Raw genomic sequence first — 53,638 nt, forward strand, 5'->3', positions numbered from 1 at the left:
CCTAAGGATCTGATTGGCTTAATTAATTGCACCTGACCCCGGTTTTTACTCGGTTTTTTTGCGGATCTTGGAGCGGGTGCGGCCGCAGCGTTCCGGCGACCTGCCTCTGGAAGGGATGGCGTGGTGGGTCTTCCATCGTGCGCCCGGGTGCGATCGCCGGAGCCCGGCACGCCGCAGTGACAGGTTTTTCCCGCCACTGGCCTGCATTCGCGGCAATGCGCGTTGCATAGCGCGACGTGGGGCACAGCACGGTGGTGTAAAGAGCGGCAATTTGCCGCAGATGCGACGCCGTGTCGCATCGGGAACGAGCCCGACCGTTCCTATGATGATCACGTAGCGCAGCAGCTTGCTCGCGATCGCCCAATCCACCGCATTGCGGCGATAGTCTGCAACCTGCACGCCGACGATCACTTTTTCCTGGAGGACTCTCCATGGACGCACTGCTGTTATCGCGGATCCAGTTCGGGTTCGTCATCGCGTTCCACGTGCTGTTTCCGGCATTCACCATCGGACTCTCCAGCCTGTTGGCGTTTCTGGAATGGCGCTGGCTGCGCACCCGCCTGCCGGTCTGGCGCGAGCTGTATTTCTTCTGGCAGAAGATCTTCGCGGTGTCGTTCGGCATGGGCGTGGTCAGCGGCATCGTGATGGCCTTCCAGTTCGGTGCCAACTGGCCGGAATTGAGCCGGATTGCCGGTGGCGTGATCGGGCCGCTGCTGAGCTATGAGGTGCTCACCGCGTTCTTTCTGGAAGCCAGTTTCCTGGGCGTGATGATGTTCGGCTGGGGGCGCATTTCCGAGCGATTGCATTTCTTCGCCACCTGCATGGTGGCGCTGGGCACGCTGTTTTCCACGTTCTGGATTCTCTCGTCCAATAGCTGGTTGCAGACGCCCGCGGGCTACGAAGTGATTGGCGGGATCGTGCATCCGGTCGACTGGCTGAAGATCATCTTCAATCCCTCGTTCCCGTACCGGCTGGCGCATATGGCGCTGGGCTCGTTCATCACCACATGCTTCGTGGTCGGTGCGGTGGGCGCGTGGTATCTGCATCGTGGCGTGCATCGCGAGGCGGGCTTGCGCATGCTCAAGCTGGCGGTGGTGTTTGCCGCGATCACCGTGCCGCTGCAGATCTTCGTGGGCGACATGCACGGCCTGAACACGCTCAAGCATCAGCCGATGAAGATCGCGGCGATGGAGGCGCACTGGCACGCTGAAGAACCGGGCAAGGGATTCCCGCTGGTGGTGTTCGCCGTGCCCAATGCGCAGGCCGAGCGCAACGATTACGAACTGGCGATTCCGCGCCTGGGTAGCCTGATCCTGACCCACCACCTGGATGGCACCATCGCGCCGCTGACTTCGGTGCCTGCACGCGAGCGCCCGCCGGTGACGCCGGTGTTCTTCGCCTTCCGCATCATGGTGGGGATCGGCTCGTTGATGCTGCTGGTGGCCTGGGTGTCTGCATTCGCGTTGTGGCGCGGCAAGCTGATGCAGTGGCGCTGGTTGCTGGCGACCTGGCGCTGGATGTTGCCGAGCGGTTTCATCGCACTGATTTCGGGCTGGTTCGTCACCGAAATCGGCCGGCAGCCGTACGTGGTCTACGGTCTGTTGCGCACCGCCGATGCGGTGGGGCCGCAGTCTGTACTGATGACCGCGATCTCGCTGGCGGTGTATGTGGCCGGCTACGCGTTCGTGTTCGGCTGGGGCATTTGGTACCTGGTCAAGATCGGCAAGATCGGTCCGACCCCGCACGATGCGCCGCAGTTGGACCATGGCGAACACACGCCCGCACGGCCGCTATCGGCCGCGGACGAACCAATCGATGGAGCTGCCTGATGGACATGACGACCCTCCTGCCGGTGGTGTGGTTCGCGGTGATCGGCTTCGGCGTGCTGATGTACGTGGTGCTGGACGGCTTCGTGCTCGGCATCGGCATCCTGGCGCCGTTTCGCAAGGACGAAGCGCAGCTGGACCTGATGATGAACACCGCCGCGCCGATCTGGGACGGCAACGAAACCTGGCTGGTGCTGGGCGGGGCAGGGCTGCTGGCCGCGTTTCCCAAGGCTTACGCGGTGATCCTGTCGGCGCTGTACCTGCCGGTGCTGTTGATGGTGATGGCCTTGGTGTTCCGTGGGGTGGCGTTCGAGTTCCGCTTCAAGGCGCACCGCTCGCGGCGGTTGTGGAGCAATGCCTTCGCGGCCGGCTCGATCCTGGCCACGTTCGCGCAGGGCGTGATTCTGGGCGCGCTGGTGCAGGGCCTGCCGATCGAGAACGACCGCTATGTCGGCGGCATCTGGGGCTGGTTCAGCCCCTTCGCGATGCTGACCGGCGCCGCCCTTGTGTTCGGTTATGCGCTGCTCGGCAGCACTTGGTTGATCCTCAAGACCGAAGGCCATGTGCAGCACCTGGCGCGGCAGTTGAGCCGGCCGTTGACCATCAGCGTGCTGATCTTCATCGGCCTGGTGAGCGCGTGGTTGCCATCGCTGCAATCGCATGTGATGGAGCGCTGGTTCAATGGTGCGCATTATCTGTGGCTGATGCCGGTGCCGCTGCTGGTCGCCATCGTGGGATATGCGCTGTGGCGCGCGACCGACGCGGCGCGCTCGGATGCCTTCCCATTCCTGCTGGCGATGGGCCTGTTCGTGCTGGGCTTCCTGGGCTTGGTGCTGGGCATGTGGCCGTATCTGGTACCGCCGGTCTATACCATCTGGCAAGCCGCCGCGCCGCCGTCTTCGCAGCTATTTGCGATGGTGGGTCTGGTCATGTTGCTGCCACTGATCCTGGGCTACACGGTGTGGTCGTACCGCGTGTTCCGCGGCAAGGTCACCGCAGACACTGGGTATCACCACTGATGCGCACTGGCCGTGTCATGCTATCGCGACAGCGCGGCGTTGCGCATTGTCAGCGCAGGCGCTGCTTGAACATCCATTCCCACATCGTCGGGTTCGCGTACGTCGTGTCCCAGGCGTTGTGGTTGCCTTCCGGGTATTCGCTGTAGCGCACATTGGCGCCGACGCCCTTCGCGGCGCGATACAACGCGCGGTCGTCGTGCGGCGGAACCGAATCGTCCTTGGCGCCATGGAACATCCAGATCGGCACGTGCTTGAGTTGCGTCACTGCCGCGGTGTACGGGTCCGCTTCCTTCGCCACCAGGCTGACGTACAAGGTGCGGCGCTCATCGCGCGGCGCCTTGAGCGCGCCGCAGATCGGCACGATTGCCGCAAACCGCTGCGGCTGCATCAGCCCGATTTCCCAGGCGCCATAGCCGCCCATCGAAATGCCGGTGAGGTAGGTGCGCTGCGGGTCGGCGCTGAATTCGGCGCTGGCGGCATCCAGCGTGGCGATCGCCATGCGCGCATTGACGCCCAGCCATTCTTCGTCGTCGGGTACCTGCGGCAGCACCACCAGTGCGGGGAAGTCGGCGGTGTGTTCGCTCAGGTAAGGACCGACGCCCACTTCGGCCTGGTCGCGCCCGTTATCGCCGCGCTCGCCCGAGCCGTGCAGGAACAGCACGATGGGCCGTGGCTGCGGCACCTTTGAAGCCGGCACGAACACTTGATAGCGGTACAGGCGCTCTTCCAGTTTCAGCGTGCGGGTGACGAAGTGGCCGCGGCGTTCGTCGTGGTGGCGCTCAGCCATGCTGGAACACCCTGCAAACAGGAGTGCAAAGGCAATGACAACAAGACAACGACGAATCACGCAGCTCTCCCGACCGATCACATGGTTGCAGTATTACCGCATGCCGGTGCGCTAGCGTGTCGCGGCGCGGTGATTCCTGTCGAATATTCATCTGCTTGTCGTCATCCCATGCACGGCAGGCGCACTCACCGCAACGCCACTGCCGCAGGTCAGGGCAGCAATACCAACGTGGCCAGGCCGAGGAAGCTCAGGAAGCCCATCACGTCGGTCAAGGTGGTCAGGATCACGCCACCGGCCAATGCCGGATCGAAGCCCAACCGTTTCAACGTCACCGGCACCAGCACCCCACCGAAGGCCGCAGTGAGCATGTTCACCGTCAATGCGGTGCCGATCACCAGCGACAGCATCGGTTGCCGGAACCAGGCCAGCACGATGACGCCAAGCCCGATGCCCAGGCACAACCCGTTGATCAGCGCGACGGTGAGCTCCTTCTTGAGCAGGGTCATGACATTGGACGAGCCGATCTGGCCCAGTGCCAGGCCACGCACCATCAGCGCCAACACCTGGGTGCCGGCGTTGCCGCCCATGCCGGCGACGATCGGCATCAATGCCGCAAGCGCCACCAGTTTTTCGATGGTGCCTTCGAACCGGCTGACCACGCTGGAAGCCAGGAACGCGGTGCACAGATTGATGCCCAGCCAGATCAAGCGGCGCCGGAACGCGCGCCGCGCCGGACTGAACATGTCTTCGTCCTCGTCCAGACCGGCCGCGCTCATGGCCTGGTGCTCGGCCTGCTCGCGGATGATGTCGACCACGTCGTCGATGGTGATGCGGCCGAGCAGGATGTTGTTGTCGTCCACCACCGGCGCGGAGATCCAGTCGTGGTCGGAGAAGCGCCGCGCCACTTCGTCGGAGCCGTCGCCGACATCGATCGCCGGCTGCTCGTCGTCGATCAGCCGGTTGACCGGCGTGCTGTCTTCGTGGGTGACCAGCGCAGCCAGCGGCACGCGGCCCAGGTATTGATGGCGCCGGCTCACCACGTACAGGTGATCGGTGTGGTCGGGCAGCTCGCCGCGCAGGCGCAGGTAGCGCAGCACCACATCGACGTTGACGTCTGCGCGCACGGTGACCACGTCCGGGTTCATCAGACGTCCGGCGGTGTCTTCCGGATACGACAGCACCTGCTCCAGCCGCTCGCGGTTTTCGCGGTCCATCGACTTGAGCACTTCGTCGATGACGGTGTCGGGCAGGTCTTCGACCAGGTTGGCCAGATCGTCGATGTCCAGGTCTTCGACCGCAGCCACGATCTCGTCCGGGTCCATGTCGGCCAGCAGACTTTCGCGCACTTCGTCGCCGACGTGCAGCAGCACTTCGCCGTCGTCTTCCGGATCGACCAGGCCCCACACCACTTCGCGCTTGCCGGGCGGCAGCGATTCGAGCAGGTTGCCGATCTCCGCCGGCGCCAGCGTATTGACCAGCCGGCGTACCGGCCCCAGGCGTCCGCTATCCAGCGCGTCGGACAGCAAGCGTAGCTGGCGCGCGGTTCTGTCGTGGCGGACGGCTTCGGCCATGCGGCTCCCCGTAAAGAATGGACGCGCCGTCAGTGGAGGACGCGGTGCTGGGTCAGCACAGCATTATCGCTTGCGCATGGTGACGAAACATACAGCGTCGCTGTAGCGCGTTTGCGCAGGGCGCGCGCGGTGGACGCATCACGGCCGCGAGGGCGGCGGTGAACATGCATGTTGGGTTTCGCCATCGCCCATGCGGGCATCCTCCTCGATGCGCGTATCTAAGGAGAAAAGACGCGGTTTTCAAACATGCATCGCGCTGCGGGACCAGGTGTGCGCCGCGCGCAGCTGTTACCGCAGCAGCCCCTGCGCATGGCCCGTCAACCATTTTTCGATGCCCTTGCGGTCGCGCGCGCGCAGCAATTTTTCGCCGTGCACGCGTAGCTCGCCTAACTGGGTGTCGCGGACCGCGCGGCGCACTTCCAGCAAGGTGGCCGGATGCAGGCTGAATTCGGTGAGACCCAACGCCAGCAGCATCGGCACGAAGCGCGGGTCGCCGGCGATCTCGCCGCACACCGCTACCGGCTTGCCGTATGTGCTCCCGGTGGCGATCACCTGCGCGATCAGCCGCAACACCGCCGGGTGCAAGGGCGAATACAGCTCGCCCAGTGCCTCGTTATTGCGATCCACCGCCAGCAGGTACTGCACCAGATCGTTGGTGCCGATGGACAGGAAATCGATATCGTCGATAAAGCAATCCAGCGCCAATGCGGCGGCCGGCACTTCGATCATCGCGCCCAGCGGGATGTGCTCGGCGATCTCGTGGCCTTCCTCGCGCAGCTGCGCGGTGAGCTTTTTCAGCTGTTTGCGCAGCAGCAGGATTTCTTCGCGGCCGCTGACCATCGGCACCAGGATGCGCACCGGCCCGTAACCGGAGGCACGCAGGATTGCGCGCAACTGCGTCTGTGCCACCACCGGCCGAGCCAACGACAGGCGCACGCCACGCAGACCGAGCGCCGGGTTGTCCTCATCGCTCAAGGTCAGGCCGGTGCGGTCGGCCTTGTCGGCACCCAGATCCAATGTGCGGATGGTCACCGGGCGGCCGCTCATGCCCAGCACGGTGTCGCGGTAGGTGTGGAATTGTTCGTCTTCGTCCGGCAGTTCGTTACGCTGCAGGAACAGGAATTCGGTGCGATACAGGCCAAGACCGCTGGCGCCGAGCGCATGCGCTTTAGCCACGTCTTCCAGCGATTCGGCGTTGGCCAGCAGGGTGATGTCGACGTTGTCGCGGGTGCGCGTGGGTTTGGAGCGCAGCCGGCCCAGCTCGCGCTGTTCCTTGGCCAGCGCGCGCAGGCGCTCGCGGTAGTCACGTAGATGCTCGGGCTTGGGGTCGACGATCACCTGGCCCGAGCCGGCATCGACGATCAGCACGTCGCCATCTTCGATGCGCTGCACCGCGTCGCTGACGCCCACCACCAACGGCAGATGCAGGCTGCGTGCCAGGATTGCGCTATGCGACAGCGCACTGCCGGCCGTGGTGACGATGCCGACCACGCCTTGCGCCTGCAGCTGCGCCAGCTCGGACGGGGCCACGTTGTCGCAGACCAGGATCTCGCCGGCCACGCCCTTGAGGTCGGGCGCGCGTTTGTGCAGAAACGCATGGATGCGGCCGATCACATGATCCAGATCGTCCATACGGCTCTTGAGATACGCATCCTCCATCCCGTCGAACACTGCTGCCAGGCGGTCGCGCTGCACCCGCAAGGCATAGTCGGCGCTGTAACGGTGGGTGCGGATCAACTCATCCAGCCCCTGCAGCAGCTCCGGGTCGTCAAGCAGCAGTGCATGCAGTTCGAGAAATTCGCCGACCTCGCGCGCCAGTGCGCCGTGCAGGCGATCGCGCAACTGCTGCATTTCGCCGCGCGCGGACTCGATCGCCGTATGCAGGCGCTGCAACTGTGTTTCCACCTGGTTGGCGGGCACGCGTTGTTCGGCCACTTCCAGCGTATGGCTCTGGCGCACGCGCGCGCGGCCAAGTGCGTTGCCGCGCGCAGCGCCATGTCCGCGCAGGCGCAGGCTCACGCGCGTGCCTGGCGCAGCGGCGCCGTATCGGTCGCAACGGCACCGACGCCGCGCACGCTCAGCTGTCCTCGTCGAAACGACGCTCGAACAGCTCCACCAACGCCTGCAAGGCCTCGGCTTCGTCTTCGCCATCCAGCCGCACCACCACGCTGGTGCCCTGGCCGGCGGCCAACAACATCACGCCCATGATGCTCTTGGCATTCACTTCGCGGCCCTTCGCCGCCAGCGTGGCGTTGCTGCGATAGGACGACAGCGTCTGCACCAGCTTGGCGGTGGCCCGCGCATGCAGTCCGAGTCGGTTGGACACTATGAGTTCGCGTTCAAGCATCGTCGATGATCGCTCCGTTGCGGGTACCGGCCGCCGCAGTGGCGGGCAGCTCCTGCAATCCTTGTTCGGGGTAGTTCATCACGCGCAGCAACATCGGCAGGCTCAATGCAGACACCCGGCGAACCGGTGTGCCGAGCTTTGCCAACCGACTGGCGAGATTGCTGGGGCTGGCGCCGTACAGGTCGGTCATGACCAGCACGCCGTCGCCGCTGTCGACCCGACGCATCGCCGACGACGCCTGGGGCAGCAAGGCGTCCAGGTCTGCATCGAACGGCACATCGAATGTTTCGGTCTTCAACGGCAACTGCCGCAACAGCCTCGTCGCCACGTTCAACAACGCTGCGCCGATGCCGGGATGAGTAATGAGGAGAATGCCACAGGACATGCCGAAACGTTAACAGGTCGGCATGACTGCGCGATAGCGTCTGCCGGCACAGAAGCGTTACGAACTGAATAGCCGTTTAGAACCGCTGCAGCGACCCGCAACGGCGTGTCGCCATCGCGTTGCTGGGTGTGTGGCGCAGATCCGTGAAGTGCGCGACGTCAGCAGTGCAGCCCAGGTCACAAGCGAACGCTGCCGTTCTCAATTCAGCGAGCGGGGCCGTGTAGCTATCGTGGCGGAACGGCACCAACGCAGTGGTCTTGCAGCGTTGCATAGCGCCTCAAGCGAAGACGCCGAGCGGCTTTCAGGATGTCGGCGTCCGAGCCGTGTCATGCCTGAGAGTCGCCTTGCGCAGCGCCATGATGCAGGCCATATGCAAACGATCGCAACCCAAGGTAAGGCAGCGCAGAAGAGCCACTTCAACGTAAGTGCAGCACGCTCACATCGCAGGATGCCGCTTCGACGAATCCCGAATCCCGAATCCCAGCCCTTCAGTCCTGCTCGCGATGAAACGTCGCCACCTCCGGCCAACCCTGTTCGCGTGCATGCCGCGCCATGCGTTCGGCCAGATACACCGAGCGATGCTTGCCGCCGGTGCAGCCGAAGGCAATGGTCACGTAGCTGCGGGTGTCGTTGCGCAGGCGCGGCAACCAGGTGTCGAGCAGATCGACGATCTGGGCGCTGTAGCGCTGCACATCCGCCTCGTTGTCCAGATAGTTGCGCACGCCGGCGTCGCGGCCGGTGAGCGGGCGCAGCTCCGGGTCCCAGTGCGGATTGGGCAGCACGCGCGCATCGAACACGAAGTCGGCCTCGGCCGGCACGCCGCGCTTGTAGGCGAACGATTCGAACAGCAGCGACAACCGGTCGTTGGAGCCGAGCGCGAATTCGGTGACCACGCGGCGGCGCAACTGATGCACGTTGAGCGTGCTGGTATCGATGATGGCGTCGGCCTGCGCGCGCAGCGGTTCGGTCAACTGACGCTCGCGGGTGATCGCTTCCGGCAGTGCCAGGCCGAGATGGCTGAGCGGATGGCGCCGGCGGGTATCGGCGTACCGCTTGATCAATGCCTCGTCGCTGGCTTCGAAAAACAGCAGGCGTGCTTCGATGCCGTATTCCTGTGCGGCCTGACGCCATTGCGCCAGCTGGGTCAGGTCGCTGCGGCTGCGCACGTCGATGCCCACCGCCAGCCGCTGGTCGCCGATCGGGTTGCCGCGCAGGCGGCTTTTGACGAAGTCCGGCAGCAACTCGACCGGCAGATTGTCCGAGCAGTAGTAGTCCAGATCCTCGAAGGTCTTCAGCGCAACCGATTTGCCCGAGCCGGACAGCCCGCTCACGATCATCAACGTGGAGGGCGCGGTACTCATGGCGTGCGTCGCTCCAGCAGGTTGCTGTGGCGGGCGATGAACATCGCCGCCGGATCGATGCCCTTGGTGCGCAGGATGTGCAGCCGCGTGGCCGCTTCGGTCAGCACGGCCAGGTTGCGGCCGGGCATCACCGGCAGGGTGATCAGCGGCACGTCCAGGTCCAGCACGTGGCGGCTGCCGGAATCGCCGGTGAGGCGTTCGTAGCCGGACGGGGTGGGCTCGGTCATCGGCCGGGTCAGGTGCACGATCAGGCGCAGGTACTTGTTCTTCTTCACTGCGGTGTCGCCGAACATGTCGCGCACGTTCAACACGCCCAGGCCGCGCACTTCCAGCAGGTCCTGCAGCAGCTCGGGGCAGGTGCCGTCGAGCACGTCGGGGGCGATCTGGGTGAACTCGGGCGCATCGTCGGCCACCAGGCGGTGGCCGCGGCTGAGCAGTTCCAGCGCCAGTTCGCTCTTGCCCGAGCCCGCCTCGCCGGTGATCAGCACGCCGATCGAATAGATCTCCATGAACACGCCATGCAGTGTGACCCGCGGCGCCAGCGTGCGCGCCAAGTGGTAGGAGAGGTGGTTGAGCAGTTCGTGGCCGCGCTTGGGCGAGATCCACAACGGGGTGTTGGATTCGTCGGCCGCCGCGCGCAGATCTTCCGGGCAGGACTGGTTCTTGCTGATCGCCAGTGCCAGTGGTTGCACCTGGATGATCTTCTCGATGGTTTCCCAGCGTTGCCGTGCGTCCAACGAATCCAGCCACGCCAGTTCTTCGGTGCCCAGGATCTGTACCTTGTTGGGATAGATCACGTTGAGGTAGCCGGCCAGCGACGGGCGTCGCGCATTGTTGCTGCCAGCCTGGATCTCGCGGTGCTCGCCCTTCTGTCCGGCCACCCAGTGCAGGGCCAGCTTGTCGCGCTGCTGGTCGAACAGTTCGCGTGCGGTGATGCTGGTATTCATGCCGCGCTGGCCTGCGGTGGTGGCCCGTCGGTGAGCAAGGCCATCAGGGCATCGGCGTTGGGTGCGGCGCGTAGCTGCTGACGGAAGTCCGCATCGGAAAATCGTTCGGCCAGTTCCGACAACAGCATCAGGTGCTGGTGGGTGTAGTGCGCCGGCACGGCCATGGCGAAGATCAGATCCACCGGCCCGTCGCCGCCGAACGCGACCGGCGTGTCCAGTCGCAGCAAGGCGCCGCGCGGTTCGGTCAGGTTGGGGCAGCGTCCGTGCGGGATGGCGATGCCGTGGCCGATGGCGGTACTGCCCAGGGCCTCGCGCTCGCACATATTGGTATAGAGCTCGTCGGCGCCGGCCTGTCGGCAGGACAGCAGGTCGGCGGCGGTGTGCAGGACGGTGTCGCGATCGGCGGCCGGCGACACCACGGTGCGCACGGCCGCCATTAGATCGGTTAAAGGCATGAGGGCATCAAGCGGGAAGCGTCATGCGGGATTGTCGCGCACCTCGCGTGCGTGGTGGTTACATTTCTTTTCCTTGTGCTTTAGCACCAGGCGGTCGAGCTTGTCGACCAGCAGGTCGATGGCCGCATACATGGTGGAGCCGCTGGCATCTGCGTGCAGGGTGCGACCGGGAAGGTTGACGGTGGCGACAACGTGGTGGTCCGGCTTGCGAACGGCCAGCTGCGTTCGGACTTCGCAGTGCTGGTCGAAATGGCGCTGCAGTCGCTGCAGCTTGTTTGCCACGTAGTCCCGCAGGGCGGGGGTCACTTCAATCTGGTGGCCATACGTCTCGATGCGCATCGGATACCTCCATTGGTCGGTGGGCCAATGAACCGTTCCGGTGATCCGACAAACCCGGCGCAGGCCGGCGTTGCGGTGGTTGCAACGTCAGGCGATGCGTACGCGTTCGTGGGAGGCGGAAATGTTCATGGCCTCACGATACTTTGCAACGGTGCGCCGCGCCACTGGTACGCCGGATGTTTTCAGCAGATCTGCCAGTTTGGCGTCCGACAAGGGTTTGCGCGGGTTTTCTGCGTCGATCAGGCGCCGGATCATGGCCTGGATGGCGGTGCTGGAGGCCTCGCCGCCGCTGTCGGTGTCGATGCCGGAGGCAAAGAACGAGCGCAGCGGGATGGTGCCGCGCGGGGTACGCACGTATTTGCGGGCGATGGCCCGGGAAATGGTGGATTCGTGCAGGCCGAGCTCGCCGGCGATCTCGCGCAGGGTCAGTGGGCGCAGCGCCTGCGCGCCGAATTCCAGGAACCCGGCCTGGTGCTGCAGCAGGCAGCGCACCACCCGTAGCAGGGTTTCGCCGCGCGCTTCCAGGCTCTTGAGCAGCCAGCGCGCCTCCTGCAGCTGCCCGCGCAGATAGCCGGCGTCGGACTCGCCGCAGCTGCGGATCAGGTTCTCGTAGCCACGGTGGATGGTGACCTTGGGCTGCGAGCGGCCGGCGAGCGACGCGCGCCACACGCCGCGCTGGCGCCAGATCACGCAGTCGGGCACCACGTAAGTGTCTTGCGAGAGGTCACCGATCTGCTTGCCCGGGCGCGGGTCCAGCGAGCGCACCAGCTGCACGGCCTGTTCGACATCGGTGGCCGAGCGCTTGAGTTCATGTGCCAGGCCGGCTACGCCGCTGCGCGGCAGCCGTTCCAGCGGGCCGGCGACGATCTGCAATGCCAGCTCGCGGCCTGGAGTGGCTGCGTCGAGCACGGCCAACTGCAAGGCCAGGCACTCGCCCAGTGTGCGTGCGCCCACGCCGACCGGATCGAAGCGCTGGATCTGGTGCAGCACGGTGAGCACTTCGGCTTCGTACACGGCTGCGCCGAGCGCCAGGGTTTCGAGAATGGCCGACAGCGGCTCGCGCAGGTAGCCGTCTTCGTCCAGCGCGTCGATCAGCATCGCGCCGATCTGGCGGTCGCGCGGCGACAGCGGCGACAGATGCAGCTGCCACAAGAGGTGATCGGCCAGGGTTTCGGATTCGGCCACGCGCTCGGCGGCATCGCCGGAGTCGTCGTCGTCGAAACTGCCGCCGCTGCCCGAGCCGGTCCACTGCAGTTCGTCCTGCGACCAATCGTCGTCGCGCTCGGCGGGCGCCGCTTCTTCGCGCTGGGGCTCTTCGGTAGACGCAGAGGGCGAGGATTCCACTGCGATGTCGCTGGCCGCATGCGCGGCTTCGTCGGCCCATTCCAGCAGCGGATTGGTCTCCACCGCTTCGGCGATTTCCAGTTCCAGCTCGGTGGTGGACATCTGCAATAGCTTGATCGCCTGACGCAATTGCGGCGTCATGACCAACTGCTGTCCTAGCGATGTCTGGAGCCGGGCTTTCATGCGGGCACTGACTGGAAAAAGCGTTGGCGCGGCGACGCGCTCAAAGGCGGAAAGTTTCCCCCAGATACACGCGACGAACGTCGGGATTGGCTAGCAGCGTGTCCGGTGCCCCCTGCGCCAGCACGCCCCCCTCGGCGAGGATATACGCGCGGTCGCAGATTCCCAAGGTTTCGCGCACGTTGTGATCGGTGATCAACACGCCGATGCCGCGCTCCTTGAGGTGGATGATGATGCGCTGGATCTCGCCGACCGAAATCGGGTCCACGCCCGCGAAGGGTTCGTCCAGCAGCATCATGCGCGGCCTGGCCGCCAGCGCACGCGCGATCTCGCAGCGGCGCCGCTCGCCGCCGGAGAGGCTGGCGCCAAGCTGATCGGCCACATGGGTGATCTGCAGTTCCTCCAGCAGCGAGGCCAGTTCTTTCTCGCGGCCGGCGTCATCGAGTTCCTCGCGCAATTCCAGCACCAGGCGGATGTTGTCGGCCACGGTGAGCTTGCGGAAGATCGAAGGTTCCTGCGGCAGGTAACCGACGCCCAACTTGGCGCGTGCGTACATCGGCTCGGCAGTGAGGTCGCGGCCGTCCAGCTCGATGCGGCCGGCATCGGCCTCGACCAGGCCGACAATCATGTAGAAGCAGGTGGTTTTACCGGCGCCGTTGGGGCCAAGCAGACCGACCACTTCGCCGGCCTCCAGCGTCAGGCCGAATTCCTTGACCACTTCGCGTTGCTTGTACTTCTTGCGCAGACCGGTGGCGACCAGCATTACTTCTTCCCCTGCGGCTTGGCGGCGGGCTTGGCTGCTGCCGGTGCCGGGTTGGTCGCAGGCGCGGCAGCAGGCGTCGCTGCTCCCGGGGCTGCGGTCTTGGGTTGGATGATGGTGCGCACGCGGCTGCCGTCGCCGCCGCTTTGCATGTTGCCGGTCTTGGTGTTGTAGACCATGCGCTGGCCGGCGTTGGTGCCCTTGGGCGAGTCGACCGTGTAATTGCCGGTCAGGATGATGATTTCATCGGCGACCTTGTATTCGATGTTGTCGGCCTGGCCGTGCATCATCGCGCCGTCGTCCATCTGCTGCTTGAGCGTGGCCTGCTTGCCGTTGAGCACCACGCGATCGGTCTGGCCGTCCTTCTGGAAGATATCGGCGGTATCGGCGTGGATTTCCAGCGTGCCCTGGGTAATCACCACATTGCCGCTGAAACGGCACTTGCCGCTGTTATCGAGCATGTTGCAGTCGTTGGCATTGGAGTCGATCGCCATCGGCTGATTGCGATCGCTGGTCTTGGCCATCGCCAGTGCAGGCAACAGCAGTGCGGCAAACGCCAGCTTAGCGGGCAGCATTCGGTTCATAGCGGGTCTTGACCTGAGAAAGGAGCTTGTACTGGCGTGATTTGAGGTCGGCTTCGAAGCCGACGCCACTTTGCATGATACCCGGGCGGGTCATGGTTACCGGCGCTTGGGTCTTGGCGATGTTCTGTTGCGGGAACACGTCCAGGCTCTGGGTGCGGAACGTGGTCGGCGGGGTTGCGCCGCCGGTCGGGCTGTCGCCCTGGACATCGCCGCGCAGACGCAATTGGGTGCCATCCGGGTTGACCCAGCCGGTCTTGGAACGCAGGGTCCACGGCTGGTTGGCGTTGTCGGGCATCAGAAACACCGGCGTGGTGATGTCTGCGGTCTGGTCGGCACGATTGCGATGCATTTCCGGGGCGCGCAGCGTCATCGCTTCCTTGCCGCTCTGCTTGTCCAGGGTGATCAGCTCGAAGTCGCGCAGGATGTAGTCCGCGCCGGACTCCTGGACGGCCGAGGCGACCGGACGCGCGCGCTGCTTCCAGGCCGACCAGCCGGAGATGATGGCGGCGGCGAACAGTACGACGCCCAAGGTGGTTCGCCAGTTCCAGCTCATGCGGAAAAGCCTTCGATGATGCGTTCGACCTGGCCTTGCGCCGCCAGTAACGCATCGCAGACCTCGCGCGCGGCACCGTCACCGCCACGGGCGCGGGTATGCCACTGCACGCGCTCGGCGATCCATGGGTGTGCGTTGGCCGGCGCCACCGGCAGGCCGACCGCCAGCAGAGCGGGCAGGTCGGGCAGGTCGTCGCCCATGAACAGCACCTGGTCCAGCGACAAGCCGTGCTCCTGGCACAGCGCAAGCACCGCCATGCGCTTGTTCTTGACCCCGATCTGCACGTGCAGACCCAGGTCCTGGCCGCGCTTTTCCGCCGACAGGCTGGCGCGCGCGGTGATCAGCGCGACATGGATGCCGGCCTGGTCGAGTTGCTTGAGGCCCTGGCCGTCGAGCACGTTGAACGCCTTGCTCTCGTGACCGGCATGGTCGTAGTACAGGCGGCCGTCGGTCAGGGTGCCGTCGACGTCGAAGCAGGCCAGGCGGATCCGCGCGGCGCGTTCGATCAGCTCGGCGGGAAGGTGCTGCAAAGGGGAATAGGGCATCGGTACGAATCGGTAAGAACGGGGTCCGGCGGTTGAAAACTGAACCTGTTAAACCACCTTGGCGCGCAACAGGTCGTGAATGTTCAATGCGCCGACCGCGCGCTGCTGCGCATCGACCACGATCAAGCCGTTGATCTTGTAGTCCTCCATCAGCCGCGCGGCCTCGGCGGCCAACTGGTCGGCGCCGATGGTGCGTGGGTTGCGCGTCATCACCTGCGCAATGCCTGCGCGACGCACGTCGATATCGCTGTCCAGCGCGCGACGCAGGTCGCCGTCGGTGAACAGGCCGATCAGGCGGTCATCGGCGTCCACCACCGCGGTCATGCCCAGCCGCTTGCGGCTCATTTCCATCAGCGCCTCGCTCAGGCTGGCGTCTTCGCGCACGCGCGGCAGATCGTCGCCTGCGTGCATCACGTCGGTGATGTGCAGCAGCAGGCGCCGGCCCAGGCTGCCGGCCGGGTGCGAGCGGGCAAAGTCGTCGGCGGTAAAGCCGCGGGCATCGAGCAGGGCGACTGCCAGCGCATCGCCCATCGCCAGCGAGGCGGTGGTGCTGGAGGTCGGGGCCAGGTGCAACGGGCAGGCTTCGGCGGAGACGCTGACGTCCAGGTGCACGTCGGCGGCCTGGGCCAGGGTGGAACTTGCGCGGCCGGTCATGGCGATGATCGGGTTGCCCTGGCGCTTGAGCACCGGCAGCAGCATGCGCACTTCGTCCGATTCGCCCGAATACGACAGCGCCAGCACGATGTCGGCCTCGGTGATCATGCCCAGGTCGCCGTGACCGGCTTCGCCCGGATGCACGAAGAACGCCGGGGTGCCGGTGGAGGCGAGGGTGGCGGCGATCTTGCGCGCCACATGGCCGGACTTGCCCATCCCGGTGGCGACCACGCGGCCACGCGAGGCCAGCACCAGCTTGCAGGCGGCGGCGAACTCGCTGCCGATCCGCGCGCCCACGCTGGCCAGCGCCTCGCGCTCGATCTCCAGCACGCGCTGGCCGCTGGCGACCAGGCTGGCGTCGCTGACGGTGGCGGAGGGCAGGTGCGAGACAGCCATGCGGGACTCGGGTGGAGAGTAGAATGTGCGCTTATTTTATGAGGAAACGCCCTGTGGACGCCGAAACCATCCGTAAACTCATCGAATCCGGCTTGCCCGAAGCCCGCGTCGACGTGCACGGCGACGACGGCGTGCACTTCGAAGCCACCGTGGTCAGCCCGGCCTTTGCCGGCAAGGCCCCGCTGGCGCGGCACCGGATGGTCTACGCGACCCTGGGCGAACTGATGGGCGGAGCGATCCACGCGCTGCAGTTGAAGACGCTGACGCCCGAAGAAGGCTGAGCGCGTCGGCTACGCTTGCTGTCAAGCGGTCTGGACCAGGGCGGCAATCGATACGCATCTGTCTCACACTGACCCTTCCATCGTCCTCCACGAGCGCCGGGCAACTGTCTCCAGCGCTGGCCGATGCCGTTCGATCTGTCCGCCTCAGCGCCACGCCGTTCGCACCAAGGCCAAAACGCTCGCACTTCATTCCCCCCGACACACCTTTCTTTTTGGATTTCTCAGATTCCCATGGCAAAAATCGTAGTGACCGGCGGCCAAGCGCTGCATGGCGAAGTCAATATTTCCGGCGCCAAGAACGCAGTGCTGCCGATCCTGTGCGCCACCCTGCTGGCCGATGCGCCGGTGGAAATCAGCAACGTGCCGCACCTGCACGATGTGATCACCACGGTGAAGCTGCTCAGCGAGCTGGGCGCCGAGGTCACCATCGACGAAGGCACGCTGGCCAAGGGCCGCTCGATCCTGGTCGACCCGCGCTCGGTCACCCATCAGATTGCGCCGTATGAGCTGGTCAGGACCATGCGCGCCTCGATCCTGGTGCTGGGCCCGCTGCTGGCGCGCTACGGCACCGCCGAAGTGTCGCTGCCCGGCGGTTGCGCGATCGGTTCGCGCCCGGTCGATCAGCACATCAAGGGCCTGCAGGCGCTGGGCGCCGAGATCAGCGTGGAGAACGGCTACATCAAGGCCACCAGCAACGGGCGCCTGAAGGGCGGTCGCTACGTGTTCGATATGGTCAGCGTCACCGGCACCGAGAACGTGCTGATGGCCGCCGTGCTCGCCGAAGGCACCACGGTGCTGGAAAACGCGGCGATGGAACCGGAAGTCACCGACCTTGCCGATTGCCTGATCGCGCTCGGTGCGCAGATTGAAGGCGCCGGCACCCCGCGCATCGTGGTGCAGGGCGTGGAGCGCCTGGGTGGCGGGCACCATGCGGTGCTGCCGGATCGCATCGAAACCGGCACCTTCCTGGTCGCTGCAGCAATGACCGGCGGCAGCGTCACCGTGCGTCGCGCGCGCCCGGACACCCTGGACGCGGTGCTGGACAAGCTCACCGAGGCCGGCGCCACCATCACCACCACCGCCGACAGCGTCACCCTGGACATGCACGGCAAGCGCCCGCGCGCGGTCAACCTGACCACCGCGCCGTACCCGGCGTTTCCCACCGACATGCAGGCGCAATTCATGGCGCTCAACTGCGTGGCCGACGGGGTGGGCGTGATCAACGAAACCATCTTCGAAAACCGTTTCATGCACGTCAACGAACTGCTGCGCCTGGGTGCGGATATCCAGGTCGAAGGCCATACTGCCATCGTGCGCGGCGCCGAGCGTCTCAGCGGCGCGCCGGTGATGGCCACCGACCTGCGCGCGTCGGCGTCGTTGATCCTGGCCGGGCTGGTGGCCGACGGCGACACCACCATCGATCGCATCTACCACCTGGACCGTGGCTACGAAAACATCGAAGAGAAGCTGGGGGCGCTGGGCGCGACCATCCGGCGCACCGCATGATCCTGCGCGGTCGCTTCACCACCCGGCGCAAGATCCTGTTGAGCGTAATCGTGCTGATCCTGGCGTGGCTGGCCTATGCCTGGAGCGTGGGCATGGCGATCACCCAGGGCGTCGAGTTCAAGGACATGGACTGGAACAACGACGGCACCGCCAGCCGCGACGAGATCGCGCAATCGTTCTATGCGGTAGCGGTGAAAAAGACCGTCGAAGGCAAGCGCCATTGCGACCTGTTCTATTGGCGCAAGAACGACCAGCAGATCCGTGTGGACTGCCGCACGGTGTTTACGACCGGCGATGACAAGGCTGCGACCAAGCCCTGATAGGTCGCAGCTCGGTCTGGCTCCGATCGGTGCGTGCAGAGCGGCTGAGCTGCGGCTTGGCTGCAGAGCCCTTTGCCCGCCCACCATCGCAGGACACGCCGCAAGTACGTCCGTGTAGGCTCTTATGCGGCATCCATGCCGCATAAGGTCCCGCGACGGTAGACGGGCAAGGACAAGTCACGATGGTCGGTGTGCAAAATTTGAACCAAGCAACACTCAGCGCTCTGGCGTGGCGTTCTTCAATCGAGGCGCACGTAAGGTGTTTGACGTGGTGTCCTCACCGTGCCTTCAACCGTCAGTTGCTGCTCCCGCTTTCAACAAAGCAGCCCGCGAACTGCCTGGTGAGGGCACCGCACTCGATTCACCACGCTTTAAACCGCTGTTATCTGCTGTCCACGCGAGATGCGTGCGCAGCAGCGCACCTCAGCGTGCTTCTAGGCACGCTCGGTCGGGCACAGAGCGCTCAGCGCAGCGTCTTGATGGTCAGATCCAGTGCGTCCTGGCCCTTTTCCTTCTGCAGCAGGCGCGCCGGGACCGGAAGATCCTTGACCACCCACGCGATCAATTCCTTGTCGCCGTCCACGCGCGACACCTTGGTCGCCTGTTCCTGCTTGCCGTTGACGGTGATGGTTTCCTTGCCGACCACCTTGTAGCTCATCGGCTTGATGCGGCCTTCGTCCACCATGCGGTAGTTCAGCGGCTTGCCGGCGGCCAGATCGCGCGTGATCGCCAGGTTGATCAGCAGCGCATCCATGTCGCCGGGTTGCAGTTTCACCGGGCCGCGGCGGTCTGGCTTGATATCACCGCCCCAGGTCGCCTGGCTGGTTTTCCAGTCGTAGTTGGCGGTGACGTTACGGCGCTTGACCATCATCGACGAGGTGTCGTTGCTGCTCACCGGGCGCAGCCGGCCATTGGCTTCTTCGAACACCGTGCTCTGGGTCAGGTTGGCCAGCTGGTTCTGGATGGTGAGCGTGTAGCGCCACTGATTGGCGCCCGCAGCGGCCAGGGTCATGGTGCCGTTGGCCTGCATGCCCATGTAGTTGGCCGAGTAGTCGGCCTGGAATGGCTGCATGGCGAACGCTGGCAGGCTGACCACGGCCAATGCGGCGGCAATGATGGCGCTGGGACGGGAGAAGGTTTTCATCGGTCAGGCTCCTTGGTATTCGACCAGGCGCAGATCGACCTGATCCTCACCTTTATCACGTTGGAGGATGCGCACCGGAGTCGGAACCCCGTTGGCGATCCAGAGGATGGTTTCGTTGTCGCCGCCGTTGACGCGGTACACGCGTAATGCGTCGTAGCTCAGATCGCCCACCTGCACCCCTTCGGTGGCATCGGCAGCGCGGTAGTCGTATTTACGCACCTTGCCCACATCGACATAGCGATAGCTCAGGCTGCGCCCGGGTTGCGCATCGCGCATCAGCGACAGATTCAGCGACAACGCGCTCTGGTCGCCGTGCTGCAGCGGGATCGGCTGCTGCCGCTCTTTCTTCAGGTCGCCGTCCCATTGCGCGGTGCCGGCTTGCCAGTTGTAGACGCCAGTGACCTTCTTGCCGAAGAACACCGCCTTGCGCACCGTGCTCTGGCTCAGCGGCACATACGTGTCGCCATCCACACGGAACACCGTGCTCTGTTCCAGGTTCAGGCCCAGGATGCTGGCGAAGCCCTTGCGGCCACGCACCGACATGTCGATGCGCCACTGGCTACCTTCGCCGTGGCTCACTTGCATGGTGGCATCGCCGGCCTCCTTGCCACGGTAGAACGCCTGATAGGTGGCCACGAACGGCTCCAGCGGTGGCGGCGTCCAAGTGCTTGCGGACAGGGCGGCTGCGGATGCTGGCGCAGTGGCCGGAGCAGGCGCAGCGGGTGACGGCGCGGCAGGTGTCTGCTGCGCACGGCCAGTGCCAGCCTGGCTGAGCAGGGCGACGGTCAGCAGCGCGGCGGCGATCGGGATGACGTTCATGCGCTGGTAGCGAGCACGGAGGCCGCAAGGATGTCCGAGACGGGATGAGGGGGATGTATCCGCATTCAGGTCAATGCGATGTCATCGGACTCTAGTCGCAGTGGTGTAAACAGGCACTGACCGTCGAGGTGGACGGCGTCGCCGTGGATCTGTACGCGGCCTGCGGCGAGCAGCTCCAGGGTGGCCAGCAGGAGCGGATGTTCGCGCGCCAGCACGCGCGCGGCCAACTGCTCGGCGTTGTCGCCGGGCAGGACCGGCACGCGGGCCTGTGCGATCACGCTGCCGGCATCCAGCTCAGGCACCACCAGATGCACACTGGCACCATGCTCGGCATCGCCGGCTTCCAGTGCGCGCGCGTGGGTGTGCAGGCCACGGTATTTGGGCAGCAGCGACGGATGGATGTTGAGCATGCGCCCGGCGAAGCGGCGCACCAACGCCTCGCCCAGGATGCGCATGTAGCCCGCGCAGACCACCCAATCCGGCTGCACGGCCGCGATCGCATCGCCGAGTGCGGCATCGAACGCAGCACGATCGGCGAAATCGCGCGGGCTGGCGCTCCAGCGACGCGCCGGCCCGACCTTCTGCAGCGCCGCTGCCTGCGATCGATCGGAAAACACCCCGACCACCTCGGCAGGCAGGCGCCCGCTGGCGATCGCATCCAGGATGGCCTGCAGGTTGCTGCCGCGCCCGGACGCCAGCACGGCCAGGCGTAGGCGGGCGTCAGGTGCGTGCATTGAATCGTGTCCTCACCGCAGGATAGGCCGCCAGGCTGCCGAGGGTGGCCAGCAGCATGTCGGTATGTGCGTCCCAGATGTCGCCCTGCTGGCCGTTGTAGGCTTCGGCGGCCTGTGGCGACAGCAATAGCGCGATGCCCCATTCGAACCATTCGTACACCAGGCTGACGCACATGATGGTCATCACTGTCAGCGCGAAAGCGTGCCGAAGCATCAGGCGTGGCCACCGCTGCATCGCCAGCTGCGCAATGGCTGGCGGGAAGCACAGCCCGAACAGAAGATGGATCAGCCGGTCGAAATGATTGCGCGTCCAGCCGAAGCTGGCATTGGGCGACCACTGCAGCCACTGCCGGCTCCAGCTGTCATAGGGCACGTTGGAATACAGCCAGCGTGCGCCAAGGCAGTGCATGCCGATGAACACGCAGATGGCCACGAATGCGCCAGTGCCCAGTGGCCAGCGACAGTCGACGCCCCACACAAGCGCAAGCAGCCCCAGCACCGTCAACGAACTAGGCAGCGCCTGTTCCACTGGCCACAGCGGTGTGATCCAGCTCACCGAAAAGACCGCGACCGTGATGAGCAATGCCGCCAGCTTGGGACGGCGCAACGCGGGTGTGCTCACGTCGATCTCAGGCGGCGGGTGCAGCGACGCCGAACAACGCCTTGACCTGCGGGCGCAGCAGCGTCACCAGCTTGAACACGCCAAGCACGGTGCCGAACGGCATGAATGAGCAGGAGATGCCGGCCACGATCAGGCACAACAGATGCCGCCTGCGCTGGGCGATGCAACGGCCGGCATAGGCGATAAATCCCGCCAACGTCAGGCCGCAACAGATGACCGCTGCCGCGAACACCACGAAAAACCAGCCGAACCAGCGCGGTCCATCGGCGGCGCGTCGGGGCTGGTGTTCTCCATGGGCAGATGGCCAGTCACGATGGCAAGGCCCATGAACAGGTGGATCAACGGGAATAACGAAAACAGCCCGGTGATGCCGGACAGCACGTAGTGGAAGATCGACAGCAGCTTGAGCTGCTGCAGATCTTCGGCGCTTGCAGCGGTAGCGGAAGGGGCGGCGACCGGGGGCGCATCCATGCAGGTCTTCTCTCAGCCGATCCGCACGCGTTCGGCGCCCTGCGCGCTGACCACCTGGCCAATACGCCAGTGCGCCAGCGATTGCGCATCCAGCGCCTGCTCCAGCGCGGCGGCCTGCTCGGGCGATGCGATCAGCACGAAGCCGATGCCGCAGTTGAAGGTGCGCCACATTTCGGCATCGGCCACCGCGCCTTCGCGCTGCAGCCAGGCGAAGATCGGCGGCAGCGTCCAGGCGGTGGCGTCGATGTCCAGACCCAGCCCGTCGGGTATCACCCGAATGATGTTCTCGGTGAGGCCACCGCCAGTGATATGCGCCATGGCATGGATCGCCTCGCCGTGCGACTTCAGCAGCGCCAACACCGGTTTGACGTAGAGCGCGGTCGGCGCCATCAGCGCATCGATCAACGTGGTGCCGTCGTCCAGCACATGCTCGGCCGGCGCGCCGGCACGTTCGTAGATCTTGCGGATCAGCGAGTAGCCGTTGGAGTGCGGGCCCGAGGACGCAATGCCGATCAACACGTCGCCTTTGCGTACCTGCGCGCCGTCCAGCAGCTGCGATTTTTCCACCGCACCCACGGTGAAGCCGGCCAGGTCGTATTCGCCCGGCGGATACATGTCGGGCATTTCGGCGGTTTCGCCGCCGATCAGTGCGCAACCTGAGAGCTCGCAGCCACGCGCGATGCCGCCGACCACCGCCGCAGCGGTGTCCACATCCAGCTTGCCGGTGGCGAAATAATCCAGAAAGAACAACGGCTCGGCGCCTTGCACCAGCACGTCGTTCACGCACATGCCGACCAGATCGATGCCGATGGTGTCGTGGCGGCCCAACTGCTGGGCCAGCTTGAGCTTGGTACCCACGCCGTCGGTGCCGGAGACCAGCACCGGCTCCTTGTACTTGCCCGACAGGTCGAACAGCGCACCGAATCCACCCAGACCGCCCATCACCTCCGGCCGGAAGCTGCGCTTGACCAGCGGCTTGATGCGTTCGACCAACGCATTGCCGGCGTCGATGTCGACACCCGCATCGCGATAGGTCATGGGCGAGGGGCTGGAAGGCGTTTGGCTGGTCACGGGCGGGGGTGGCTCTGCAGTAAAGGCGGCGATTTTAGCAGCCACGTTGGCGCTAGCGCCCCATTCGGGCAACAATTCACCCGGATACGCTTATGTCATGGAACCGTCGATGCGCCGCAGTCTCGCTTTCTTTCTCGCCCTCGTGGTCGCAATGCCCGTCACCCCGGCCTTTGCGCAGGCAGATCTGCGCACCGAAGGCGACGTTGCCAAGGCGCAAAGTGCCTACGACGCCGAAGTGCCGGTCAACAGCCAGGGCGAATCCGATCGCCCCGGCGCACTGGCACGCGCGCTGGGCGCGGTGCTGGGCAAGGTCTCCGGCGACCGCGGGGTGATGAGCCGCCCTGGCGTGCCACAGGCGCTGCGCAATGCGCCCAACTACGTCGAACACTACGACTACCGCCAGGATCAGGGGACCTCGCGCACCGGTGCGCCGACGTTCCGCACCACCCTGGTTGCACGTTTCCGGCAATCGGATGTGGATGGCCTGATCGCCGCGCTGGGCCTGCCGGTGTGGCCGTTGCCGCGTCCCAAGCCGGTGCTGTGGCTGGCCATCGATGACGGCAGCGGCCCGCGTTTGGTCGGGGTGACCCAGGCCAATGCAGCGCGCAGCGTGCTGGACCGTGCCACCGAGCGCGGCTACCGGCTCGGGCTGCCGAGCGGCGCAGCCGCCGAGCAGGCGCTGGCTGGTGCGATCTGGCGCAAGGACACCGCCGCGGTATCGCGCGCATCGGCCAAATACAGCCCGCCGATGCAGTTGATCGGCAAGCTCTACCGCAACGCCGCGGGCTGGACGGCCGATTGGGTGTTCGTGGACAACGGCAATGTGCTCTCCAGCTGGACCAGCACCGACGGCGATGCCCGCCGCGCAATGGCCGCCGGTGCCGATGGCGCCGCCGATGCGTTGGTCAAGCGTTATGCCAAGCGGGTGGATTCGGGCGTGCCCGGTGTTTACCGCGTGGTCATCACCGGCATCAGCAGCGCCGACGATTACCTGCGCGTGTCGGCCGCGCTGCAGGGCGTCTCGGTGGTACGCAGCATCCGCCCGGTCAGCGCCAATGGCGACCGCATGGAAATGAATCTGGATTTGCTCACGGGCATTTCCGGCCTCAACCGTATGCTCGGGGACAACAGTCCGCTGGTCTCGGTCTCGGTACCCACCGAAGGCCCGATCATTCTCGAAAACGAGCACGCCGAGTACCGCCTGAAATGACCTTGACTCCCGAAGCCGAAATTGCCCAGTTCCTGCGTCGCCTGAAATGGGCGGCGGTGATTGTCGGTGTGTTGTGGGTGGTCTCGCTGCTGGCGCCGATCCTGACCCCGTTCGTGTTGGCGCTATTTCTGGCGTGGCTGGGCGATCCGCTGGTGGACCGGATCGAACGCGCCGGGCGCTCGCGCAATATCGCGGTGGTCCTGGTCTTCGTGCTGGCAACGCTGCTAGTCGTGTTGGCCTTGATGATTCTGGTGCCGATGATCGAACGCCAGATCATGACCCTGATCGATGCGCTGCCGCAGATGCGGACCTGGGCGATCAGCACCGCCATCCCATGGCTGGAAGCCAAGACCGGTGTAGAGCTGATGGGCTGGCTGGACCCGGAGCGGCTGATCGACTGGATCCGCAGCCATTGGGAACAGGCTGGCGGCGTCGCCAAGACCTTCTTCGGCTACGTGCAGCGCTCGGGCTTTGCGATGGTGACCTGGGTGATCAACCTGGCGCTGCTGCCGATCCTGGCGTTCTATTTCCTGCGCGACTGGGACCGGCTGGTGGAGCGGGTGGCAGCGGTCGTCCCGCGCGCCTACATCGCGACCGTGAGCCGGCTGGCGCTGGAATCCAACGATGTGCTGGGCGGCTTCATCCGCGGCCAGTTCCTGGTGATGCTGGCGCTGGGCGCCATCTATGCCACAGGCCTGTCCATCATCGGGCTCAATCTGGGCCTGTTGATCGGCATCATCGCCGGCCTGATCGGCTTCATTCCGTATCTGGGCGCCACCACCGGCATCGTGTTCGCCTTGCTGGCTGCCGTGGTGCAGGCGCAGGGTTTCGACCTGAAGCTGCTGATTGGCGTCGGCGTGGTGTTCACCGTCGGCCAGTTGCTGGAGAGCTACGTGCTCACGCCGCGCATCGTCGGCGACAAGATCGGCCTGCATCCGGTGGCGGTGATCTTTGCGGTGATGGCCGGCGGCCAGTTGTTCGGCTTCCTCGGCATGTTGCTGGCATTGCCGGTGGCGGCGGTGGCCAATGTGCTGCTGCGCTATGCGCATGAGCAGTACACGCGCAGCGATTTGTATGCGGGCGAGCGCGCTGGCATCGTGCTGCGGTCCACGATCGAGGGTAGCGTGATCGTCGAGCCCAGCAAGGACGCAGATCGGTTGTGAGCGTCCCGCAGTTGCCGTTGGCGTTGCGCGCGCCACCCGATCAGCGTTTCGAAAGTTACATCGCTGCGCCCGATGGCCTGCTTGCGCAATTGCAGGCGCTGGCGGCGGGGCAGGTAAGCGATTGGCTGTATCTGGCTGGCCCCGCCGGTACCGGCAAGACGCATCTGGCATTGTCCCTGTGCGCCGCCGCCGAGCAGGCCGGGCGCACGCCTGCGTATCTGCCGCTGCAGGCGGCCGCCGGCCGTTTGCGCGATGCGCTCGAAGCGCTGGAAGGCCGCAGCCTGGTGGCGTTGGATGGCGTGGAAAGCATCGCCGGCCGGCGTGACGACGAAGTGGCGTTGTTCGATTTCCACAACCGCGCGCGCGCGGCCGGCATCACGCTGATGTATACCGCACGGCAGATGCCCGACGGGCTGGCGTTGGTGTTGCCGGACCTGCGTTCGCGGCTGTCGCAATGCATCCGGATCGGCTTGCCGGTACTCGACGATGCCGCACGCGCGGCGGTGTTGCGCGACCGCGCGCAGCGTCGCGGTCTGGCCCTGGACGATCCCGCGATCGACTGGTTGCTGACCCATAGCGAGCGCGAACTGGCCGGGCTGGTGGCGTTGCTGGATCGTCTGGATCGCGAATCGCTGGCCGCAAAACGCCGCATCACGGTGCCGTTTCTCCGGCGTGTGCTTGAGGATCGCGGCGCATAATCTAGGGCTTCCTTGCCTGCCCACCATCGCAGGACACGCTGCAAGTACGTCCATGTAAGCTCTTATGCGGCGTCCATGCTGCAACGGTTGGCGGGCAAGGGCGAGTCGAGATGGTCGGTGCGTGGTGGCGAGCGGTGCACGCGATGCGGCTTGCCGATAAAAGTGCGGTCTGATCAGCTTCTTTCGTCCGAGCGATGTCATTGCCAGTCCGGACATCACCATCCGTCGGCGAGGATGCATGCGGCAAGCAGGTTGCAACCAGCGAGCCAGCGCTCGAAAGGTTTTTGTTGCTGCGTTTGATCAAGCGCGTTGCAGCAGCGAGGCTGCGATCACCCGCCGTAGCGCCCTAACTGGGCATCCAGCTCCGCCAGCCGCTGCGGCGTGCCGACATCGGTCCAGTGCCCGGTATGGTGGATGCCCTCGACCAGGCCTGCCGCCATCTGCGCGCGAAGGATCGGCGCCAACGCAAACCGCGGCGCCTTGCCGTTGTGCTCCGGTAATTGGCCGATGACCGTTTGCCAATCCTGCAGCAGTGCCGGCCGATACATGCCGATGCCGGAATAGGTGAGCGTCGCGGGCAGGTCTGCGCGCACCCTGCCATCCAAATCCAGCGTGAAGTCTGCGCGCGCTGCATAGCTGGGGCGATCGACCAACACCAGCTGCGCCAGCCCCGCTGGTGCGTGCGACAGGCGGGCAAAATCGAAATCGGTCCAGATGTCGCCATTGACCAGCAGAAACGGCGCGTCGCCCAGCAGTGGCAGCGCATGTAACATGCCGCCGCCGGTTTCCAGCGGCGTCTCACCTTCGTACGAATAGGTCAGGCGAAGACCGAACGCGCTGCCGTCGCCCAACACCTGCGGGAACCGCTCGGCCAGCCATGAGGTGTTGATCACCACCTCGTCCACGCCCAGCGCAGCCAACTTGCGCAGATGCCACACGATCAACGGCGTGCCACCGACCGACAGCAGCGGCTTGGGCGTGTGCTCTGTCAGCGGGCGCATGCGCTCGCCGAATCCTGCGGCAAAGATCAGCGCCTTCATGCCGTGGCCTGCTGCGCGCGTGCCGCAAGCGCGGGCTTGATCACCTCGTCCAGCAAGCCGATCAGCGGCGCAAGCTCGGCATAACGGGGCAGTACGTCGTCCAGATACGCGATGAAGCGCGGCACGTTATCCAGATACCAATGCTTGCCATCGCGATGGCTCAGGCGCGAGAAGATGCCCAGATTCTTCAGATGCCGCTGCACGCCCATCCAGTTCGCATCGCGCAGGAATTGGCGCAATGGCGGCACCGGCAATCCCGCTGCAACAGCACGCGCGTGGTAGCGCTGCAGCCAGCCGTCTACCCGAGCGATCGGCCAACTCACCGAGGTATCCTTGAACAGGCTGATCGGGTCGTAGGCGATCGGGCCGATGACGCAGTCCTGGAAATCCAGCACCGCTGGGCCATCGGGCACCGGCATCAGATTGCGCGGCATGAAATCACGATGCGTGAACACCCGCGGCTGGGCCAGCGCGTTATCCATCAAACGGCGCTGCACCAATTGCAACTGCTCGGCATGGGCGCACGCCAACTGCACGCCCAGGTGGCGACCTAGAAACCATTCTTCGAATAGACCGGCATCGCGTTGCAGCAGCGCCTCGCCGAACACGCCGCTATCGGCAGGTGGTGGGATGTGTTGCAGCAACAGCAACTGGCTGATCGCGCCCTCCAACAGGTCGTCGGCGTTGGCGTCGGTCAGTGCCTGTGCCAGCGTCGGCACGCCCAGGTCCTCCAGCAGCAAAAAACCGTTTTCCAGGTCCTTGGCCAGCACCTGCGGCACGCGGACCCCATGTGCGCCCAACAGCGCATGCATGCGCAACCATGGCGCAACGTTTTCCAGCTGTGGTGGCGCATCCATCACGATGCGATCCACACCGTGCCCTTGCGTGCGCCAATAACTGCGAAACCCCGCATCGACCGACGCGCGCTGCAGCGACGCCTGGGGATCGTCGAGCGCTTGTCGCGCCCAGTGCAGGCGAAGCGCGTCGCGCGGTGTATCCGGATGAAGTGACGTCATGGATCGGGTGGGCGTAATGAAGTCATGGAAAAACAGAGCAGACGCGTGGGAAGGCGCTCAGCGCTTGCTGCCGCTGAACAACCGTAGCAACGCCAGGATGGCAATCGCCCCGAGCAGCGCGCCAAGGAAACCGGCCGGCTCGCCCGCGCGGTACCACCCCATGTAACGGCCGAACCAGCTGGCGACCACGGCACCGGCAATGCCCAGCACGATCGTCAGCAAACAGCCCAGACGCTGCGTACCTGGCGTAATGAACCGCGCCAGCAGCCCGACCACAAAGCCGACCAGCAGAATGTAGAGCCAGCTGTCGCTACCAAACAGATGATTCATCGCAGCACCGAAGATGGACGGGATCGGCAGACTAGCATTTTGTATGCCGCCGCCTCGCGCACCGGGCGGCAGAGCGAGGGCGCCGATGCATTGCCTTCAGAAAGGCATGGTCATCGGCTCCGGCTGCCGAGCGCTCCTGGTTTCGGCAAGTCACTCCTGGAGACATCGCCTTCCCATCAGATAAGGCGTCTTTCAATGAAAGAAATCCCTGCGGAAAAACGTCGCAGATGGAGTGCACGCGAAAGTACCAGCGCTGCGTCGGGAGAATGATCAACAAGCGCTCCCCGAAAAGCAGCGAGTGCTGGACCCGCTCTTATTCAGGAGAGGGGGAGAGTACGAGGTGAAGCGACGCATGAAGCCTGTCAGCCATGTTGCACAGCGAGCTCGGGCACCAACCAGCTATTCAAACAATCCATCTAAGCCATCCACGCACCCGCGCGAATCCTACTCAATGCAATCCTGCCGCCCATCGACCAATGCGCGCCAGCGGCGCGCATCGAGTAAACCGCGAACTCAACAGCAGCCATGTCCGCCATGACGAGTGCCGCTGTCGGCCGCCACCGGCGAGCCGCTGGTCTCGCCGCGCAGGCAGGCGGCGTGATGGTCGGCAATCACCTTGGAGACGCAGGCAGTCACGCGCTTGCCCATCGGGATGTGCAGGAACTCGTTCGGCCCGTGCGCATTGGAATGCGGTCCCAGCACGCCGGTGATCATGAACTGCGCGCCGGGGAATTTCTCGCCCAGCATGCCCATGAACGGAATCGAGCCGCCTTCACCCATGTACATCGCCGGCTTGGCGAAGAACGCCTGGCTGGCGTCATCGATGGCCTTTGCCAGCCACGGTGCCATCGCCGGCGCATTCCAGCCGGATGAGGCTTTTTCCAGTTCCAGCGTTACCTGTGCGCCGCTGGGTGGGTCGCGTAGCAATGCCGCCTTGAGCAACTCGCCGCAGGCCTTGCCATCGGCGGTCGGCGGCAGGCGCAGCGATAGCTTCACCGCCGTCTGCGGGCGCAGCACGTTGCCGGCCGACGCCAGTGGCGGCAGGCCGTCCGCACCGGTAATCGACAGCGCCGGGCGCCAGGTCCGGTTCAACACCAGCTCGGTCAGATCCTCATGCATCGGCAGCAGGCCATCGACCATCGGAAACTTGTCGAAGATGGCGGTATCCAGCGTGGCTGCGGCGGCCTTGGCCTGGGTCAGCCGCTCGGCGGGCACCTCCACATGCAGGCCGTCCAGCAAGATGCGGCCGGTGGTTTCGTCTTCGATGCGCGACAAAAGCTGGCGCAGCAGGCGAAAGCTTGAGGGCACCACGCCCGAGGCATCGCCCGAGTGCACGCCTTCTTCCAATACCTTCACGGTCAGGTTGCCGCCGGTGAGCCCGCGCAGCGACGTCGTGCACCACAGCTGCTCGTAATTGCCGCAGCCCGAGTCCAGACACACCACCAGCGACGGCTTGCCGATGCGCTCAGCCAGATGGTCCACATAGGCCGGCAGATCGTAGCTGCCGGATTCTTCGCAGGCCTCGATCAGCACCACGCAGCGCGCATGCGGCAGGCCCTGGGTGCGCAGCGCCAGAATCGCGGCCAGCGACCCGAAGATCGCGTAGCCGTCGTCGGCGCCACCACGCCCGTACAACTTGTCGTCGCGCAACACCGGTTCCCACGGGCCGAGGTCGGCATCCCAGCCGGTCATCTCCGGCTGCTTGTCCAGATGGCCGTATAGCAGCACAGTGTCGTCGCCCGATTCGGTGCCGGTGGCCGGAATTTCGATGAAGATCAGCGGCGTGCGGCCTTCCAGGCACACCACCTCGACCTGCATGCCGTCGATGACCTGCGCGCGCGCCCAGGTCTCCATCAACACGACCGCCTGTTCCATGTAGCCATGGGCCACCCAGTCGGCGTCGAACATTGGCGACTTGTTGGGAATGCGGATGTAATCGACCAGCTGCGGGACGATCTCGCGATCCCAGGTGTCGCTGATGAATTGGTCGATCTTGGCGCTGTCCATGAAGGCTCCGAATGCGTCACGTAATGAAACATTCTACGCCTGCGTTAGGGGGTAGGTATTTCCCTACAGAGCGGCGCGCAGTTCACCTGCTGTGTGAAAAGTTCGTTGGCGATAGGATTGCTGCATGTGGCGCGGGACACTGGCTCCGCCGGCAGGAATGCTGGCTAGGACCATCACCCAAGCCACAAGGAGCGTTGCAATGAAGTCATTTACCGTAGTCCTGAAGTCCCTGCTACTGGCGTTGCTGTTGTCCTCGAATGCGTACGCGCTTGAAAAGGTCGATATCAACACCGCGTCTGCTGAGGAATTGGACAAGGTGCTGACGAATGTCGGGCGATCAAAAGCCGAGGCAATCGTCGAGCACCGTCAGGCAAACGGTCCCTTCAAAAGTGCCGAGGAACTGGCACTGGTCAAGGGCATCGGACTCAAGACGGTCGAACGGAATCGCGACCTGATCGAAGTGGGGGCCACGATGGCGCCCGCCAAGAAGGCTGCCAAGGGGGCGGCGGTGAAACCGGTGGGACGGCGTTAAGGGGAAGGGATCCGAGATACGGTTCGACGCGAGGATGCGTGGCCGCAACCTAACTGGACAGGATGTCCGGGGGATGGCTGGAAGCCGACAAGGACGTGGAATCGCCCGGTGTTGCACTTGGATGTGCAGCCGGGCGTTTTTCGTTTGGGCGGATCTGAGCCGGACGCAGCGCAAGACTGCCGTCTTGGAAGGTACTGAAAGGCGCACGCCCATGGGCGTAGGAGCAGCCTGCGTAAGTGAAGCGTTGATGCACTGCGTAAGCCTTGGCCCCATGCCGCATGCCCGGATCTTGGGAGTGAACGCTCCAGGCGTCCTGCCTCGGCGAAGCTGTTTTACAAGTAATTTGGTTACCCCCATTGCGGATGAGCAACCCCAGGGTCAGGTGGAAACCAAAATCATTCGGCGAGCGGCGATGCAGTGCTCTTGTGTGAGTCTGGAGGTGTGGGCATATCAATAGGGGGCAAGCTTACCCCCAACCGTTGCCGGACCTTTGCCAGCGCGGCCGTATCGGCTTTGATGAGAAAACGTTCTCCCCGTGCGGACGCCGCCAGATCGGAACTACCGTAGTCAGCCCAGCTGACGTCTAGCCTGCTTACGCCGCATGCGCATCTGGTTGGCTGGGGGCCAGCGATGCTCAGCGTGGTGCCAGGCGCGTCGGGTCCCTTCGGCGCACTTTTCAACTGGAATACGAGCTCGATCACCCAGTTGCCTGGGGGCGGCGACACATGGCGGCTGGCCAACCGGAATCCGGACTGCTCATACGATTCGATGTAGGCGCGTTCCAGCACCCGCATCGACATGCCGAGATGAGGCCACTCTGGGACGATGGGGGCCGACCTTCAGGAGCCTGCTGTAACGTGCCGGCATCAGGCACTTGGGTGACGGAAGGGCGACTTCGCGCGGCGGATGGGTGGTTCATCAATAACCCCAGGGTCAGGGTGGCGATAATAAGCAGGCGACGGGCTTGCACGTGGGGGTCTTCAGTTTCTTGGGACATCTTGCCCCGATAAAGATTTGAATGGCTGCTGCCCGGCGGGGCGGCGGCCATCGCTCAGTCGCGTCGCACTGCCAGGCCTGTCTGCGCAACCAGCAGATCGATCCCCGACACCGCGCCGCCCAGCAGTGCCGCCCATCCAGTGTTCCCCTGGCCCGTCGGGTACGTTCCGGCCGTGGCCGCCCAGTCGATCACGGGCTGGCTGGACGCCCCCAGGTTGACCACGATGTAGCCACCGCCCTGCACGTTTCCGGTGGAGGCCGACGCACCAACGATAATGCTCATCGCATTGTCGCGGGTTCTTCGACACCACCAGGGTGATGCTCGCACTGGTGGTCAGCTTGCCGTCGCTAAGCAACCGTCAACCGGCAACCGGCAACGAAACCGGCGACATGCACGCAGCCTGCACCAGTTCGCGACGGGGTTTAATGCTTCGGGCACAATGCGCCGATGCAGCTGACAGACCTGAGCAGCCGGGTGATTCCGGCCACCGAGTACCGCCGCGAGCGGTGGCGCAATCAATTGGGTTGGACGCGCGAGATCCTGTGTCTGGGTGACGCGGATCAATGGGCACTGCGGCTGTCGATTGCCGAGATCGAGCAGGATGCTGCGTTTTCCGCATTCCCTGGCATCGATCGTGAGCTTGTGCTGCTGCGGGGCAATGGCATGCGTCTGCAGTTCGGCAATGGCAATGGGGATGGCAACGGAGAGGCTGATATCGATCCCGGTATCAGTGCCAATGCCAATTCCCCCGACGCCGAAACCGAAACCATTGCAGCCGCTGCCGCCGGGAAAAGCGGCGGCCCAGACACTCTTGGCGCGGAGAGTATCTGCGAGCGTGCTGGCGTCAGTGGAGCGTGGAGCACTGCCGCCGACGCACGCGCGTGGCCGTGGGCACCGCATCTTGTTGCGAACCCTGCCCGCAGTGGGCATTGCGTCGATTTAATGCCGCCCTATCAACGCGTGCGATTTGCCGGCGAAGATGCGGTGCATGCGGTGCTGCTGGACGGTGCGACCCAGGATTTCAATCTGATGTGGCGACGCGACTTGCTGCAGACCGAGCTGCTGCATCGTCCGCTGGTCGGCACCATGGTGTTTTTCGCAGACCCGGGCAGCGCCTGGGCGATCCACTTGCTTGCCGGTCAGGCGCGTTTCGGGCGCGATAGTGATTTGCCGCCGTTAGTGGCGGGCGATACTGCGTGGCTGAGCGCTGCGGCGCGCACCCGTTATGTGCTCGACGGCGGCGGCGAATTGCTGGCGATCCGCGTGAGTCTGATTGCGGAAACAATCAATCTGCCGGGCATCGCCGGCTGAGTCCTGCCGGTGGCGGGTCGCGCATAGCGGCAGACTCCGCCACGCGCGTCATGCAGGCCGCTCAACCATGCGAGCCGCGCCGCCAATGCAGGCAATGCCAGCCCGTTGCCGAGCCTGGCGCGTGGTACCGCTAGGCTCACGATGCGGCCAGATGCTGTTCGAAAGCAGGGCTCATCGATTCGTGAAGCGCGCCGTTGGTGCGCGACAGGAAGCGCACTGCAAGTTGCGCAGTGCGTGCATAGGCGAGTCCGGCATCGACGCCGAGCACGGTCATTGCCGTGGCCCAGGCATCGGCGTGCATCGCATCGCGTGCGAGCACGGTGACGGCGGCGGGCGCGTGCGGCACCGGGGTGCCGGTGCGCGGGTCGAGGGTGTGCGCATAGCGGATGCCGTCGGCATCGAAGCGGTGCCAGCGATCGCCCGAGGTGGCCACTGCCAGGCCATCCAGCGCGATAACGCGTGCCGGCAATGCCGCGCCGGCGTCTTCGTCGGGTGCGGATTCGACCAGCACGCGCCATGCGCTGCCATCGGGTTTGCGGCCGTATCCGAACAGTTCGCCGCCGACTTCGATCAACGCGCTGGCGACGTCGGCCTGCATGAGCGCGTGGTGCACGCTGTCCACGCTGAATCCCTTGGCAATTCCCGAAAGATCCAGCGCCACGGCACCCGGCTGCAGCACGCGCATGCCGTCCAGATCCAGGCGCTGCCAGCCGCAACGCAAGCTTGCCAGCGCGATCTGCTCGCGCGAGGGTACCCGTCGTCTGCTGGCCGACGCGCCAAAGCCCCACAACTCGACCATCGGGCCGATGGTGGGGTCGAAGGCGCCGCCACTGGCCTGAGCGATGTCCAGCGCTGCGCGCAGCACCGCATGGAACTCGGCAGGCAATGTCTGCCAATGACCAGCCTTGGCACGGTTGTAGCGACTGATATCCGATTCTGCTTCCCAGGTGCTCATCTGCTTGACGACGCGATCCAGTGCGGCCTGGATGCACGCGTGCAACGGAGGCAGGTCGCGCCCGCGCGGCGCCACCAGCTTCACGCTCCAGGTAGTGCCCATGCTGCGGCCGTCCAAGGTGGCGATGTCGCGGTCGGCGGAAGGTGCTGTGGGCATGGCGTGGTCGTAGGGGTGCGTGGAGCAGCAGAATGCAGCAATCGCGCGTTTGCCGCCGCGCCTGGAAGCTAAACATGGCAAAAAGTAGCGATCAGTCGTCAGCGGGGCATGGACGTCGCACGGGAACTGCCGCGAACGGGTGGGACATGCCGCAGCGAGCGGCGGCCACGCGGATCTGGCGCCGAGAGCATGCGCAGCCAGAAGCCGCGGTGTTGCTGGGCACTGACGAGGGGCGTGCCGGTCGGTGTGGACCTGCTGCGTTCATGCCACGTCTGCGGGATGCAGGCCTGCAGCTGCCGTGCAGTCTCCTCGTGCAGCAAGGCGCCCAGGCCTTGATGGCGCGCGCCTTACAGCAATGGGATCGCAGGCAGACTCTGGCTTGCAATAGATGCTTGAAAGTGCCCGCTTAGCGGTCGTCGCGGGTCCAGATGCCGTCGTGTTCGCGCTTGACCGGGAACGTGGGCACGGCGGTGTAGGCGGGCGCGCACAAAGGGCGACCGTCGCGGATATCGAAACGCGCGCTATGCAATTGGCACTCGATGGTGCCGGCGACCGGGTCGAAGCTGCCAGGCGACAATTCGTAGTCTTCGTGGCTGCAGCGGTCTTCCAGTGCGTACAGCACGCCATCGAGATTGAACACGACGATGGGTGCGTCGGTGACTTCGTCCCAGACGGTTTGCATTTCACCAGGCAGCAGTGCGTCGCTGGCGCAGACGAAGGTCCAGGTGTCGCTCACGGCGTCGGCCCGTTCAAGTGTTTTTCCAGCACTTCAAAACGCAGATCCTGGCGCAGCGGAATGCCGAAGCGCTCGTCGCCATACGGGAAGGGTTTGAGGATTCCGGTGCGACGATACCCGCGGCGTTCGTAGAAGGCGATGAGTTCATTGCGCACGTTAATCACTGTCATGCGCATCACCGGCAACTGCCATTCGCTGTGCGCAATGCGCTCGGCCTCGGCCAACAGGGTTTTGCCGAGCCCGCTGCGCTGCAACGATGGATCGACCGCAAACATCCCGAAGTACCCGGCACCATGATCATCGGCGATATGCGCACACGCCTGCAGGCGCCCATCCTGTTCGACCAACAGCACCAGACTGCGCTCGCGCAGGATGTCTTCGCGCAGCACGGCGGGGTCGATACGCGCGCCATCGAGAATATCCGCCTCGGTGGTCCAGCCCGCGCGGCTGCTGTCGCCGCGATAGGCCGAAGTCACCAGCAGGACAAGGGCGGCGATGTCATCGACAGTGGCGATGCGGAAAATAGTGGTCTGCATGCGTGGCAGTTTAGCGGGAATCGGGAATCGGGAATCGGGAATCGGGAATCGGGAAAAGCATTGCCCTGCTCGATGAGCCATGTTTCACGCATTGCACGTCTTGGTGTTCGGGGGGAGCCGCTCTCGATTCTCCATTCCCGATTCCCGATTCAAATCAGCCCAGTAGTCGACGCACCTTCGACAATGCCGCAATAAACCGCTCGATCTCGTCGTGGGTGTTGTAGAACGCCAGGGAAGCGCGGCAGGTGGCGGCCACGTTGTAGTACTGCAGCAGCGGGTGCGCACAATGCTGGCCGGAGCGGACGGCCACGCCTTCCAGGTCGAGCAGGGTAGCCAGGTCGTGCGCGTGGGCGCCTTCGACCAGGAACGACACCACCGCTGCCTTGTCGGGCGTAGTGCCGAAGATGCGCAGGCCGTCGACGCGCTGCAGCTCCTCGGTGAAGTGCGCCAGCAATTCCGCCTCGCGCGCCTCCACGTGCTCCAGGCCGATCGATTCCAGATAATCCACTGCTGCGCCCAGGCCGATGAAGCCGGCGATGTTGGGCGTGCCGGCTTCGAACTTGTGCGGGGTATCGTTGTAGACGGTGCCTTCGAAGCTGACTTCCTTGATCATCTCGCCGCCGCCCAGAAACGGCGGCATCGCCTGCAGATGTTCGCGGCGTGCCCATAGCGCACCGGTACCGGTGGGGCCGCACATCTTGTGGCCGGTGATGGCGTAGAAATCGCAGCCGATCGCGGCCACGTCGATGCGCCGGTGCGGCGCCGCCTGCGAGCCGTCCACCACGGTGACGATGCCGCGCTTGCGCGCGTCGCGGCAGATCTCGCGCACCGGGTTGACCGTGCCCAGCACGTTGGAGACATGCGTGATCGCCAGCAGTTTGACGTCCGGCGTCATCGCCTTGCGCAGGGCATCCAGATCCAGCGCGCCCTCGGGCGTGATCTCGGCCACGCGAATGCTGGCACCGGTGCGCTGGGCCACCAGTTGCCACGGCACGATGTTGGCGTGGTGCTCCATGCGCGAGATCAGGATCACATCGCCCGGGCCCAGGCGTGGCAGCGCCCACGAGTAAGCCACCAGGTTGATCGCGAACGTGGTGCCGCTGCACAGCACCAGCTCGTCGGCGCGCACGTTGAGAAACCGCGCCAACTTGCTGCGCGCACCTTCGAATGCATCGGTTGCCTTGGTTCCCAGCGCGTGCACCGCACGGCTGACATTGGCGTTCTGCCGGCGATAGAACTCGTCGGTGGCCGCAATCACCTGGAGCGGCTTCTGCCCAGTGTTGGCGTTGTCGAAATAGATCAGCGGCTTGCCGTGCACCTGCCGCATCAGCAGAGGGAAATCCGAGCGCACGCGCGCCCAATCCGGTGCCTCGGTCAGCGGGACGGCGGGGGCATTCATGCCACGCCTGCCGAGGTCAGTGCGCGGTCCAGCCGCAATGCCAGCACCGCACTCAGCGCGGTTGGCAGCACGCGTAGCGGCTCGTGGCAGAAGGCGGCACTGAGCAGGCGTTGCGCTTGCTCTTGCGGCAACCCGCGCGAGCGCAGGTAGAACAACGCGTTGTCGTCAAGCTGACCCACCGTAGCGCCGTGCGCGGCCTGCACTTCGTCGGCATCGATCACCAGCACCGGCTGGGTATCGATTTCGGCATTGGACGACAGCAGCAGATTCTTGTTGGATAGCCGCGCATCGGTGCCGTCGGCGCCCGTGCGAATGCGGATGCCGCCATGGAATACCACGCGGCTGCGATCGGCACCAACACCGCGCCACACCAACTCGCAAGCGGTGTCGCGTGCAATGTGTTCGATGCCCAACCGCGTGTCGACATGCCGGCGGCCGTTGCCGAGCAGCACGCCATTGGCGGTGAGTTGCGCGTTGTCGCCTTCCAGTCGCACGTTGAGCTCGTGCCGCGACAGGCCTGCGCCCAGCTCCAGGTCCACGCGTTGATAGCGCGCGTTGCGTGCAAGTACCGCGTCGGTCCGCAGCAGCGAGGTGGCATGCACGCTGTTGGCCTGCATGCGCGCATGCGAGAGCGCCGCGTCCTGGGCTAGATGCACATGCATCACGCTGTTATCCAGATGCGCCGCATCGCCGACATGCAAATGATGCTCGACAACGTTGAGCGCAGCACCGGCGCGCAATTCGATCAGATGGCGGTGATGCCACGATAGATCGTGCTCGCCGGCGACGCTGACGAACACCAGCTGCAGCGGCAGTTCGATCTGCACACCGTCGCGCACGCGGACCAGCACGCCTTCGTCGGCAAGCGCGGCATTCAGGCGCGCGAAAATTTCGTCGCTGCCGTCGAAACGGCGGCCCAGCAACTGCTGTGCGTCCTCGCTTGCGGCCAGCGACGCAGACAAGGTGTCCAGCTGCACGCCATCCGGCAAGGTGGACAGATCGCTGAGCGCTTCGGACGGGCGGCCATTGACGAAGACCAGACGCGGCGACGGGATGTCGTCCAGCGTGGCGGCATCCACCAGTGTCGGGACAGTAGGCGCGGGCTGGAAGCTGCGCCGTTCCAGCTGGCGCAACGAGGTGTACTTCCAGGCTTCGGCGCGCGGGCCGGGCAAGCCGGTCTGCAGCGCCGCATCGAGCTCGGCGCGGCGTGCGTCATTGCCAGAGAAGCCACGGGCCAGGGAGTCGAGCAGGGCACTCATCAGGCGGCAACCTCGGGCACCACGCGGTCCTTCAGGAAATGGTAGCCGTGTTTTTCCAACTCCAGCGCCAGTTCCGGGCCGCCACTCTGCACGATGCACCCCTCGGCCAGCACATGCACCACGTCCGGCTTGATGTAATCGAGCAGGCGCTGATAGTGGGTGATGATCAGGAACGAACGCTCCGGCGAACGCAATGCGTTGACGCCATCGGCCACGCTCTTGAGCGCATCGATATCCAGGCCCGAATCGGTCTCGTCCAGGATGGCGAGCTTGGGCTCGAGCACGGCCAGCTGGAAGATCTCGTTGCGCTTTTTTTCGCCGCCGGAGAAACCTTCGTTGACGCCGCGATGTAATAGCTCGTCCTTCAAATGCAGCACGGCCAGCTTTTGCCGCACCAGCTTGAGGAACTGCATCGAATCCAGTTCTTCTTCGCCACGCGCCTTGCGTTGGGCGTTCAGCGCGGCGCGCAGGAAATAGGTGTTGTTGACGCCGGGGATTTCCACCGGGTACTGGAATGCCAAAAACAGGCCAGCGGCGGCGCGTTCTTCCGGCGGCAGATCGAGCAACTCCTTGCCGTCGAATTGCACGCTGTCTGCGCTGACCTCATAGCCATCGCGGCCTGCCAGTACATTGCCCAGCGTGGATTTACCCGCGCCATTGGGACCCATGATGGCGTGCACCTGGCCGGGCTGGATATCCAGCGACAGGCCCTTGAGGATGTCTTTGCCGGCGATGCTGGCGTGGAGGTTGGAGATATTGAGCATGGGAATAGGGAATCGAGAATAGAGAATGGGTAATGCGAGATGGCGGCGCGGCAAGGAGCAGAAAAGAGAACCGACACCGATTCTCCATTCCCTACTCCCGATTCCGTCGGCGTCAGCCGACCGAGCCTTCCAACGAGACTTCCAGCAGCTTCTTGGCTTCCACGGCGAACTCCATCGGCAGTTCGCGGAACACCTGTTTGCAGAAGCCGTCGACGATCAACGACACCGCATCTTCCTGGCTGATGCCGCGTGCGCGGCAATAGAACAGCTGGTCGTCGCTGATCTTGGAGGTGGTGGCCTCGTGCTCGACGGTGGCGCCGGGATTCTTCACCTCGATATAGGGGAAGGTGTGCGCGCCGCACTGCTTGCCGATCAACAGCGAATCGCACTGGGTGTAATTGCGCGCGCCATCGGCGTTGCGGTCCACCTTGACCAGGCCGCGATAGGTGTTCTGGCCACGCCCGGCGCTGATGCCCTTGCTGACGATCTTGCTCTTGGTGCGTTTGCCGATATGGATCATCTTGGTGCCGGTGTCGGCCTGCTGACGATGGTGGGTCAGCGCCACCGAATGGAACTCGCCCACCGAGTCGTCGCCGATCAACACGCACGACGGGTACTTCCAGGTGATGGCAGAACCGGTTTCGACCTGGGTCCAGGTCACCTTGCTGCGTGCGCCGCGGCATTCGGCACGCTTGGTGACGAAGTTGTAGATGCCGCCGCGGCCTTCTTCATCGCCGGGGTACCAGTTCTGCACGGTCGAATACTTGATTTCGGCATCTTCCAGCGTCACCAGTTCCACCACCGCGGCATGCAGCTGGTTTTCGTCGCGCATCGGCGCGGTGCAGCCTTCCAGGTACGACACGTAGGCCTTGTCCTCGCACACGATCAATGTGCGCTCGAACTGCCCGGTGTGGCCGGCATTGATGCGGAAATAGGTGCTCAGTTCCATCGGGCAACGCACGCCCTTGGGAATGAACACGAAGCTGCCGTCGGAGAACACCGCCGAGTTGAGAGCGGCGAAGTAATTGTCGCCCACCGGCACCACGCTGCCCAGGTACCGCTTGACGATCTCCGGGTGCTCCTTGATGGCCTCGGACATCGAGCAGAAGATCACGCCCTTTTCGGCCAGTTCCTTGCGGAACGTGGTACCGACCGAGACCGAATCGAACACCGCATCCACCGCCACGCCGGCCAGCCGGGCGCGCTCGTGCAGCGGCACGCCGAGTTTGTCGTAGGTATCCAGCAATTCCTTGGGAACATCGTCCAGCGAGGCGTACTTCGGACCCTTCGGTGCGGAGTAATAGCTCAGCGCCTGGAAATCGATCGGCGAAATCTGCAGCTTCGCCCACTCCGGCATCGGCATCTTCAGCCAATGGCGATACGCCTCAAGACGCCAGTCGGTCATCCATTGCGGTTCGTCCTTCTTGGCCGATAACGCACGAATGACATCTTCGTCCAGACCGGGCGGGAGCGAGTCGGATTCGATCTCGGTGATGAAGCCGGCGTCGTAACGTCGACCCAGCCGTTCGAGGATCTCGGCATTTTGCGGAGGAGCAAGTTCGGTGGCCATTGGGCTGCCTACAGGTCAGGTGGTCGCGACGCGTGCGGCGATGGAACGCCGCCGGGTGTCGCCAGGGAGAGAGAGGGGTTGCAACATCTGTGCAAGCGTGACGCGACGCAAGGCGTCGCTGACCACATCGTTGATCAGGCGCCAGTTCGAACGTACGCCGCAGCGCTGCGCAATGCCGCACTGGCTGTGGTCCTGGCTGCATTCGGTGATCGCTAGCGGGCCTTCCATCGCTTCGACGATCTCCACCAGGGTGATGTCGCTGGGCGCACGTGCAAGGCGGTAGCCGCCGTACACGCCGCGCAAGCCTTCGACCAGGCCTGCTTGCGACAACGGCTTGAGAATCTTGCTGACGGTCGGCGCTTCCAGGCCGGCCTGTTCGGCCAGCTCGCTTGCGCTGAGCACCTGATCGCAGCGTGCCGCCAGGACGGTCAGCACGACGGTGGCGTAATCGGTGAGTTTGGTGACGCGCAACATGGGAAGGCGAAATCCGAAAGCGGACCGAAATTGTACTCTTTACGGCAGGCCAGGGCCAATCGCCTGGTTCAGCCGCCGGCAAGCGTGACCCGTTGCGGCATGAGGTGCGCTCGTGCTTGGCGCATCGGCGCGCTGCGGTCACAATGAGCAGCCCCATCACTGGACCCTTACATGTCGCGCAAAGTTGCCGCCCGCAAGTCACGTATCCACGGCAACGGCATGTTCGCCCTCGCCCCGCTCCGCAAGGGCGAGCGCATCATTCAATACAAGGGGCGCCTGCGCACGCATGCCGAAGTGGATGCCGACGACACCGGCGACGTCGAGAGCGGACACACCTTCCTGTTCACGCTGAGCGACGACTACGTGCTGGATGCCAACTACGAAGGCAATGTCGCGCGCTGGATCAACCACAGTTGCAATCCCAACTGCGAAGCGGTGATCGAAGAAGCCGAGGGCGACGACCGTCGCAAGGACAAGATCTTCATCGAGGCCAAGCGCGACATCAAGGCTGGCGAAGAGCTTACCTACAACTACGGCATCACCCTTGCCGAGCGGCACACGCCGCGCCTGAAGAAGATCTGGGAATGCCGTTGTGGCTCCAAGAATTGCACCGGAACGATGCTGCAACCAAAACGCTGAGCATGCGCGAGGACGGGGCGCACTGACGCCACGCACACATTGGTTCACGGGTGCGCAACGGCGCGCTTCCTAGGGTTCGGGCTTGTTTTTACCAGGAGCCCCACATGTCCTATTCGCTTTCCGGCAAGACCATCGCCGTGCTGGCCACCGATGGCTTCGAGCAATCCGAACTGACCGAGCCGAAGCGCCTGCTGGAATCCTGGGGCGCCAAGGTGCAGGTGATCGCGCCCGGCGACAGCGCGAAGATCCGCGCCTGGAATCACACTGACTGGGGCGATTCGGTCGCCGTCGACCAGCCGCTGGGCCAGGCCACGGCGGAGACCTATGACGCGCCGGTGTTGCCGGGCGGTGTGCTCAATCCCGATACCTTGCGGACCGACGAGCAGGCCATCGCCTTCATTCGCGCATTTTCGACCGCACAGAAACCGGTGGCCGCGATCTGCCACGGGCCATGGTTGCTGCTTGAAAGTGATTTGGTCCGCGACCGCCATGTGACGTCGTGGCCGTCGGTCCGCACCGACCTGATCAATGCCGGCGCGCGCTGGCAGGATGCCGAGGTGGTGGTCGATGGTCAGCTGATCACCAGCCGCAAGCCGGACGACATTCCTGCATTCGCGGCCGCCGTGGCCAAGGCCTTGGCGGCATAGTTTCGTAGAGTCACCGCGTGGATGTGACACAAAAAGCCCGGCGCTGCTGCGTCGGGCTTTTCAATGTGCCGCAGTGCGTCGCCGTCGCCAGTGACGCTGGGAACAAGGCTGGCTTACTTCCCGGACAGCGCTGCCGCCGGCACCATTTGCTCGATGTTCTGGTTGAAATTGACCGCAACCCGCCCGTTCTGGATGCCGACCGATTCCACCTGCACGGCACCCATGACGGAAGCGATTGCCGGATCGATCCGGTAGATCGGTTCCTTGCGTGCGTAGTCGGCCAGCCAGGCATTGAGCAGCTGGCGCGTGTTGTGGTCGAGCTTCGCGCCCGCGTTAGCCGGGCGGAAGTCGTCGATGCTGGGTTGGTCGAGATAAAAGCCTTGCTTGGCCACGTCGTAGCGCAGTGCGCTGGTCAAGGTCACATTGCCGACCGGAGCGGGAGCGCCGCCGGCGGTTGCGACGGCAAGATCGAACGCCATTTTTAGTCGATCGCCGGGCGGCAACGACAGCGCGGGGTTGCTGACCGTCATTGCGACCAGGCCGCCCAGCGCATCGTGCGTCTGCGGGAAGCAGCCACCCAAATATTGCTGAAGGTCGCTGGCCTGCACGCTGATCTGTTTTCCCTGGATCTGCGGCGCGGCCCAGGCGCTGGTGATGGGAAGTGCCAAGGCGAGGGCGAGCATGGATCCGGCAAGCGAACGCAGTTTCATCGAGTGACTCCGGCAACAGGTGAGATCACCTTAGTCGGCGCCGGTGAACCACGGGTTAGCGCAGCACCGGTTGCAGCGTGGCCGAATAGATTTCCCAGCCATCGCTGCCGGCGCGCGGTTGCAGCCGATAGGCGCCGACCAGCCGCTGCGTGCCGGTGGTGGTGCGCACCGTCACTTGCACCGGCACTTCGATGCGCTGTGGCGGGTGCGCCTGATCCAGTGCAATGGGCGAGTCGTTGTTGATGCGCATGGACTGGATATTGCCGATGGCCCGCAAGGCAGCATCGTCGGGCACCGGCGAGGGGCGACCGCCGGTCCATAAAGCGTCGGCGTCTGCGCGCCTCGCTCCGGGCAACGCACCGAGGTAGCGTTGAACGGTGGCGCTTGCTTGGGCGTAGTTGGTCCGCGCGATGGCATCGTTGGGATCAGCCGTAGGGGCCGATGATGCAGGCACGTCGCCCGGAGTGCCTTTGTTGCGCGAGTGCGATGCGGTTGCAGCTTGCGTCGCTGGCGCTTCGTTTGCCTGCGGATCCGCACTGCGATGACAGCTGCAGCCAGCAAATGCGGCGGCGACCACGACAAGTCCCATCCAGCGCATGGCGCGTCTCCATCCCCGAGGGGCGCAGTGTAGCGGTTGCGTGTGGAGATGCGGCTGTCACACGCCGGTGGCGGGCTGCACGCGCTGCAGGCGTTCCAGCAGCAACTGCAGTTTGGGACGCAGCGCGTCCAGTGCATTGCTGGGCTGCGCGCGTGGGCGGGCCGCCAGGTCTTCGAGCAATTGCGAACCCACGGTCAGTGCCGCGCACTCGTCACTGCTCAGGTCGCGGCGCAGGTGCAATTCTTCGAGTAGCCGCATCCAGTCGGCGCGCGAGCGTTGTTCGAATTCGATGGTGCAGCGGTCGTTACAAGGTCGACCGTCGTTTTCGATGGGCGTGACCGTGATGCGATAGCGTTTGCGGGACATCTGGGTCGCGTCGTTCTGGGCTGTGTCCACCATAGGCGCAGGACGCAACCGCCTCGATAGCGCGGGCCATGACGCAGTGTTCCAGCGTGTTCAATTTGCCGGCGGGGGTGCGGGTTTGCGCAGGAGCGGCAGCGGATCGTACGCACCGTTGCGTCCATAGACACCATAGTGCAGGTGCGGCGGCGTGCCGCGCGCGTTGCCGGTGCTGCCGACCCTGCCGAGCGGTGTGCCGGGCTCGACCACATAGCCGACTTGAAGACCGGCAGCCCAATCGTCCAGATGCGCATAGTAATGCCGCTCCATCGCCGGCCCCAGCAGCCAGATCTGCTTGCCGCCCAGTCCCCGGTCGCGAATGGCGCTGACCACGCCGCGCGTTGCCGCCACCACTGGTGTACCGCGTGGCGCGAAGATATCCACGCCTGCATGCGTGCGGTCGCGGCCACGGGGGGCACCAAAGGTGTCGGCGATCTGTCGCGCACGCACGCCTTCCACCGGAAGGTGCAACTGCACAGGCGGCGGCATCTGCGACAGCTCCCAACGGGTACGCAGTTGATTGGCGATCGGAAGCTGCCAGGTCCAGCGCGTTGCCACCGCCAGAGCGCACAGCAGCGCGACCGACACCACGACGCTGCGCAGCCGACGTGCGGGGCTGGGTGTGGAGGTTGGGCGTGGTGACGAGGGCGGGGTGTTCGACGGACCGGTCACAGGCACCTGCAGATGGCGAACCAGCATGCAGGGTAGGGCAGTGTCGATGAGTGGTATGTGCTGCACACGGCAGCGCGGCGGCAAAAAAAAGACGGCCCGCAGGCCGTCTTCGTGACACCGGATGCGTGCTCGATTAGAGCGCCGCGTCCTTTAACCTCTTCATCATGCGGGACTTGAGCTTGGTGGTCGCCGGCTTGGCGGCGAACATCTGCTCTTCCTTGGTGAACGGGTTGATGCCCTTGCGCTTCGGCTTGGCCGGCACGTGCACGGTGGTCAGCTTGAGCATGCCCGGGATGGTGAAGGTGCCGACGCCCTTCTTGCTCAGTGAGGCGTGTGCGGTGGCTTCCAGCGACGCCAGCACGGCGCGCACGTCCTTCGGAGCCAGCTGGGTGCTTTCGGCAATGTGCGCGACCAGGCCGGTCTTGCTCAGTGCTTCCTTGATCGGCTTGGGCGCAGCGGACTTGGCAGCAGCTGCCTTGGCCGGCTTTGCGGTCTTGGTCGCTGCGACCTTTTTCACTGCCTTCTTGGGGGCAGCCTTCTTAGCGGCGGTTTTTGCCATGAGTGATGTGTTCCGTATTCGTTGGTGGTGTTGGGTCTGCCGACCCAGTCGGCAACGCGAAATGTAGGGCAACTGCTGCGCGCCGCCAATAGGCAAACGATGAAACAACCAAAAAAAAGCGTCTTTCGACGGGGGATTCGTTCACTAGCGGCAGAAAAAAAGCACAAAACGCGTCGCGTTGCCTGCGCGATGCGCGTACCCGCTGCTGATCTGACGCACAGCAGCAGATCGTTTGCGCGCGGGAAAAGCTACAGCGCGCACGCGTGGTGATGGTGCAAGCAGGCGAGGCGGGCAGCTTTTTCAGCAATGCGTGTAACAGGGCCGTGCGCCATCGACGTGACTGACATCGATGGCAAGCACGGGCGCGCGCTTCAGTATCGGAAATGGACGGGTGTCCGGCGCCGTGCAGCGTTTCGCTCCCGCGTGCCCTGTATCGACCTTGCGTTGCCAGGGCGCCGGCGCGGTGTGCGGCCAGGTATTCGTCTCGTCATCGTCTTGCCGTGCGCACCGCGCTGAACCTGAGCGTGGCGCGGCCAACCTGCAGGGTTTGCTGCGTCTGGATCAGTCATTGGCCGCCGACAAGCTGCGGCCGCGTTCGGTCGCTGCGGCAATTGCCTTGGCGGTGAGCGCTTGGAAGCCGCCGACCTGGAATGTCTCGATGGCGGCGTGGGTCGTGCCATTGGGCGAGGTCACGCGGCGACGCAGGACGTCCGGTGCTTCGCCCGATTCGGTGAGCATGCGCGCGGCGCCGAGCAGGGTTTGCATGACCAAGGTGCGTGCAGTCTTGGCCGGCAATCCCTGTGCCAGTGCAGCCGCTTCCATCGCTTCGGCCAGTAAAAAGACGTAAGCCGGTCCGCTACCGGAAACGGCGGTCACCGCGTCCATTTGCGCTTCGTCCTCGATCCAGACGGTGACGCCGGCGCTGTCCAGCAGTTGGGTTGCCTGCAGGCGTTGCGCTTGGGACACGCGCGCGTTGGCGTACAGGCCTGTGACACCTGCGCCGAGCAAGGCGGGTGTGTTGGGCATGGCACGAACCACCGCGATATCGCCGCCCGACCATCGCTGCAGTTGCGTGGCGGTGATGCCGGCTGCAATGGAGACCAGCAGCGGTTGTTGCGCCTGCGCAAGATCGGCCAGCTGCGCGCACACACTTGGCAAGACCTGTGGCTTGACCGCCAGGACCCAGGTCGCCGCGGCGTCGGCTGCGGTGCGCGCATCTTCAACGACCTGCACGCCGAAGTCGCGCGCCAATGCCTCGCGCAGCTCGGCCACCGGCTCGGCCACGCGAATGCTGGCCGCGGGCACACCTTGCCGGATCAGTCCGGCAATCAGGCTGCGCGCCATGTTGCCGCCGCCGATGAAGGCGATGAGCGTCGCGTTGGAAAACGAGAAAGAAGGCGTGGACGCGACAGGCGTGGTCATTGCAGCACCTTTAATAAGAGGGTTCGATGTGAGAGAGGCGATGCGATCAGGCGGAGGCAGCCGGCGCCTGACCGCGCGCGCCGAACAAGGCCGTGCCCACGCGCACCATGGTGGCGCCGGCCGCGATCGCTTCGGCGAAATCCGAGCTCATACCCATCGACAAGGTATCGACCTGCCGATAACGGGCTTTGAGCTGCTCGAACAGCGTCTGCATGTGCGTAAACGCGGCCTGGCGTCGTGCTTGTTCGGGAAATGGAGCAGGGATCGCCATTAGACCGCGTAGCTGCAAGCGCGGCTGCAGTGCGATCGCCTCGGCCAGGTTGTCGATCGCCTCCGGCGCGCACCCGTGCTTGCTATCCTCGTCGTCGATGTTGACCTGGATCAGCACATTCAACGGCGCGCGGTCGTCCGGGCGGTGGCGTGCCAGCAGCGGAATCAATTTGGCGCGGTCGACCGTCTGCACCCAATCGAAGCACTGGCTGGCCAATTCGGCCTTATTGGATTGCAGGTGGCCGATCAAATGCCATTCCAGCCCCAGCGCATGCAATTCGGCGATCTTGGCGTCGGCTTCCTGCACGTAATTTTCGCCGAATGCGCGCTGGCCCTGCGCGGCCAGCGCGGCAACGGCGTTGGCCGGCTTGGTCTTGGACACTGCCAGCAGCCGCACGTTGGCACGCGCATGCGCGGCAGCGGCGGCCTGGATGGCATCGAGAATCTGCTGCAGCGACGAAGCCGGCACGTGGCATTCCGGAGAAGGACGGGAGCGCTATAGTGCCGCCCGCCGACGCTTCCTTCCAGTTGACGGCGTGCCGGTCGCCTGCATTGATGCGCCGGTGTGGTGCTTCTGTCGGAGGAGTCTCGATACACGGCAGGCGGCCGTCCCCGAGTCCGACCAAGGCCCCGGCGCGATATGGACCGGCGGCAGTGCGACCCGCTGCACCCGGGCAAACGTGGCGCCCGCGCCTAGACGAAGCAACAGTTTCAGCCAGGCGCGCCGCGACCGGCCTGAACCGGCCCCAGGCCGGTTCCCGCCAGCAGCCAGAACGCTATACTGCCGGCCGGGGAGTACCTTCCAATCGCAGCCTAGGGGAAAAGCAGCGCATGGATATCGCTGAATTATTGGCATTTTCTGTCAAGAACAAGGCGTCGGACCTGCACCTGTCTGCAGGGCTGCCGCCGATGATCCGTGTCGATGGCGATGTGCGCCGCATCAATATTCCGGCGCTGGACCACAAGCAGGTGCACGCGCTGGTGTACGACATCATGTCGGACAAGCAGCGGCGCGATTACGAGGAATTCCTCGAAGTCGACTTTTCGTTCGAAATTCCGTCGCTGGCGCGTTTCCGCGTCAATGCGTTCAATCAGAACCGTGGCGCCGGTGCGGTGTTCCGTACCATTCCGTCCGAAGTGCTGACGCTGGAAGACCTGGGCTGCCCGCCGATCTTCCGCCAGCTGATCGACCAGCCGCAGGGCCTGATCCTGGTGACCGGCCCGACCGGTTCGGGCAAGTCGACCACGCTGGCCGGCATGATCGACTACATCAACAAGAACGAATACGGGCACATCCTCACCGTCGAGGACCCGATCGAATTCGTGCACACCTCGCAGAAGTGCCTGATCAACCAGCGCGAAGTGCACCGCGACACGCACGGCTTCAACGAAGCGCTGCGCTCGGCGTTGCGCGAAGACCCGGACATCATTCTGGTCGGCGAATTGCGCGACCTGGAAACCATTCGTCTGGCGCTCACCGCTGCGGAAACCGGCCACTTGGTGTTCGGCACCCTGCATACCAGCTCGGCGGCCAAGACCATCGACCGCATCGTCGACGTGTTCCCGGCCGGCGAAAAGCCGATGGTGCGCTCGATGCTGTCCGAATCGCTGCGCGCAGTGATTTCGCAGGCCCTGCTGAAAAAGGTCGGCGGCGGACGTACCGCAGCCTGGGAAATCATGGTCGGCACCCCGGCCATCCGCAACCTGATCCGCGAGGACAAGGTGGCGCAGATGTATTCCTCGATCCAGACCGGCCAGCAATACGGCATGCAGACGCTGGATCAGCACCTGCAGGACCTGGTCAAGCGCAGCCTGATCACGCGTAACCAGGCGCGCGATTACGCCAAGGACAAGCGGATATTCGAGTGATTCGGGAATAGGGAATCGGGAATGGGGAATCGCAGCAGCACGTTTCCCTGACCGGTCCCGGCTCCCGGCTACTGGCTTCTCCGATTCTCGATTCTCGATTCTCCATTCCCGGCTCCGAAGGAGCACGCCATGAGCACCATCGACTTCACCTCGTTCCTCAAGCTGATGGCGCATCAGAAGGCGTCGGACCTGTTCATTACCTCGGGGATGCCGCCGGCGATCAAGGTGAATGGCAAGATCAGTCCGATCACCCAGAGCCCGCTGACTGCGCAGCAGAGCCGCGATCTGGTGTTGAACGTGATGACGCCTTCGCAGCGCGAGGAATTCGAAAAAACCCACGAGTGCAACTTCGCCATCGGCGTGTCCGGGGTCGGGCGTTTTCGTGTGAGCTGCTTCTACCAGCGCAACCAGGTCGGCATGGTGCTGCGCCGGATCGAAACGCGCATTCCCACCGTCGACGAGCTGAGCCTGCCGCCGGTGATCAAGACGCTGGCGATGACCAAGCGCGGCATCATCATCTTCGTTGGCGCCACCGGTACCGGTAAGTCGACCTCGCTGGCAGCGATGATCGGTTACCGCAACCAGAATTCCACCGGTCACATCATCACCATCGAAGATCCGATCGAATTCGTGCACAAGCATGAGGGCTGCATCATCACCCAGCGCGAAGTCGGTATCGACACCGACAGCTGGGAAAATGCGCTGAAAAACACCCTGCGCCAGGCGCCGGACGTGATCATGATCGGCGAGGTGCGTACCCGCGAGGGCATGGACCACGCGATCGCTTTCGCCGAAACCGGCCACTTGGTGCTGTGCACGCTGCACGCCAACAACGCCAACCAGGCGATGGACCGCATCATCAACTTCTTCCCGGAAGATCGCCGCGACCAGCTGTTGATGGACCTGTCGCTCAATCTGAAGGGTGTGGTTGCGCAGCAGTTGATTCCGACCCCGGACGGCCGCAGCCGCCGCGTGGCGATGGAGATCATGTTGGGCACGCCGCTGGTGCAGGACTACATCCGCGACGGCGAGATCCACAAGCTCAAGGAAATCATGAAGGAGTCCACCAACCTGGGCATGCGTACCTTCGACCAGAGCCTGTTCGAGCTCTACCAGGCGGGAGAAATCAGTTACGAAGACGCCTTGCGCTACGCCGACTCGCAAAACGAGGTGCGCCTGCGCATCAAGCTCTCCCAGGGTGGCGATGCCAAGACCCTGGCGCAGGGGCTGGATGGCGTGGAGATTGCCGAGGTTCGGTGAGGTCTTCGGAAATGACGCAAGCCCCCGTTGCAGCTACCAGCGACGCGCAGACTGTGGCCGAGCCGCTGGCGCAGCGCTGGGCGCACGAGCCGCTGGCGCTGCTGTTTGCGCCATCCAACTGGAAGCTGGTTGCGATGTTTGTCAGCACCTTCGGGGCTTACGGCGGCTATTGGTTCTACCGCAACTGGATCGCACTCCGGGCGATCACCGCGCGCCCGGGAGTCTCGCCGGTCTGACGGGCAGGGCTGGCGCCGCTGAGGGTGATGACCTGCTTCCGGCTGCTGGGAAACAGCATTGGACTCAAGGCGCGATCCGGGTGGCTCTTCCAGCTGGCCGCCTTGGTCTTCATCGCCTTGTTGCTGCTGACGTTCTCAGACAGGTCGCGCCCGTTCTTCCTGGTGCTGGGCTGGTTGCCGATCGCTATGGTCAATCTGCGTCTACGGCGCTTCAAGCGCGCGCAAGGCATTCCGGAATGGCGCCGCGAGCGCTTCACCCTGCTGAGCATTCTCTGGCTGCTCAGTGGCGGATTGGTGTTTACGTTCAGCGCGCTTGCTGCGCTGGCGATTGCGCTGCTACAGCTGGTTCGCTAGATCGCCGATCCGGCGCAGCGGATGGCAGGGGGCGGGTTGCCTGGGAGCGGTGTTCACAGGCCTGTGGCGGAGATGATGCACCGTTGGTGGCGCGCAGGTGCTTGGTGCCTGGCCGACACGAATGTGCCGCTTGTTCCGAGATCGCGTGACCCTTGCATGGCTCTCGCCGCGGTTTCAGATGTAACCAGGGCAGCCGATAGTGTCTAATATCGCACCCCACTGCAGTCCCCAGATCCGTGAGCCTTCCCGATTCCGATCTCCGTCCGGAGCAAGAACCGTTGCCCGACGACGGCACCGTGATGACCTCCGGGCCGTTGACGCCCCCGCCGGATTCGGCGGGGACCACGGCCGACGATCACGCGTATCACCATTCGGTGGCCGAGGACGTGCAGGGCATGGTGCTGGCCACGCTGGTGGCCTCGCTCGGCCTGGCGATCTTCGCCAAGGGCGGGCTGATGATCGGCGGCATGGCGGGCGTGGCGTTCCTGCTGCACTACGCGCTGCACTGGAATTTTGGCGTGGTGTTCGTGCTGGTCAATCTGCCGTTCTACTGGCTGAGCGTGCGTCGCATGGGCTGGGAATTCACCTTGAAGACCTTTGTGGCGGTGGGTACCTGCGGTGCGCTCACCGACCTGTTGCCGCGCTGGGCCGAGTACGCGCACATCGCGACGCTGTTTTCGGCGGTCGTCGGCGGCGCGCTGGCCGGGCTGGGCATTCTGTTCTTCATCCGCCATCGCGGCAGCCTGGGCGGCATCGGCATCCTGGCGGTGTACCTGCAGCGCGAGCGCGGTTGGAGCGCCGGCAAGGTACAGATGAGTTTCGACGCGATGCTGATGGCGATCGCGTTTTTCGTGCTGACGCCGGACAAGGTGCTGTATTCGGCCATCGGTGCGCTGACGCTGAGTCTGGTGCTGATGTTCAATCACCGCCCGCACCGCTACATGGGCGTTTGACCTGTCAGGCGACGTCGTTGCACCCGCGTAGGAGCGCAACTGGGCGCAACGAAGCCTTGGAGTGGCTAACAAAAACTACTGCGCAGCCATTAGGCGGGCGCGGTCGGTGCTGCATGTACCACGCGTCGGCTCCGGTTCTGAGCGCGCCGCCCACACCCACCTGACGACTGCTCGCTACGTTCTGTTAGCCGCTCTCAGTGGTAATGCTGCGTTGAACCCGGTTACGCTTTATTTCGACTGCATCCAGGCTGGTTTGAGTTTGGCGATGCGTTTGAATACCGGGCATTGCGCATGGTGTGCACCGGGCAGGTAGCCCAGGCTCATCAGGAACTCGCCGGTGATTTCGCCGCCGGTGAAACGGAAGGTCTTCTTGAACAGTTTGACCCAGGCCGGCTTGTCGAGCGGATGTTGTGCATCCAGCCATTGCGCAAAACTGCCATGCGAACGGCGCAAGACCTGGATGACCTGCGCATTGTGGATGGCCGCCAGGATCTTCAAACGATTGCGGATGATGCCGGCGTCGCCCATCAACCTGGCGATGTCGGCGTCGCCGTACGCTGCGACGGTGTCCACATCGAATCGGTCATAGGCCTGCTGGAAATTGACGCGCTTACGCAGGATGGTTTCCCAACTCAAGCCGGCCTGATTGATTTCCAGCACCAGGCGTTCGAACAGCTCGCGTTCTTCGCGCTGCGGGAAGCCATATTCGTGGTCGTGGTAATGCCCGTGCACCGGGTGGCCGGGCGCGATGCTGCAGTAGCCGCTCATGGTCGCGGTCCCGGTTGGATACCCGCTTCGTTGGGGGTGATGTGGATGCGTCGGCCTCCCGGTAGCGCCAGGTCCGGCCAGCGAGTGGGCCGCGGCTGTAGCTGACCGTTGCGCAGCGCCTTGCTCACGTCGCTCATGGCCGCGCCATCGAGGGAATAGAGCTGTGCTGTACCGGCTTGATACCATCCATGGCGATTGCGGGTCTGCAGTTCGCAGGCAACCGTGTAGTCGGCTCCGAGATTGCACAGCAGCACGTCGAGCTCGCCGTCGCCATCGAGGTCGCTGCTGCTGACCACGCAGGTGCTGTTGCCCTGCGTGCAGGCTCCCCAGAGCATCTTGGACCTCACCAGGTACTGCCACCAATCCGCTGGCGGCTCTGCCTGGCCGGCAGCCAAGGTCACATGCTGGCGGATCTGGGTCAGATCGGTCAGCTGTTTGTCCTTCTGGTCTTCTACTGTCTCACTGCGTTCCCAACGGCTGGTGCGTGCCAGCAGTTGCTCCAGCTTCTGCTTGCGCTCGGGGCTGCCGGCAAAGGCAGGAGTTGCGCGCAGCGCCTGCACGGCCAGATAGCCGCGGCGGCCATTGTCGAAACGCAGGAATTCCAGATTCGTGCGTTCGCTCTCGGGCGTGCCGATGGCCAGTCGCTGCATCTGGCTGTGTACCGTGATGCGGTAGGGGTCCAGCAACGGGCTGTTGATCAGGATCGCCAGGCCGATCACCACCCAAGACAGCACCATGTTGCCGCTGGCCAGATGCGCCAGCCAGTGGCCCGCACGCGGCCGCACCACCGCAAACGCGTAGGCGGACGCGTACGCCAGCGCCAACACCGCCATTACCGCAGCGCAGAAACGCTCGCCGGTCCAGCCATGCTGTGCGATGCGTAGCGCCAGCGCATAGGCCGCCAGCGCCGCGTGCAGGGGCAGGCTGAGCAGACCGGCCTCGACCACCCGGCGCAGCCAGCGCGGGTACGGCGGCTGCACGCTGCCATCCCGATAGACCGCATTGGTGAACAGCACCAACCCGAAGACCAGGCTCAGCAGGATCGATGCCGCCGAACGGGTCTGCCAGAGCGCCTGCAGGCCGGTGAATGGCAATACAAGCAGGAACA

Annotated in this window: 60 protein-coding genes, 1 other RNA gene and 1 pseudogene (1 of these 62 cut by a window edge); 18 read left to right on the forward strand and 44 right to left on the reverse strand. The window is 64.6% G+C overall.

The window, feature by feature from the left end; genetic code table 11:
* Positions 1-45 precede the first annotated feature (45 nt).
* A complete protein-coding gene (locus XBLMG947_RS22765; RefSeq protein WP_139074413.1) occupies positions 46-411 on the reverse strand; it encodes a hypothetical protein in 366 nt (121 codons plus the stop codon).
* A gap of 20 nt (positions 412-431) precedes the next feature.
* On the opposite strand from XBLMG947_RS22765, the gene XBLMG947_RS15760 reads away from it, so the two are divergent.
* Entirely contained in the window at positions 432-1,829 is a 1,398-nt protein-coding gene (locus tag XBLMG947_RS15760) for a cytochrome ubiquinol oxidase subunit I (RefSeq protein WP_065469577.1), read from the forward strand.
* Positions 1,829-2,845 (forward strand): cytochrome d ubiquinol oxidase subunit II, encoded by a 1,017-nt coding sequence (gene cydB, locus XBLMG947_RS15765; RefSeq protein ID WP_065469578.1) that lies wholly within the window; start codon positions 1,829-1,831, stop codon positions 2,843-2,845. Before XBLMG947_RS15760 ends, cydB begins: the two co-directional genes overlap by 1 nt.
* Before the next feature lie 49 nt (positions 2,846-2,894).
* On the opposite strand, the gene XBLMG947_RS15770 is transcribed toward cydB, so the two are convergent.
* The 15 genes from XBLMG947_RS15770 to XBLMG947_RS15845 all read right to left on the reverse strand — a co-directional run bounded on the left by XBLMG947_RS15770 (position 2,895) and on the right by XBLMG947_RS15845 (position 16,053).
* Positions 2,895-3,632, reverse strand: a complete 738-nt coding sequence (locus XBLMG947_RS15770) for a carboxylesterase family protein (protein WP_245228216.1) — start codon at positions 3,630-3,632, stop codon at positions 2,895-2,897.
* A gap of 209 nt (positions 3,633-3,841) precedes the next feature.
* Positions 3,842-5,203, reverse strand: a complete 1,362-nt coding sequence (gene mgtE, locus XBLMG947_RS15775) for a magnesium transporter (RefSeq protein WP_065469580.1) — start codon at positions 5,201-5,203, stop codon at positions 3,842-3,844.
* A 288-nt stretch (positions 5,204-5,491) separates the two neighbouring features.
* Positions 5,492-7,222 carry a phosphoenolpyruvate--protein phosphotransferase gene (gene ptsP / locus XBLMG947_RS15780; RefSeq protein ID WP_065469581.1) on the reverse strand — a complete coding sequence of 577 codons (1,731 nt, stop codon included), beginning with the start codon at positions 7,220-7,222 and terminating at the stop codon, positions 5,492-5,494.
* 58 nt (positions 7,223-7,280) lie between these two features.
* A complete protein-coding gene (locus tag XBLMG947_RS15785; protein ID WP_065469582.1) occupies positions 7,281-7,550 on the reverse strand; it encodes an HPr family phosphocarrier protein in 270 nt (89 codons plus the stop codon).
* Entirely contained in the window at positions 7,543-7,935 is a 393-nt protein-coding gene (locus tag XBLMG947_RS15790) for a PTS sugar transporter subunit IIA (RefSeq protein WP_065469583.1), read from the reverse strand. The genes XBLMG947_RS15785 and XBLMG947_RS15790 overlap by 8 nt, the downstream gene beginning before the upstream one ends.
* A 488-nt stretch (positions 7,936-8,423) precedes the next feature.
* A complete protein-coding gene (gene rapZ, locus XBLMG947_RS15800; protein WP_065469585.1) occupies positions 8,424-9,296 on the reverse strand; it encodes an RNase adapter RapZ in 873 nt (290 codons plus the stop codon).
* Positions 9,293-10,243 carry an HPr(Ser) kinase/phosphatase gene (hprK, locus tag XBLMG947_RS15805; RefSeq protein ID WP_065469586.1) on the reverse strand — a complete coding sequence of 317 codons (951 nt, stop codon included), beginning with the start codon at positions 10,241-10,243 and terminating at the stop codon, positions 9,293-9,295. The genes rapZ and hprK overlap by 4 nt, the downstream gene beginning before the upstream one ends.
* Positions 10,240-10,698, reverse strand: coding sequence for a PTS sugar transporter subunit IIA (locus XBLMG947_RS15810; protein ID WP_065469587.1), 459 nt, complete (start codon positions 10,696-10,698; stop codon positions 10,240-10,242). Before XBLMG947_RS15810 ends, hprK begins: the two co-directional genes overlap by 4 nt.
* A 21-nt stretch (positions 10,699-10,719) precedes the next feature.
* Positions 10,720-11,037: a ribosome hibernation-promoting factor, HPF/YfiA family gene (gene hpf, locus XBLMG947_RS15815; RefSeq protein ID WP_065469588.1), complete on the reverse strand. Its 318-nt coding sequence runs from the start codon at positions 11,035-11,037 to the stop codon at positions 10,720-10,722.
* Positions 11,038-11,124: 87 nt separating this feature from the next.
* Positions 11,125-12,564: an RNA polymerase factor sigma-54 gene (locus XBLMG947_RS15820; RefSeq protein WP_065469589.1), complete on the reverse strand. Its 1,440-nt coding sequence runs from the start codon at positions 12,562-12,564 to the stop codon at positions 11,125-11,127.
* Between the two features lie 40 nt (positions 12,565-12,604).
* On the reverse strand, positions 12,605-13,324 hold the full coding sequence (gene lptB / locus XBLMG947_RS15825) for an LPS export ABC transporter ATP-binding protein (RefSeq protein WP_065469590.1): 720 nt from the start codon (positions 13,322-13,324) through the stop codon (positions 12,605-12,607).
* Entirely contained in the window at positions 13,324-13,905 is a 582-nt protein-coding gene (lptA, locus tag XBLMG947_RS15830) for a lipopolysaccharide transport periplasmic protein LptA (protein WP_083993166.1), read from the reverse strand. The genes lptB and lptA overlap by 1 nt, the downstream gene beginning before the upstream one ends.
* Complete coding sequence (gene lptC, locus XBLMG947_RS15835) at positions 13,883-14,458, reverse strand: LPS export ABC transporter periplasmic protein LptC (protein WP_065469592.1); 576 nt, start codon at positions 14,456-14,458, stop codon at positions 13,883-13,885. Before lptC ends, lptA begins: the two co-directional genes overlap by 23 nt.
* On the reverse strand, positions 14,455-15,003 hold the full coding sequence (locus tag XBLMG947_RS15840) for a KdsC family phosphatase (RefSeq protein ID WP_065469593.1): 549 nt from the start codon (positions 15,001-15,003) through the stop codon (positions 14,455-14,457). The genes lptC and XBLMG947_RS15840 overlap by 4 nt, the downstream gene beginning before the upstream one ends.
* A gap of 48 nt (positions 15,004-15,051) precedes the next feature.
* Positions 15,052-16,053, reverse strand: a complete 1,002-nt coding sequence (locus XBLMG947_RS15845; protein ID WP_065469594.1) for a KpsF/GutQ family sugar-phosphate isomerase — start codon at positions 16,051-16,053, stop codon at positions 15,052-15,054.
* 53 nt (positions 16,054-16,106) lie between these two features.
* Here XBLMG947_RS15845 and XBLMG947_RS15850 point away from each other — a divergent pair, with 53 nt between their 5' ends.
* From XBLMG947_RS15850 to XBLMG947_RS15860, 3 genes are all read left to right on the forward strand, one after another.
* Complete coding sequence (locus tag XBLMG947_RS15850; RefSeq protein ID WP_046964476.1) at positions 16,107-16,334, forward strand: BolA family protein; 228 nt, start codon at positions 16,107-16,109, stop codon at positions 16,332-16,334.
* 231 nt (positions 16,335-16,565) lie between these two features.
* A complete protein-coding gene (murA, locus tag XBLMG947_RS15855; protein WP_065469595.1) occupies positions 16,566-17,840 on the forward strand; it encodes a UDP-N-acetylglucosamine 1-carboxyvinyltransferase in 1,275 nt (424 codons plus the stop codon).
* Positions 17,837-18,160: a hypothetical protein gene (locus XBLMG947_RS15860; RefSeq protein ID WP_065469596.1), complete on the forward strand. Its 324-nt coding sequence runs from the start codon at positions 17,837-17,839 to the stop codon at positions 18,158-18,160. The genes murA and XBLMG947_RS15860 overlap by 4 nt, the downstream gene beginning before the upstream one ends.
* 463 nt (positions 18,161-18,623) lie before the next feature.
* On the opposite strand, the gene XBLMG947_RS15865 is transcribed toward XBLMG947_RS15860, so the two are convergent.
* From XBLMG947_RS15865 to purM, 6 genes and pseudogenes are all read right to left on the reverse strand, one after another.
* Positions 18,624-19,304 carry a DUF3108 domain-containing protein gene (locus tag XBLMG947_RS15865; RefSeq protein ID WP_065469597.1) on the reverse strand — a complete coding sequence of 227 codons (681 nt, stop codon included), beginning with the start codon at positions 19,302-19,304 and terminating at the stop codon, positions 18,624-18,626.
* A 3-nt stretch (positions 19,305-19,307) separates the two neighbouring features.
* Complete coding sequence (locus XBLMG947_RS15870) at positions 19,308-20,123, reverse strand: DUF3108 domain-containing protein (RefSeq protein ID WP_065469598.1); 816 nt, start codon at positions 20,121-20,123, stop codon at positions 19,308-19,310.
* Between the two features lie 65 nt (positions 20,124-20,188).
* Positions 20,189-20,857 (reverse strand): phosphoribosylglycinamide formyltransferase, encoded by a 669-nt coding sequence (gene purN / locus XBLMG947_RS15875; protein ID WP_065469599.1) that lies wholly within the window; start codon positions 20,855-20,857, stop codon positions 20,189-20,191.
* The gene (locus tag XBLMG947_RS15880) at positions 20,844-21,464 is read right to left on the reverse strand and encodes a DUF2238 domain-containing protein (RefSeq protein WP_065469600.1); all 621 of its coding nucleotides are present in this window, start codon (positions 21,462-21,464) and stop codon (positions 20,844-20,846) included. Before XBLMG947_RS15880 ends, purN begins: the two co-directional genes overlap by 14 nt.
* 22 nt (positions 21,465-21,486) lie before the next feature.
* A pseudogene (locus tag XBLMG947_RS15885) lies at positions 21,487-21,950 on the reverse strand (hypothetical protein).
* A gap of 12 nt (positions 21,951-21,962) precedes the next feature.
* Positions 21,963-23,096 (reverse strand): phosphoribosylformylglycinamidine cyclo-ligase, encoded by a 1,134-nt coding sequence (purM, locus tag XBLMG947_RS15890; RefSeq protein WP_181093286.1) that lies wholly within the window; start codon positions 23,094-23,096, stop codon positions 21,963-21,965.
* Between the two features lie 22 nt (positions 23,097-23,118).
* Between purM and XBLMG947_RS15895 the strand changes: the two genes are divergently transcribed.
* Genes XBLMG947_RS15895 through hda form a run of 3 tightly spaced genes read left to right on the forward strand, consistent with a single transcriptional unit; the run spans position 23,119 to position 26,092 of the window.
* Positions 23,119-24,231, forward strand: coding sequence for a DUF2066 domain-containing protein (locus XBLMG947_RS15895; protein ID WP_065469602.1), 1,113 nt, complete (start codon positions 23,119-23,121; stop codon positions 24,229-24,231).
* Positions 24,228-25,394 (forward strand): AI-2E family transporter, encoded by a 1,167-nt coding sequence (locus XBLMG947_RS15900; protein WP_065469603.1) that lies wholly within the window; start codon positions 24,228-24,230, stop codon positions 25,392-25,394. The genes XBLMG947_RS15895 and XBLMG947_RS15900 overlap by 4 nt, the downstream gene beginning before the upstream one ends.
* On the forward strand, positions 25,391-26,092 hold the full coding sequence (hda, locus tag XBLMG947_RS15905) for a DnaA regulatory inactivator Hda (protein ID WP_065469604.1): 702 nt from the start codon (positions 25,391-25,393) through the stop codon (positions 26,090-26,092). Before XBLMG947_RS15900 ends, hda begins: the two co-directional genes overlap by 4 nt.
* Positions 26,093-26,421: 329 nt before the next feature.
* Here the strand turns inward: hda and murU are convergent, their stop codons facing one another.
* From murU to XBLMG947_RS15925, 4 genes are all read right to left on the reverse strand, one after another.
* Positions 26,422-27,132 (reverse strand): N-acetylmuramate alpha-1-phosphate uridylyltransferase MurU, encoded by a 711-nt coding sequence (gene murU / locus XBLMG947_RS15910; RefSeq protein ID WP_065469605.1) that lies wholly within the window; start codon positions 27,130-27,132, stop codon positions 26,422-26,424.
* Positions 27,129-28,148 carry an aminoglycoside phosphotransferase family protein gene (locus XBLMG947_RS15915; protein WP_065469606.1) on the reverse strand — a complete coding sequence of 340 codons (1,020 nt, stop codon included), beginning with the start codon at positions 28,146-28,148 and terminating at the stop codon, positions 27,129-27,131. Before XBLMG947_RS15915 ends, murU begins: the two co-directional genes overlap by 4 nt.
* Positions 28,149-28,205: 57 nt before the next feature.
* Entirely contained in the window at positions 28,206-28,478 is a 273-nt protein-coding gene (locus XBLMG947_RS15920; RefSeq protein ID WP_005913344.1) for a GlsB/YeaQ/YmgE family stress response membrane protein, read from the reverse strand.
* Between the two features lie 513 nt (positions 28,479-28,991).
* Positions 28,992-30,485 carry a M20 family metallopeptidase gene (locus XBLMG947_RS15925; protein ID WP_065469607.1) on the reverse strand — a complete coding sequence of 498 codons (1,494 nt, stop codon included), beginning with the start codon at positions 30,483-30,485 and terminating at the stop codon, positions 28,992-28,994.
* Positions 30,486-30,642: 157 nt separating this feature from the next.
* Between XBLMG947_RS15925 and XBLMG947_RS15930 the strand changes: the two genes are divergently transcribed.
* The gene (locus XBLMG947_RS15930; protein WP_005993268.1) at positions 30,643-31,017 is read left to right on the forward strand and encodes a ComEA family DNA-binding protein; all 375 of its coding nucleotides are present in this window, start codon (positions 30,643-30,645) and stop codon (positions 31,015-31,017) included.
* 1,051 nt (positions 31,018-32,068) lie between these two features.
* On the opposite strand, the gene XBLMG947_RS15935 is transcribed toward XBLMG947_RS15930, so the two are convergent.
* Positions 32,069-32,296, reverse strand: coding sequence for a hypothetical protein (locus XBLMG947_RS15935; protein ID WP_065469608.1), 228 nt, complete (start codon positions 32,294-32,296; stop codon positions 32,069-32,071).
* Between the two features lie 165 nt (positions 32,297-32,461).
* On the opposite strand from XBLMG947_RS15935, the gene XBLMG947_RS15940 reads away from it, so the two are divergent.
* Positions 32,462-33,325: a HutD/Ves family protein gene (locus tag XBLMG947_RS15940; RefSeq protein ID WP_065469609.1), complete on the forward strand. Its 864-nt coding sequence runs from the start codon at positions 32,462-32,464 to the stop codon at positions 33,323-33,325.
* Between the two features lie 136 nt (positions 33,326-33,461).
* Here the strand turns inward: XBLMG947_RS15940 and XBLMG947_RS15945 are convergent, their stop codons facing one another.
* The 8 genes from XBLMG947_RS15945 to XBLMG947_RS15980 all read right to left on the reverse strand — a co-directional run bounded on the left by XBLMG947_RS15945 (position 33,462) and on the right by XBLMG947_RS15980 (position 41,174).
* On the reverse strand, positions 33,462-34,436 hold the full coding sequence (locus tag XBLMG947_RS15945) for an FAD:protein FMN transferase (RefSeq protein ID WP_065469610.1): 975 nt from the start codon (positions 34,434-34,436) through the stop codon (positions 33,462-33,464).
* 406 nt (positions 34,437-34,842) lie between these two features.
* Positions 34,843-35,172 carry a non-heme iron oxygenase ferredoxin subunit gene (locus XBLMG947_RS15950; RefSeq protein ID WP_065469611.1) on the reverse strand — a complete coding sequence of 110 codons (330 nt, stop codon included), beginning with the start codon at positions 35,170-35,172 and terminating at the stop codon, positions 34,843-34,845.
* Positions 35,169-35,708 carry a GNAT family N-acetyltransferase gene (locus tag XBLMG947_RS15955; protein WP_065469612.1) on the reverse strand — a complete coding sequence of 180 codons (540 nt, stop codon included), beginning with the start codon at positions 35,706-35,708 and terminating at the stop codon, positions 35,169-35,171. Before XBLMG947_RS15955 ends, XBLMG947_RS15950 begins: the two co-directional genes overlap by 4 nt.
* 154 nt (positions 35,709-35,862) lie before the next feature.
* Positions 35,863-37,107 (reverse strand): cysteine desulfurase, encoded by a 1,245-nt coding sequence (locus XBLMG947_RS15960; RefSeq protein ID WP_065469613.1) that lies wholly within the window; start codon positions 37,105-37,107, stop codon positions 35,863-35,865.
* On the reverse strand, positions 37,104-38,366 hold the full coding sequence (gene sufD, locus XBLMG947_RS15965; protein WP_065469614.1) for a Fe-S cluster assembly protein SufD: 1,263 nt from the start codon (positions 38,364-38,366) through the stop codon (positions 37,104-37,106). Before sufD ends, XBLMG947_RS15960 begins: the two co-directional genes overlap by 4 nt.
* Positions 38,366-39,130 carry a Fe-S cluster assembly ATPase SufC gene (gene sufC, locus XBLMG947_RS15970; protein WP_065469615.1) on the reverse strand — a complete coding sequence of 255 codons (765 nt, stop codon included), beginning with the start codon at positions 39,128-39,130 and terminating at the stop codon, positions 38,366-38,368. Before sufC ends, sufD begins: the two co-directional genes overlap by 1 nt.
* A gap of 112 nt (positions 39,131-39,242) precedes the next feature.
* Positions 39,243-40,700, reverse strand: coding sequence for a Fe-S cluster assembly protein SufB (sufB, locus tag XBLMG947_RS15975; protein WP_065469616.1), 1,458 nt, complete (start codon positions 40,698-40,700; stop codon positions 39,243-39,245).
* A gap of 15 nt (positions 40,701-40,715) precedes the next feature.
* Positions 40,716-41,174 carry an SUF system Fe-S cluster assembly regulator gene (locus XBLMG947_RS15980; RefSeq protein ID WP_065469617.1) on the reverse strand — a complete coding sequence of 153 codons (459 nt, stop codon included), beginning with the start codon at positions 41,172-41,174 and terminating at the stop codon, positions 40,716-40,718.
* 171 nt (positions 41,175-41,345) lie between these two features.
* On the opposite strand from XBLMG947_RS15980, the gene XBLMG947_RS15985 reads away from it, so the two are divergent.
* Both XBLMG947_RS15985 and XBLMG947_RS15990 read left to right on the forward strand, forming a co-directional pair.
* Positions 41,346-41,813: an SET domain-containing protein gene (locus tag XBLMG947_RS15985; protein WP_065469618.1), complete on the forward strand. Its 468-nt coding sequence runs from the start codon at positions 41,346-41,348 to the stop codon at positions 41,811-41,813.
* Between the two features lie 104 nt (positions 41,814-41,917).
* A complete protein-coding gene (locus XBLMG947_RS15990; RefSeq protein ID WP_065469619.1) occupies positions 41,918-42,460 on the forward strand; it encodes a type 1 glutamine amidotransferase domain-containing protein in 543 nt (180 codons plus the stop codon).
* A gap of 113 nt (positions 42,461-42,573) precedes the next feature.
* On the opposite strand, the gene XBLMG947_RS15995 is transcribed toward XBLMG947_RS15990, so the two are convergent.
* The 7 genes from XBLMG947_RS15995 to XBLMG947_RS16025 form a co-directional block, all read right to left on the reverse strand.
* Complete coding sequence (locus tag XBLMG947_RS15995) at positions 42,574-43,170, reverse strand: YceB family lipoprotein (protein ID WP_065469620.1); 597 nt, start codon at positions 43,168-43,170, stop codon at positions 42,574-42,576.
* A gap of 55 nt (positions 43,171-43,225) precedes the next feature.
* Entirely contained in the window at positions 43,226-43,768 is a 543-nt protein-coding gene (locus tag XBLMG947_RS16000) for a hypothetical protein (protein ID WP_065469621.1), read from the reverse strand.
* Positions 43,769-43,825: 57 nt separating this feature from the next.
* Entirely contained in the window at positions 43,826-44,167 is a 342-nt protein-coding gene (locus tag XBLMG947_RS16005) for a DUF3861 domain-containing protein (RefSeq protein ID WP_065469622.1), read from the reverse strand.
* 57 nt (positions 44,168-44,224) lie between these two features.
* Positions 44,225-44,866, reverse strand: coding sequence for a M23 family metallopeptidase (locus XBLMG947_RS16010; protein WP_065469623.1), 642 nt, complete (start codon positions 44,864-44,866; stop codon positions 44,225-44,227).
* A gap of 106 nt (positions 44,867-44,972) precedes the next feature.
* Positions 44,973-45,398, reverse strand: coding sequence for an HU family DNA-binding protein (locus XBLMG947_RS16015; RefSeq protein ID WP_065469624.1), 426 nt, complete (start codon positions 45,396-45,398; stop codon positions 44,973-44,975).
* Positions 45,399-45,959: 561 nt separating this feature from the next.
* The gene (gene proC, locus XBLMG947_RS16020) at positions 45,960-46,820 is read right to left on the reverse strand and encodes a pyrroline-5-carboxylate reductase (RefSeq protein WP_065469625.1); all 861 of its coding nucleotides are present in this window, start codon (positions 46,818-46,820) and stop codon (positions 45,960-45,962) included.
* Positions 46,821-46,866: 46 nt separating this feature from the next.
* Positions 46,867-47,559 carry a YggS family pyridoxal phosphate-dependent enzyme gene (locus XBLMG947_RS16025; protein ID WP_065469626.1) on the reverse strand — a complete coding sequence of 231 codons (693 nt, stop codon included), beginning with the start codon at positions 47,557-47,559 and terminating at the stop codon, positions 46,867-46,869.
* 362 nt (positions 47,560-47,921) lie between these two features.
* Here XBLMG947_RS16025 and XBLMG947_RS16030 point away from each other — a divergent pair, with 362 nt between their 5' ends.
* From XBLMG947_RS16030 to XBLMG947_RS16055, 6 genes are all read left to right on the forward strand, one after another.
* On the forward strand, positions 47,922-48,959 hold the full coding sequence (locus XBLMG947_RS16030; RefSeq protein ID WP_065469627.1) for a type IV pilus twitching motility protein PilT: 1,038 nt from the start codon (positions 47,922-47,924) through the stop codon (positions 48,957-48,959).
* A gap of 129 nt (positions 48,960-49,088) precedes the next feature.
* A complete protein-coding gene (locus XBLMG947_RS16035) occupies positions 49,089-50,219 on the forward strand; it encodes a PilT/PilU family type 4a pilus ATPase (RefSeq protein WP_065469628.1) in 1,131 nt (376 codons plus the stop codon).
* An 11-nt stretch (positions 50,220-50,230) separates the two neighbouring features.
* A complete protein-coding gene (locus XBLMG947_RS16040; protein ID WP_065469629.1) occupies positions 50,231-50,455 on the forward strand; it encodes a hypothetical protein in 225 nt (74 codons plus the stop codon).
* 27 nt (positions 50,456-50,482) lie between these two features.
* Complete coding sequence (locus tag XBLMG947_RS16045) at positions 50,483-50,809, forward strand: hypothetical protein (protein WP_065469630.1); 327 nt, start codon at positions 50,483-50,485, stop codon at positions 50,807-50,809.
* Positions 50,810-51,087: 278 nt separating this feature from the next.
* On the forward strand, positions 51,088-51,762 hold the full coding sequence (locus XBLMG947_RS16050; protein ID WP_065469631.1) for a YitT family protein: 675 nt from the start codon (positions 51,088-51,090) through the stop codon (positions 51,760-51,762).
* A 113-nt stretch (positions 51,763-51,875) separates the two neighbouring features.
* Positions 51,876-51,952: non-coding RNA, sX9 sRNA (locus XBLMG947_RS16055), on the forward strand.
* 38 nt (positions 51,953-51,990) lie between these two features.
* On the opposite strand, the gene XBLMG947_RS16060 is transcribed toward XBLMG947_RS16055, so the two are convergent.
* Both XBLMG947_RS16060 and XBLMG947_RS16065 read right to left on the reverse strand, forming a co-directional pair.
* Positions 51,991-52,530, reverse strand: a complete 540-nt coding sequence (locus tag XBLMG947_RS16060) for a DNA-3-methyladenine glycosylase I (RefSeq protein WP_065469632.1) — start codon at positions 52,528-52,530, stop codon at positions 51,991-51,993.
* On the reverse strand, positions 52,527-53,638 hold the 3' portion of the coding sequence (locus XBLMG947_RS16065; protein ID WP_065469633.1) for a DUF4153 domain-containing protein. It continues 733 nt past the right edge of the window; only the last 1,112 of its 1,845 coding nucleotides appear in the window; its start codon lies off the right edge, out of view; the stop codon is at positions 52,527-52,529. Before XBLMG947_RS16065 ends, XBLMG947_RS16060 begins: the two co-directional genes overlap by 4 nt.

Source organism: Xanthomonas bromi (assembly GCF_900092025.1).
GTDB lineage: Bacteria > Pseudomonadota > Gammaproteobacteria > Xanthomonadales > Xanthomonadaceae > Xanthomonas > Xanthomonas bromi.

Excerpts from the sequence above, each read along its gene's own strand:
- XBLMG947_RS15760 (WP_065469577.1), top strand. The coding sequence starts at position 432 with ATGGACGCACTGCTGTTATCGCGGATCCAGTTCGGGTTCGTCATCGCG.
- cydB (WP_065469578.1), top strand. The coding sequence starts at position 1,829 with ATGGACATGACGACCCTCCTGCCGGTGGTGTGGTTCGCGGTGATCGGC.
- XBLMG947_RS15770 (WP_245228216.1), bottom strand. The coding sequence starts at position 3,632 with ATGGCTGAGCGCCACCACGACGAACGCCGCGGCCACTTCGTCACCCGC.
- mgtE (WP_065469580.1), bottom strand. The coding sequence starts at position 5,203 with ATGGCCGAAGCCGTCCGCCACGACAGAACCGCGCGCCAGCTACGCTTG.
- XBLMG947_RS15785 (WP_065469582.1), bottom strand. The coding sequence starts at position 7,550 with ATGCTTGAACGCGAACTCATAGTGTCCAACCGACTCGGACTGCATGCG.
- XBLMG947_RS15790 (WP_065469583.1), bottom strand. The coding sequence starts at position 7,935 with ATGTCCTGTGGCATTCTCCTCATTACTCATCCCGGCATCGGCGCAGCG.
- rapZ (WP_065469585.1), bottom strand. The coding sequence starts at position 9,296 with ATGAGTACCGCGCCCTCCACGTTGATGATCGTGAGCGGGCTGTCCGGC.
- hprK (WP_065469586.1), bottom strand. The coding sequence starts at position 10,243 with ATGAATACCAGCATCACCGCACGCGAACTGTTCGACCAGCAGCGCGAC.
- XBLMG947_RS15810 (WP_065469587.1), bottom strand. The coding sequence starts at position 10,698 with ATGCCTTTAACCGATCTAATGGCGGCCGTGCGCACCGTGGTGTCGCCG.
- hpf (WP_065469588.1), bottom strand. The coding sequence starts at position 11,037 with ATGCGCATCGAGACGTATGGCCACCAGATTGAAGTGACCCCCGCCCTG.
- XBLMG947_RS15820 (WP_065469589.1), bottom strand. The coding sequence starts at position 12,564 with ATGAAAGCCCGGCTCCAGACATCGCTAGGACAGCAGTTGGTCATGACG.
- lptB (WP_065469590.1), bottom strand. The coding sequence starts at position 13,324 with ATGCTGGTCGCCACCGGTCTGCGCAAGAAGTACAAGCAACGCGAAGTG.
- lptA (WP_083993166.1), bottom strand. The coding sequence starts at position 13,905 with ATGAACCGAATGCTGCCCGCTAAGCTGGCGTTTGCCGCACTGCTGTTG.
- lptC (WP_065469592.1), bottom strand. The coding sequence starts at position 14,458 with ATGAGCTGGAACTGGCGAACCACCTTGGGCGTCGTACTGTTCGCCGCC.
- XBLMG947_RS15840 (WP_065469593.1), bottom strand. The coding sequence starts at position 15,003 with ATGCCCTATTCCCCTTTGCAGCACCTTCCCGCCGAGCTGATCGAACGC.
- XBLMG947_RS15845 (WP_065469594.1), bottom strand. The coding sequence starts at position 16,053 with ATGGCTGTCTCGCACCTGCCCTCCGCCACCGTCAGCGACGCCAGCCTG.
- murA (WP_065469595.1), top strand. The coding sequence starts at position 16,566 with ATGGCAAAAATCGTAGTGACCGGCGGCCAAGCGCTGCATGGCGAAGTC.
- XBLMG947_RS15860 (WP_065469596.1), top strand. The coding sequence starts at position 17,837 with ATGATCCTGCGCGGTCGCTTCACCACCCGGCGCAAGATCCTGTTGAGC.
- XBLMG947_RS15865 (WP_065469597.1), bottom strand. The coding sequence starts at position 19,304 with ATGAAAACCTTCTCCCGTCCCAGCGCCATCATTGCCGCCGCATTGGCC.
- XBLMG947_RS15870 (WP_065469598.1), bottom strand. The coding sequence starts at position 20,123 with ATGAACGTCATCCCGATCGCCGCCGCGCTGCTGACCGTCGCCCTGCTC.
- purN (WP_065469599.1), bottom strand. The coding sequence starts at position 20,857 with ATGCACGCACCTGACGCCCGCCTACGCCTGGCCGTGCTGGCGTCCGGG.
- XBLMG947_RS15895 (WP_065469602.1), top strand. The coding sequence starts at position 23,119 with ATGGAACCGTCGATGCGCCGCAGTCTCGCTTTCTTTCTCGCCCTCGTG.
- XBLMG947_RS15900 (WP_065469603.1), top strand. The coding sequence starts at position 24,228 with ATGACCTTGACTCCCGAAGCCGAAATTGCCCAGTTCCTGCGTCGCCTG.
- murU (WP_065469605.1), bottom strand. The coding sequence starts at position 27,132 with ATGAAGGCGCTGATCTTTGCCGCAGGATTCGGCGAGCGCATGCGCCCG.
- XBLMG947_RS15915 (WP_065469606.1), bottom strand. The coding sequence starts at position 28,148 with ATGACGTCACTTCATCCGGATACACCGCGCGACGCGCTTCGCCTGCAC.
- XBLMG947_RS15920 (WP_005913344.1), bottom strand. The coding sequence starts at position 28,478 with ATGAATCATCTGTTTGGTAGCGACAGCTGGCTCTACATTCTGCTGGTC.
- XBLMG947_RS15925 (WP_065469607.1), bottom strand. The coding sequence starts at position 30,485 with ATGGACAGCGCCAAGATCGACCAATTCATCAGCGACACCTGGGATCGC.
- XBLMG947_RS15930 (WP_005993268.1), top strand. The coding sequence starts at position 30,643 with ATGCTGGCTAGGACCATCACCCAAGCCACAAGGAGCGTTGCAATGAAG.
- XBLMG947_RS15935 (WP_065469608.1), bottom strand. The coding sequence starts at position 32,296 with ATGAGCATTATCGTTGGTGCGTCGGCCTCCACCGGAAACGTGCAGGGC.
- XBLMG947_RS15940 (WP_065469609.1), top strand. The coding sequence starts at position 32,462 with ATGCAGCTGACAGACCTGAGCAGCCGGGTGATTCCGGCCACCGAGTAC.
- XBLMG947_RS15945 (WP_065469610.1), bottom strand. The coding sequence starts at position 34,436 with ATGCCCACAGCACCTTCCGCCGACCGCGACATCGCCACCTTGGACGGC.
- XBLMG947_RS15955 (WP_065469612.1), bottom strand. The coding sequence starts at position 35,708 with ATGCAGACCACTATTTTCCGCATCGCCACTGTCGATGACATCGCCGCC.
- XBLMG947_RS15960 (WP_065469613.1), bottom strand. The coding sequence starts at position 37,107 with ATGAATGCCCCCGCCGTCCCGCTGACCGAGGCACCGGATTGGGCGCGC.
- sufD (WP_065469614.1), bottom strand. The coding sequence starts at position 38,366 with ATGAGTGCCCTGCTCGACTCCCTGGCCCGTGGCTTCTCTGGCAATGAC.
- sufC (WP_065469615.1), bottom strand. The coding sequence starts at position 39,130 with ATGCTCAATATCTCCAACCTCCACGCCAGCATCGCCGGCAAAGACATC.
- sufB (WP_065469616.1), bottom strand. The coding sequence starts at position 40,700 with ATGGCCACCGAACTTGCTCCTCCGCAAAATGCCGAGATCCTCGAACGG.
- XBLMG947_RS15980 (WP_065469617.1), bottom strand. The coding sequence starts at position 41,174 with ATGTTGCGCGTCACCAAACTCACCGATTACGCCACCGTCGTGCTGACC.
- XBLMG947_RS15985 (WP_065469618.1), top strand. The coding sequence starts at position 41,346 with ATGTCGCGCAAAGTTGCCGCCCGCAAGTCACGTATCCACGGCAACGGC.
- XBLMG947_RS15990 (WP_065469619.1), top strand. The coding sequence starts at position 41,918 with ATGTCCTATTCGCTTTCCGGCAAGACCATCGCCGTGCTGGCCACCGAT.
- XBLMG947_RS15995 (WP_065469620.1), bottom strand. The coding sequence starts at position 43,170 with ATGAAACTGCGTTCGCTTGCCGGATCCATGCTCGCCCTCGCCTTGGCA.
- XBLMG947_RS16000 (WP_065469621.1), bottom strand. The coding sequence starts at position 43,768 with ATGCGCTGGATGGGACTTGTCGTGGTCGCCGCCGCATTTGCTGGCTGC.
- XBLMG947_RS16005 (WP_065469622.1), bottom strand. The coding sequence starts at position 44,167 with ATGGTGGACACAGCCCAGAACGACGCGACCCAGATGTCCCGCAAACGC.
- XBLMG947_RS16010 (WP_065469623.1), bottom strand. The coding sequence starts at position 44,866 with ATGCTGGTTCGCCATCTGCAGGTGCCTGTGACCGGTCCGTCGAACACC.
- XBLMG947_RS16015 (WP_065469624.1), bottom strand. The coding sequence starts at position 45,398 with ATGGCAAAAACCGCCGCTAAGAAGGCTGCCCCCAAGAAGGCAGTGAAA.
- proC (WP_065469625.1), bottom strand. The coding sequence starts at position 46,820 with ATGACCACGCCTGTCGCGTCCACGCCTTCTTTCTCGTTTTCCAACGCG.
- XBLMG947_RS16030 (WP_065469627.1), top strand. The coding sequence starts at position 47,922 with ATGGATATCGCTGAATTATTGGCATTTTCTGTCAAGAACAAGGCGTCG.
- XBLMG947_RS16035 (WP_065469628.1), top strand. The coding sequence starts at position 49,089 with ATGAGCACCATCGACTTCACCTCGTTCCTCAAGCTGATGGCGCATCAG.
- XBLMG947_RS16040 (WP_065469629.1), top strand. The coding sequence starts at position 50,231 with ATGACGCAAGCCCCCGTTGCAGCTACCAGCGACGCGCAGACTGTGGCC.
- XBLMG947_RS16045 (WP_065469630.1), top strand. The coding sequence starts at position 50,483 with ATGACCTGCTTCCGGCTGCTGGGAAACAGCATTGGACTCAAGGCGCGA.
- XBLMG947_RS16060 (WP_065469632.1), bottom strand. The coding sequence starts at position 52,530 with ATGAGCGGCTACTGCAGCATCGCGCCCGGCCACCCGGTGCACGGGCAT.